Here is a 56,613-nt window from a genome sequence, read left to right as displayed (position 1 = left end):
GGTCCTCAAGGGCCGTGCGTACGGTGAACTGGCCGGTCAGCAGATGGCGGTACCTCGTGTGCCGGGGTGGGTCCATGGCGGTGAATATGCCGGGCGGCGCAGGCTGGTTGCTTTCAGGGGCGCCGGCGACGGGCACATGCCTCAATTCAGGCCGCACGCTGAACCGCGCGTCAGCCAGTACTTCACGGGCCAGGGCGTGGCCAGTCACCAGCCAGCCCAGGTGGCCGTCCGGGTAGCGCATCCGGCTCACCGGTGCGTCGTTCCGCAGCGCCCCGAGGTCGTCGGGGGGATCGAAGGGCCGAGCGACGGGCCGCTCGGCCGGCAGCGCGGGCACGGGGGATTCGATCACGGAAGCCTCCTAACATTTACCATCAGAGAAACGCTAGGTTTTCTCTTTCGCCAGGTTCAATGGTCAGGCCACATTTCCGCAGGTAGGCTTCACATAATCGGAGCAATGACATTGGCGATAAAGGCAACACGGTTGCAATCGCCTGCGCGTAAATCTTGAGGGAGGGGCGAATGCCTGGAGGCCGGCTGACCTTCGAGGACCGCCAATGCATCGCGGAAGGACTGGCGGCCAAGCTCACCTACGCCGAGATCGCCCGGCGTCTCGGGCGCCCCCGCTCAACGGTCATGCGTGAGATCGCGCGCAACGGTGGCCTCCACGCCTATCAGGCGAGCCGCGCGCAGCGGGCGGCGAGCTGGCGCGCTCGTCGCCGCAAGCCGATCGCCCGCCTGGACTCTTCGTCCGACGCTCCCGACATCAATGGCCGCACCAATCAAACGATGCGGGAGTTAGAGGAGCAGCTCTCGGCGATGATGATCGAAACAGGCATGCCGTCGATGTCGTCTCGGGTGTTCACCGCGCTGTTCGTCAGCGACAGCGGCAGCCTCACCGCCGCGGAACTGGTCCAGCGGCTCAACGTCAGCCCCGCGGCGATCTCCAAGGCGATCAGCTGGCTTGAGCAGCGGGAACTGGTTGGGCGAAAGCGCGAAGGGCGACGCGAGCGATACATCATTGACGTTGACGACGTGTGGTACCGCGCCTGGCTGGCGAGCGCCAGATCGATGGCACTGTGGGCAGACGCCACCCGCCGTGGAGCCGGCGTTCTCGGAACCGCGACCCCCGCAGGCTCACGGCTTCACACGGCAAGCCAGTTCTTCGACCTACTCGGCCACGACATGGCCCAGGCCGCCGAGCACTGGCGCCAGAGGCTCTCCGCACAGTGCCGGCCCTCGTCCCAGCCGCAGGACGGCGATGGGGCCGTCACCTCGCGAAGAACGCGATGAGGCGGCCTCCATGCCCCTGCGCGCTTCTCGTGGCCCGCGGGTCCGCCGTACGAACACGGGAGCAGAGAGCCCGGCCGGATGGACGCCGGTTCTAGGAGTTGCTCCACGACCGGGTCGACAGCACCAGGCGGTAGCCGTCGGGGTCCTGAAGTGTGACGCCCCACTCGTCCCAGTACGGGTTGTGCGCCGCGACCCGGGCGCCTCCGTGCCGTTCAAGCCGCTCGACGAGTTCGGCAGGCACCTCCTTGCCGAGGTAGATGACGAGGAGGTCTTCCGGAGTCGGTCGCGGATCGACCGGCTGAGCCGGGTCATGAACGAGTTCCAGATGCCAGCCGGCGGTCGGCCGGCCGACCATGAGAAGGGAATGGCTCCCAGGCGTGCCGTCTCCTTCCTTCCGGAACAGCACGTCGAGACCCAGGCCGCCGACCCAGAAGCGTTCCGCGGCGGCCATGTCCCTCGTCGGCCGTGCGATGCGGATGTGTGCCTGGCCGTCAATCGACATCTGTTCTCCTCGTACGGGCCACCCACTGCCGAGCGGCATGGGGCGAAACAGTACTCATGTCGCATCTATCCGCATATCGCCCATTAGCCCTAGGCCGGAAGCCCGAGCTCGATTTCCCGCCGGGCACCGCCGCGTCGACGCCCCGGGGGTCGGCGCGCCTGCTCGCACGCAGTCAGTGCAGGTCCAGAGCGACGTCCAGGCGCAGGTAGGCGTCGACCCAGGCCTGCTCGACCGCCTCGTCGGAGTCGTGGGTCCGCGTCGCCGCGAAGGCGGTGACGGCCTGCGCGATGCGGTGCAGTCCGAGCACGGTCAACCGCCGCGCTGCGGCGGCGAGCCGGTCATCGTAGGTCGGCGGCAGGTGAGCCAAGCCATGATGGGCCACTTCGGCGAGCAGTCCCCGGGTTTCGAGCAGAGCCGCGGTGAGTGGTTCGTGCCGCTCGTCCTCGGCGACCATGAGCCTGCCGCTTCCACCGGCGGGCTGTAGGTCGGGGACGACGACTCGGCCGCCGGCCGCCAGACCGACGGGTTCGATGACGACGCCGCCCGCGGTCCGCCCGACCACGCCGCTGACGAAACGCGGTTCGCCCTCCTCACCGGCGAGCACGGCGGCCAGCGAGTCGAGGCGTCCGGGGGCGGCGCCGGTGTGCGTGGCCCTGACGGTGGCGGTGTTACCCGCCTGGTCGACGATGACAGCGTCGAGACGCTGGTCCCCGGGGGCGTAGGTGACGGCCTCCACCTGAGCGACGGCGACGACCCGGACCAGTTCCGCCTCCACCCGCGGGCGGATGGGCCGGAGCGTGAGGGCGTCGAGCTCGCGGCCGAGCGCGGCGAAGTCGGTCACCACCAGAGATGGCGGCAGTTCACTCCAGTCGCCCCGTGACGGGCTGACCGTCGTCTTGGAGATCCGCCCTGCGGCAAGCCGCACCGAACGGCTGGCGCTGCGGACGGCGGACTCCGTGACCAGGTTGCCGGTGGCCAGGGCGGCCAGCGTGGACGTGGCGATCCGCCGCCGCGCCAGCGCCGCCCCGTCGTCGCCGCCGTCCCATTGACGGCGGAGGACCAGCACCATGGCACTGTCGCTGTGGGCCAGGTAGACCTCGGCGATCCGCTGGTCGCCGAAACCGCGGATCCGGCAGCCGAGGCTCTCCAGCCGGGCCCGGCGCAACGGGGTCTCGGCGGCCTCGGCGGTGCCGAGCACGCTGCTGCGCAGGGTGGCGTCCGGCCGCGTCACCGCCCGGTGCCGGGCGTGTAGTTCGGCGACGTGGCCGGCGAGCAGTTCGGGACGGTAGTGGGAGCTGCGGTCGCGATAGGAAGTCAGCTGCTCGGCGAGGTCGCCGACGGCCAGCAGCGGCCAGCGCAGCCCGGCGGCGTCCAGATGGTGCCGCACGTCGGCGATGGTGGCCTCGAGGCCCTGGCCGAGATGCGCCGCGCCCTCGCGCAGGACCGTGCCGGCCAGGCCCAGGGCCCGCTCCAGCCCGGATCCGGTACCGGCTTCGGCCGCGCCACCGACGTCGACCCGCACCTCGGGGACGCCGGGGTGCAGCTCGTCGGCGACCCGGAACGCCCACACCGCCAAGGCGATGACGTCATCGCGGCTGCCGGCGACGGCGTCGGTGTGGACGAACCCGAGGTCGCCGGGAACCAGGAAGCGCACGGTCGCGGTGGCCAGCTCGACCTGCGGTACCGGATCGGTGGGGGTCGCGCGGCGGACCCGCGCGGTGAACCCGGTTCTTTCCGTACGGCGAGCAGCGGCCATCAGCCGGGCACCGATCTTGGCCGTGAGTTCGTCGTCGGTCACCTGCCCCGGCGACCAGGGCAGGGGCTCCGGGGCAGCCTCGGCGGGCAGGCGTTGGTAGGCGAGGATCACCCCGATGACGTGCCGGCAGACGCCGGTGGCGCCGCAGGTGCAACGGGCCACATCGAGGCCGCCGGGAGGCAGGGTCGCGGTCAGGCCGTCGGAGAAGCTGCCGTGCACGGTGCCGTCGGCGTCGGTCCGAAGCTCCGGCGTGGCTTCCTTACCGGCACGTTTGACCAGGCCGCGATTGGTGAGCGCGGCGAGGGAACCCGCCGAGAGCCCGAGTAGATCTGTCCTCATCGGCCCACGTGCTCCGCCACGAAGGAGGCCAGTTCGCCGGGTGTCATCGCCCCCACGTAGGCTCCGGCATCGGCCAGGCGCTGTGCCAGCTCCCGGTCGTAGGCGGGATTGGCCTGCTCGTCGAGGGCGGCCAGGCCCAGCACCTTGCTGCCCTGTGCCACCAGGTCGCGCACGACGCGCACCAACCGGTGCGGGTCACCGCCTTCGTAGAAGTCGGAGATCAGCACGACGATCGCCCGGCGCGGCTGGTCCACCAGGCCCGCGCCGTACGACGCCGCGCGGGCGATGTCCGTGCCGCCGCCGAGCTGGACCTTCATCAGCAACTCCACCGGATCGTCGACGTCGGCGGTCAGGTCCACCACTTCGGTGTCGAAGGCGACCAGGTGGGTGCGTACACCGGGCAACCCCCACAGGCAGGCCGCGGTGACCGCCGAGTGGATCACCGAGTCGACCATCGACCCGGACTGGTCGACGAGCAGAATCACCTGCCACTGCTCGAGGTGGCGGCGGGTGCGGGAGAAGAAGAACGGGGTCTCGATCACCACCTTGCCGGTCTCGGGCCGATAGCGGCCGAGGTTGGCGCGCAGGGTCCTGGCCATGTCGAAATTGCGGGCCAGTCGCATCCGGCCCGGCCGTCGCACCTTGGTGCCGGAGAACGCGCTCCGCACCTCGGTGGCGAGCTTCTCCATCAGCTGCCGGACGACCTGCTCCACGATCCTTCGGGCCAGCCGCAGCACCTGCGGGTTCATCAGGTGCTTGGTCCGCAGCACCGCCTTGAGCAGCGCGGGATTGGGTTCGATGCGCGCCAGCACGGCCGGGTCGGTCACCACGTCATGGATCTCGTACCGCTCGACCGCGTCGCGGTGCAGTCGTTCGATGGTTTCCTTGGGGAACAGCCGGGTGATGTCGTCGAGCCAGTCGAAGGTTGTCAGCGTCGATTCGCCCATCCCGCCGCGCCGTACACCACGTCGGCGTAAGTCCTCGTCGCGGCCGTAGAGCCAGTCCATGGCCGCGTCACGGGCGGCGGCCCGTGCGTCGAGCTGCTCTCCGCCGAGGCATGCGCCGCCCGGCTCGCCGAGCAGCAGGCGCCACCGCTCCAGGGTGGGGTCGGTCATGACGCGATCAGTCCTTCCCGGCGCAGTGCCGCCTCGACCCGCTCGTCCAGTGCCCTACCGGCGGCCACCAGCTCCGGCGCCGTGTCCAACCGCATGTCCAGCCGCATCAGGTCCGATCCGGACGCGCCGCCGGCGCGCCGCTCGACCAGGCGAGTGGCGATGAGGTGCCGTTCGCGGGGCGGAAAGAATCCGAACGCCTGGCGCAGCGCGGGCAAGGCCACCAGAAAGTCGTGATCGGTCAGCCCTCCGACCAGCTCGTCGAGCAGCTCCAGCATGCCGGCGGCGTGCAGCACCTCCTCGCGGGCGAGCGCGAACAACCCGGCCAGCCAGTCCCCGGCTGACGCCGGGACGAACGCGCCGCGCAACGCCCGGGCGGGGTCCGCGGCAGTCGTACCACGCAGTGACCAGCCCAGACCCAACGACGCCCCACGCAGGTCGGGTGGCGCCTCCTGGCAGGCGGCGAGCCGGTCCGCGACGCCCAGCGCCGCGTGCGTGTCCAGTCCGAGCGACGGGCCGGCGTGTCTGAGGGCGTCTCGGACGGCGGTCATGGCGTCGATGCGCCGGAGGTCGGCCGGCGCCGGGCCGCCGCGCACACCTTCGGCCAGCCACAGCGCCCGGCGGGTGGCGGCCTGGAGGACCGTGCCCAATGTGGTGCTGCCGCTGGTGTGGAACAGGCCGTCGTGGCGCCACATCGCCAGGACGACGGTGAGGGTGCGGCCCAACGTTCCCAGGTCGGCCGCCGCGCCGACAGCCCGCGCCAGGTCGTCCAGCACCCGTCCGGCCAGTTCGCCGATGCCGCACAGCGCCGCGTCGAACAGGACGTCGGCCAGCTGGTCCAGGTCCGCGCCCATGATCCGTTCGGCGAGGGCGGCGGCCGCCGCCTCCTGCGGGTCCACGCCGTACCCACCGGCCTCGATCAGTGCGGGCAGCCGGTCGTCGGACTCGGTCAGCGTCCATCGTTCGACCAGCTCCGTACCGCCTGCCGGGCGCGGTCCCGAAGCGCGCACCACACCGGGGATCCGCAACACCCGCAGCCGGTGCAGCAACCGGCTGCGATCGCGGTCGGTTTCCTTGCCGAGGTCGAGCCGTTCCTCACCCGGACCGCCCAAGACCGCGAGAACCGCGCGAACCAGGGGTGGCAACGGAGTCGAGTGATGCAGGCGGCCCACCCGGTCACCGCTGAGGGCCGCGATCATCTCCACGATCACCGGATGGTTGCCCGCCTGCAGCGGGCCGCGGGTCGCCCAGGGCAGCGGGGCCTCGATCGCCTCGCTGACCAGCGCGCCGGCCAGGCCGTCCAGCACATCGACCCGGGCCGGACGCGGATGACCGCGCATCAGCGCGAGCCCGTCCGCGGTGGCCCGAGCGGCGATCAGGTCCGCGGTGGACACCGGCTGACGCCGGGCGCGCAGCCGGGCCGTCACCGCCTCGGTGAGCCTGCGGGCGGCGTCGGCGGGACCGGACTCCCACAGGTGCTGGTAGTAGCCCGGCGACGGCATTCCCGACTGATAGCCGTCGAAGGCGTCCAGCCGCCGGAACGAGTACGGCACCAGGTAACTGCCGACGACCGCGTCCGCGGGTGGCCGCGGCACCTCCGGCCAGCTGCGGTCACCCTGCTCGGCCAGCCGGACCAACGCGGGGCGGTGGAAGCCGCCCGTGACCACGACCACCGGCCTGTCGCCCGCGTCGGCGACGGCGGCTCGGATCCACTGCGCCATGTACGCCTCGCGGGCCATGTCGTCCGGCCCGGGCCGCGTGTCGCCGCGCACCAGGTCAAAGTAGGTCGCCAGCCGTTCGGCCAGCCCGTCGGCCGGCTCGATCTCGAACAGGTGGTCCCACAACGCGTCCACGTTGTCCACCGCGAAGGTGCGGCACAGCCGTCCGGTCACCTCGCTGTAGCGGGCCTCGGCGTCGGCGTAGCGGTTGCGGACGTCGGCCAGCGCCGGATGCCAGGCGGGTAGGTCGATGAAACGCAGTTCGGAGCCGACGTCACGGCCCGCGGTCAGCGCCGTCCACTCCGGGGAGTAGTCGCACAGCGGCGTCCACGAACCGTGCCGCCGTTCCGAATCTCGGTAGCTGGTGTGGACCGCGATCGGCAGCTCATGCCCCAGCAGGAGCTCATCCATCCTGTGGTTCATGTCCGCCGGGCCCTCGACCAGCACGTACGCGGGCCGCACGGAATGAATGGTGTCGGAGACCAGCCGGGCGCAGGCGGGGCTGTGGTGCCGCACACCGAGGAATGTGACCGCCATCGTCAGCCCGGCAGCAGGTGACGGGCCTCGTACAAGGCCTTCCACTGGTCTCCGTGCCGCCTCCGCTCCAGATATCTGCGGAGTTTCGCCAGGTCCTCCGGATTGTCCTTGGCCGCCGTACCGGCCAGGCAGGAGACCAGGTCGGCGGCGGTGCCGGGCTCTCCGCGCAGGAACCAGCCGCGCAGCCCGACGGCATGTGCGACCGAGACGGCCTCGGCGGTGCTCATCACCCCCGACAGCCGGTCGGTGGCGTCACCGCGCGCGGTCTGCCCCTCGCGCAGCTCCCGGAACGCGGTGACCAGGACCTCCAGCACGTCGCGCCGTGGCGGCGCGCCGACGCCCGACCGCTTCAGGAGAGCGGTGGCCTCCGCCTCCACCAGCAGCAGCTCGGTGTCGAAGTCGGCGATCGGGAAGACCGTCTCGAAGTTGAACCGGCGCTTGAGCGCGGCGCTCATCTCGTTGACGCCGCGGTCGCGGGTGTTGGCGGTGGCGATGACGGTGAACCCCTCCTGGGCGAACACCATCGCCTCCGGACCGGTCAGCTCCGGTACGGCGAGCACGCGGTCCGACAGCGGCGACAGCAGGCAGTCCTGCACCTCCAGCGGGCACCGGGTGATCTCCTCGAAGCGCACCACCTTGCCCTCGGCCATGCCGCGCAGCAGCGGAGCGGCCACCAGTGACCGGGTGGACGGGCCCTCGGCGACCAGCAGCGCGTAGTTCCACGAATATTTGATCTGGTCTTCGGTGGTGGCAGCTCCGCCCTGGATGGTGAGTGTCGAGGTTCCGCTCACCGCCGCGGCGAGCAACTCGGACAGTAGCGACTTCGCCGTGCCCGGCTCGCCCACCAGCATCAGCCCGCGGTTGGTCGCGAGCGTCACCAGGGATCGGTCGATCAGCGAAGGGTCGCCCACGAACTTGCGGCTGATGCCCAGCTTCTCGTCCCCGAGGACGAAGCGCCGGGCGGCCCGCAGGCTCAACGCCCAGCCGGGCGGGCGGTCGTCGGTGTCGTTCTCCCGCAGCCGGGCCAGCTCGTCGGCGTAGCGGATCTCGGCCGGGGGCCGCTGGACGTGCTCGTTCATCGGGTGATCTCCCGCAGGTCTCGCATGACCTCGGAGACGGTGATCGGATCGAGGCCGTCGAGGACGCCCCCCACCCCCTCCAGGGTCTGCTCGTCGGCGAAGTCGTGGTAGCCGATCGCGATGCCCGGATTGAGACCGATCGTGATGATCCTGCCGTCGGCCACATCCCGCTCGATCCAGCCCTGGATGCCGGCGTCCTGTGGCTCGCCTCGCCGCCAGCCACGCCGTTCCAGGCCGATCACCCTGCCGGTGGGAATCTTGGCGGCGCCGATCTCGGTCAGCAGCGTCTCGTCCAGGTCATATGTCTCCCGGCCCAGTTGCGGGAACGGCTGCAGGATCTCGTAGTCGGCGAACACCTCGGCCCAGGCGGCGAGGCTCTCCCCCAGCTCCAGCGGGTGCGCCACCCCGACAACGGCCTCGTCGGGCAACGTCAGCGTGTCGTCCTCGATATCGGCGAAACTGCGGTCCTCGGCCACGCGCAGGGCGCCCATGAGCTGACCCGAGGCATCGTAGAGCCCCCACGTCAGCCGTCGCACAATGTGCCAGAGCAGCGGATGGCCGACGAGCAGCCGCTTGAACTCCGCACCGCTCCAGCGGCGCCGGCTCACCATGGCCTGCTCCAGTCGTCGGATGTTGTCCGCGGCCACGGCGCGTACGTCCTTTTTCAGCCCGGCGAACCGCTGGTAGGCGGAGGGCGCGAGCTCGGGATCGTCGTTCGCCCCCGGCTTGGGCAGGTTCTTGAGCCGCTTCCCCTCGGCGTCGGCCACGTATGGCTTGAGCTGCTCATCGAAGCCGACGACGAACTGCCTGCGGCCGTAATCGAGGGTCAGGCTGCCGTCGGCGGACAGCCCGAAGTCCGGCACCAGCCGGTCGGCCAGTTCCTGCGGCGTCAGGCCGAGCTCTGCGGCGACCTCGTCCATCTTCTTCATGGCCCGGTTCTTGAGCCCGCTGAACTTGACCTTCTCGGCGATGCCGTGCAGGTGCATCAACGCGACCTCGGAGCCGATGATGGCCAGCAGGTCCAGGCCTGCGACCGCACGGGCGTGTCCGCCCTCACCGGGCCAGGTCCTGATCAACGGCGTCAGCCGCCGGACGGTCTCGTCGTCGCCGAGCAGTCCCAGCGCGTCCATCACCCAGCTCTGCTTGGACGGGTAGCCGGCCGCCTGCCAACGCTGGAACAACGCCCAGCCGAAGTCCGCGAGGCTGCGGCTGTCGCAGGCCTCCTTGACCGAGGCGAGACCGGCGTACGGATCACCGGGCCGGGAGATCGCCAGCATCGTCATCACATGGCGGGCCGCCTCGGCCGGCAGCGCGCCCGCGTCGCCGCGCAGGTGGATCGGCGCCAAGATCGCGATGTCCGCCCACTCGGGCAGCACGGGCATCTTGGCAGGCAGCGCGTCGCGCGGATCAGCCGAGAGCAGGTCGGCGACCGCGGCCTCGGCGGCGGGGCCGTAACCCGCGGCGGCTTCCGCCACAGCGTCACGGCCACCGCCCGCGGCCAGCACCGCCAGCGCCTGCTCCGCCTGTCGCCGGGCCACCCCGGGCTTGCCCAGGGCCGCCGGGATCAGGGCCCTCGCGGCCGCCTCGGGGTGGCGCGCCAGCCACGCCAGCGCGGTGGCGCGCACCGACTTCAGCCGGGACAGCCACTCGGCCATCAGCACCGCGACCTCCGGGCCGGCGAACGGAAGCAGCGCCGGAGCGATCGCGGCGGGGCTACGCCGGGCGCTGTCCAACGCCGTGGGGAGCGCGGCCAGCTCGAACCTGGCGACCACCCTCGGCATCCATTCGGAGGCATCCCACTGGTCAGCCGGACGCCACTTCTCGATCAGCGGTCCGGCCAGCTCCGCCGGCCCGGAGACGAACAGGGCGATCTCGTCGTACCAGTTGGCCCCCTCCCCGGCACCGGCGATCTTGTCGGCGATCTCTTCCCAGCGCTGGTGCGAGGGCCGACCCCATGAACTCTGCCCTGGCCGGGCGGGACGCCAGTTGTCCCGCTCGCCCGGCCCCCACACCACGGTCGGTTCATCGGCACACACCAGGCCATTCACAACAACCGGCTTGCGGACCGTACGTGGCCGGGTCCACGGCGGGCTGACCAGCATCTCGGGCAAGGCCTCGAGCGGAGCGATGGCGACGGTCTCAGCGGTTGCGATCTTGTTGATCCGCTCGGCGGCGACAGCATCGACGCTCGCAAGCACCTCCGCCACCAGGTCGAGATGGCCCAGCACGTGGGCACGCAGCAGCAAGTCCGCGACCTTGCCACCGGAGGTGGCCAGCATCCGCATCGCCCGGCGCGGGAAGCGGGCCGCCGCGCGCAGGAGGGCCGGCTGCGTGTACGTGTGCTCGATCCGGTCGAGGAGTGCCCGCATCGCCGCGTCGGCCGGCAGTTCGGCGAGCATACCCAGCAGCCGCCGCTGGCTTTCCGCGTCGTAGGCCTCATCGAACCAGCCGGCCAGCACCGGCACGGCCGCGTCACCCATCCCGTCGACAACCGTGGCAGGAAGGGCAAGAGAGCTCATCATGAAGTAACCCCGCACGTAACTCACGATGAGCTCCCAATGCTCCGGCGTGCTGATCGCGGCGACCAGGCCGAGGGCGAGACCGGGGTCGACGTCGCTCACTTCGGCGCAGTCGGCCGCGACCCAGCCAACCTCGCTCGGCGCCAGGTAGGAAGCCGCGGCCCGATGGTGGGCCCCGCCCTCACGGCTCACCGCCAGCGCCGCGACGACCTCGGCATACTCGGTGTCCGATGCGGCCGCGAGGACGGCGCGGACCCGCGTGGCGGGCTCCAGCCGCTTCCAGCCGTACCAATGCTCAGGGGAATCACCGGCAGCCAGCCGCCGAACCGGCCACGCGTGCCCGTCGAAATCGAATCCCAGCGAGGCCAGTTCGGTCGCGGCCACTGCCGCGAACACCAGTCCGCGTTCGACCAGCCAGGCTTCGGCGAACAGCGGCAGCAACGTCCGCTCATGCCATGCCTGGGACACGGCCACCACTGCGGCGACCACCGCGGCGCCCAGCGGCGCGGCGGTGGGCTCCCCGGCCAGGTACGCCGCGCCCGCGGCGGCGATCTCCGGGTCGGGCGACTTCGCCAGCGAGTCGAGGATCAGCTGCCGACGCTCGTCCACCGTCGCGGCGAGTTTCTTCGGCGCGCCCGCGTCCAGCCTTTTCACGGCGACCTTCACGCCACCCCGCCGCGGATGAAGAGCGCGCAGCCAAGCGGCCGGCATCGTCAGCCGGTCCTCGTCCCCGACGCTGTCGATCCCCGCCGGGGAGGTCACCGGCGCGGCGACCGCTTCGTCTTCCGTGTAGCCCTTACGTACCTTCTCTGCCACCAGTTTGTCGGCCGCCGCCTCGGCGGCGGCTGCTGAGTCGAACGACTTGACCTGCGCCTGACCGGCTGCGCCCACCCGCCCATACCGAATTTTCAGCTCTGTACCGTTTTGACGCACTTCCCAGAACTTCGCCGAACCGCCGCCGACATAGGTCAGCATCCGATCTGCGCTCATGCCGATACCTCCACGCTGGGGTCGATGCAGAACTCGTCGTTCAAGCGCCGGAGTAACCGCGCTCTGATCGCCAGCGGTGAGTATTGCGCGCAAGACTGACAAACTGACCCTCACCGCATTACCGACGGAATAAGAGCCACGGAAGCTGGTCGATCAGGCTCGGGGGCGGATCCACGATGATCGCGCAGTCGCCGCCGGTACGGAGGTTCCGGCGGTGTCGGCGGCGCCGGCGCGGAGGTTCCGTCGGCGCCACAGACGGTCGCAGTGAGGGGCTCGGCCCGTGTGGCAGGCGGCGAACAGAGCTGCGACGGCGGCGCCCTCGGCGACGACGAGCAGGCAGGAGGCGTGATCCGATTCAGGGCCGACGGCAGTGAGCCGGGTTTTCCACATGGCCTTGCGCTCGCCGATTAGTGACCCGTTCAGGTAGCCGGCGGGCATGATTTCGCTGTAGGCGGTCTGCCACCTATGGGTGTGCAGTACCCGGGGCGCTGTCAGCTGTCGGCATTTCCGTCGCAGTCGTTACCTCACGTGGAGCAGCGTCGCCAGCACGGCCACGGCTGTCAGGAGGGAGATGGCTATCGCCCAGCGGCCCATGCAGGCTATGGCCGCCAAGGCGAAAGGGATACCGCTGTAGACCAGGACCGCCCCGCGAGGGCCGGGAAACCCGCCTTGGAAGATCAAAGCGCCGGTAATCCAACCCGCCGTCCCCCCGACAAAGACAAGGATGGCCCAACCCACCCGAGACGCGGACGCGAGCGACGAGGCACCACCGGTCAAGAGGGCGACCACGGCCAGCAGTCCGACTGTGCCGACGATGCCCACGGGGATGGAGACGAAAATGAGGCCGGCCCCACCCGCAATAAGCATTCCGAAAATCAACAGTGGTACCAAGCAGACCGTCATCAGAGCCCCGACCGCCCCAGCGCCCACAATCTGGGCGACTCGAAGCGTCCACAGCCGTATCGCAACGCGCGACGACGAGGCCGCTCCCGGGTCGGAGGTGGAATACGCCACCAAATGATCATAAGCGCGAAACTCGGGGCCGTTAAGAGGTGTCCGATGAGCCCCCGAAGCACTGCCGGAAAATCACCGGACGTCACTGAAGGCCGCCGGCCTCTTGGCCACACCCGATCCGCTACCGTGACGCCGTGTCGAGTAGCGAGCGTCATCTTTCAGTCGAGGAGCAAGCCGTCATCCTGGCGCTCCTCGCGCAGGACTTCCCCGGCGCGGACGAACTTCGGGCTCAGGTTCCTTCGGCAGTTATCAGCGGGCGATGCGCATGCGGATGCGCGACAGTGGACCTCCGCGCGGGAACAGAACCTCGCGCGCTCACATCACCGGTGCAATACGGCGTGCTGATCTCCGCCGCCGTACGCGGGCGCAGTGACGGCGCCTTGCTCTTCGTCGAAGAAGGCCACCTTTCGCGTCTTGAGGTCTACTCCATCGAAGATGAGCCGGCCGCGCTCCCACGGCCTGAAGATCTCATCGTTGAAACGGCGGCCTCCTGCGAGTGACGTCCCACCAGAAAAGCACGTCCGAAGGCCAACGCACGAATCAGCGGATTAAAGACTTGATCTCGTGTCGTTCCAGCAGTTCAGTGCAGGTCAGGACGACCAACCCTTTGTCGACCGGTACTCGTGTCAACCGAAAATCACTCCCGAACTCATACTCGCAGCGACTATGGTCGTCCAGGCGGCGGGGTCGATCGCACGGTAACGGGCGGGGCCTCGGGGTGCACGGACTGAGCCGCCGAACCTCGTCGCCACTTGGCAGGAAACAAGGTGGAGCCATCGAGTGACGGCGTCCTCGGAGCTGCCAGCCGGGGAAAAGGTTACTGATCCTGCCGTCCTGAACTGGGAAAACAGGGGTTCAGATCAGCGTGGTCGAGTGATCATTAGGCCCCGTGGTTACCCGCTGGTCGCCGTCCGTTATGGCACGCTATTGGCGCGACGATCAGACGTTGTACGGCCGCCGCATCGATGCCACCCTGACGGGCATGTACGACGAGAACCTGGTAGGCCTCTGGGACAGCGGTCCCTACGACCTTGGGTCCATGGAGACCAGCTGGCTGGGATTTCTACCGGATGGCCGCGGCTGGAGTGCGTGGGCCAACCTCGCGGGCGGCATGGACATCGGCCGCTTTCGCTGGCGCTGCCCGAAACCTGAGAGTGTGGAGTTGCATTATGAATGGCAGGCTGCGGGTGGATGGCAAGGGACGGAAGATTCACTTCGATTCAGCTCGATCGACAGCCAGGGGTCGGACGACGAGGTTCTGAACACCGGCTACACCATCAGATTGGATGTAACGCGCGCGGCATCGGAACCGTTCACCGCTCTCCACCTGGAGAAACCTGTGCAGTTCTGCTCGACCTACGCTCTCATCCGGCGTGAGCTCTCCCTCGAAGACGATCCTGTTCACCACCTCGCACCATGGCAATAGAGGGAATGAGCCTGCGGGCTGGGCCTGACCGAGTGCCTCGCCTCCTACGTCGACCGGTCCGACAACGCCTTCGTCTTCCTCGGCAGGCGTGAAGCGTTCCTGCGGAGCGGCAATTCCGGCGCGAGGCGAAGACACAACGCGCGCGTTTCCAGGAGTGGATCTCCGATCAGGGATGGCGGTCAATGACGGCTACCATGTCCGCCCGGTACCGGTCCAACTCCAGATTGACCCAGTCTTCCCCGGAGCGGATCTGGTGAAAGCGAAATGTGGCGGCGGTTTCGTTCGCGTTGATAACGCATCGGACGGGAACCGGCTCCGGTAGAGCTCGGATGAGGCCGAACACGCTGTCCGCTACAACCAGGCCGAGCCGCAGCAACATGACCTGATCCTCGTACCTGATCTGGGGTTGCCCGCCATCAAGGATCGCCACATGAACCGGCGCATAGTCCTCCAGATGAAAAGCGTTGACGTTGCCCTCATAGCCGGTCAGATCCTGCCAACCCATCTCGGCGATCGCTGCCGACACAGAAGGCTGCGCAGCCCATTGGCCGACGTGGTCAGCGAATGTCAGAGCACCTTCGTTGTACGTGAGCCCCTGGGCGAACTTGTCATGTAGCCCTTGACCGACAACGGGAGCCGCGGGTGGCGGATCGGCAGGCGCCAGCGGTTGAAGCGCAGATGCCGCCGCCTCGTTCATACGGATGGTGAACATCGGCGTACGGTACCGGCCACGGTGGCGGTTCACCAGTTTGCACGAATTCGGAAAGGCGCCCCGGCCGTGATGCCGGCCGGTGAAGTTCATGCACCAGCGCCAGGCGTGCCGAGCCCGATTTGCTGTTGCACCGCTACGGGGATTGACGGCGCGTCACAAATGATCCGCGGCTCTGCGGAAATTGAGGCAGGATGTCGGCGCATGAGGGACAGACCGGCAGATCTGGCGGAGGCCGAGCTGATGGTGGCACTGACCGAGGGCTGGGGCATTGAGCCCCACTCGGTCGAGTACCTTCCCGTGGGCGCAGGCAGTTACCACTGGTCCGTGGGGGACCGGCGTGGGACGGCATGGTTCGTCAAGGTCGATGACCTCGGCGTGGAGGACATCGGTCGTGATGGCGCGTTCGACCGGCTCGGCCAGTCGTTCGGCGCCGCCCTGGCACTGCACCGGGAGGCGGGGCTCGACTTCGTCCTCGCGCCGATCCCGGCCGCGACCGGCGCCGCGCTCTGGCGGCTGACCTCGCGGTACGCCCTGTCGGTGTTTCCGATGGTGGCGGGTGTCGCCGGGCAGTTCGGCGCGCACCGGCCCGAGGATCGCGCCGAGGTGATCGACCTGTTGGCCGAGTTGCACCGGGCGACCCCGCTCGTGGCGGACACCGCGTCACGGGCTGACCTGGTGCTGCCCGGCCGGGACAAGCTGGAGGAGGCGCTGCGGGACCTCGATCGGGAGTGGACCGGCGGGCCTTATGCCGAGCCGGCCCGCAAGCTGCTGTCCGTCCATGCCGGGGAAGTCCGACGATTGCTCGCCGACTTCGACCGGCGGGTCGACCACGTACAGAACACCGTGCCGGTCTGGGTGATCACCCACGGCGAACCGCACCCCGGCAACGTCATGCGTACCCCGGCCGGACTCCGGCTCATCGACTGGGGCACCGTGCAGATCGCTCCGCCGGAACGGGACCTGTGGATGCTCACCCCCGCCCTCGCCCGCATGCTCGGCGAAGACCCGGATGGCGACGCCGCCGACGTACTCTCCCGCTACAGCCGGGCCACCGGACGGACCGTCACACCGGCCGGCCTCGCTCTCTACTCTCTCTGGTGGCGGCTGGCCGACATCGCCGCCTTCGTCGACGAGTTGCGCCGGCCGCACGGCCTCGGTGCGGACATCGCCGCGTCGTTGACCTATCTGACCGGCTATCTCGAATCCATCCGGGACTGACCTGCGATAGACCCGCCGATACCCCGCCCCGGCCCGAGGGGCATCCGGGCCGGGGCGGACAGACAGGTCAGCGGAAGAGGGAGAGGTCCACGGCCGCGGCCATCGCGGCGAAGCCCGCGGCGTTGGGGTGGAGATGGTCGCCCCGGTCGTAGGCGGGATTCAGCGACTGCGGGTCCTCGGGGTCGGCCACGGCGGCGGCGAAGTCCACCACGCCGTCGAACTCGCCGCTGGTGGCGATCCACGCGTTGACCGCCTGGCGGTGGGCTTCGGCGGCGGGTGTGTGGGCGGAGCCGCCCTTGAACGGGGTGATCGTGCCGCCGTAGATCTTCGCGCCCCGGGCGTGCACCCTGGCGATGATCTCCCGGTAGGCGGCGACGAGCTCGTCGGCGGTTGCCCTGTTGCGCAGGTCGTTGACGCCTTCGAGGAGGATGACGTGGGTCAGTCCTTCCCGGGCGAGCACGTCGCGTTCCATGCGGTTCAGCAGGCTCTGGCCGTCCTGGGCGGTGTCGGCGAGCACGCTGTTGCCGCCGATGCCGGCGTTCACCACCGCGGGGTGGCGTCCCGGCTTGGCCGCGAACCTGGCCGCCAGGTAGTCGGGCCAGCGTTCGAAGCCGTCGACCGCGGTGCCCGAGCCGTCGGTGATGGAGTCGCCGACGGCCACCAGCGTGCCGGGGGTCGGACCCCTGGTCACGGCGACCGCGTCCAGGAAGATCCAGCTCCGCACAGTGGCAGGGAAGGAGCCGCCGTCCGGGTCGACGGTGTGGTCGCCGGGCCCGGAGACGTAGTTGGTCTGTACGGCGGAGCGGTGCCAGGTCGCCGGGCCGGTGGCGGAGGGCAGGTAGACGCTGACCGCCAGGTCCTGGCCCTCGGTGACGTGCAGGCGTACCGGGTCGCTGTGCACAACCTGCCCGGCGGGGACCGTCACCGAGGTCGCGCCGGAGAACGTGACCTGCTTCAGCGTTCCGTCCGCCAGGGCGGCGCCGCTGTCCCGCAGCGCCACCGTGGCCGCGCCGAACGTGACGGGCTGGTCTCCGTGGGCGTTGGAGAGCCGGACGCGCACGGCGTTGCCGGAGCCGCGCATGGGCACGACCATGCGGATGGTCTGGTCCTGGTAGACCGGCGGCGGCGTGGCGGCCGACGAGCGATGGAGCGCGGTGGCCCAGGCGTCGGTCCAGTGGTCGTCGATGTCCGCCCGGGCAGGTGCGGCGGTCAACGCCAGGCCGAGTGAGGCGACGAGCAGGGCGCGGAGCACCGTCGTCCCTTTCACGACAGCAGAAGGTCGGTGACGAGCGGCTGGTGGTCGGAGGCGTCGGTGCACATCAGCCAGGCCGAGCGGACGTCGGTGCCCTTGGGCACGAAGACGTAGTCGAAGCGCCACTTGTTGTCCGCCGACAGACCCTCGCCGATGCCGACCCGTGCCCACACGTCGTCGTAGCGGTCGGTGAACGTCTTGATGCCGCCGAAGGCGGGCACGGCGTTGGTGTCGCCCAGGAAGACGACCGGTTCGGCCGACTGGCCGAGCAGGTTCACGATGGTGTCGGCCTGCTCCTGCCACTCGGCGTCGCTGGTGTGCTGCATGTGCGAGTTGCCGAACCGTACCCGCTTCCCCTGGATGTCGACGACGGCCTCCAGCAGGCCGCGCGGTTCACTGCCGGCGTACAGCGGCAGGTGGGTGTTGCGCGATTCGAGGATGGGCCAGCGGGACAGGAACGCGGTGCCGTACTGCCTGCGCGGCTGCCCCTCCTCCAGCGGGTCCTGGTCGATGTTGGGGCCGTAGGTGTGGTGCATCCCGAGCATCTTGGCCAGCTCGCTCGCGGTGTCGAGCCAGTTGCTGCGTGGACGGAAGAACTTGTCGACCTCCTGCAGGCCGATCACGTCGGCGTCGATCGCCTCGATGACCTCGGCCACGTGCTGGAGGTCGAAGACGTTGTCGGCCCCGGCGCCGTAGTGGATGTTGAAGGAGGCCACGCGGATGACCCCGCGCTTGATCCGGCGCTTCTCCACCGTCGCGGACGCGGGGATCGCGGCCAGTCCGACGCCGGCCATCGCGACCGCGGTCGCGCCGAGCAGACCTCTCCTGCTGATGCTCATCGTGGGGGGTTCCTTTCCTGGTTACTTGAGCGCGCCGGACGTGAGCCCGGCGACGATCCGCTTCTGGAAGACCAGAACGAGGATCACGAGGGGGATCGTGACGACGACGCCGGCGGCCATCTGCGTGCCGAAGGGCGTGTCGAAGTCGGAGGCGCCGCCGAACTGGGCCACCCGAATGGTGGCGGTCTGCATGTCCGCCTTGCTGATCATGGTCAGGGCGATCATGAACTCGTTCCAGGTGGCGAAGAACGCGAGGATCGCCGTGGTGAACACGCCCGGCGCCGCCAGCGGCAGGATCACCCGCCGGAACGCGCCCCAGCGGGTGCAGCCGTCGATGGTGGCGGCCTGCTCCAGTTCGTGCGGCATCTGGCGGAAGAACGCGGTGAGCGTCCAGACGGCCAGCGGCAGAGCGAACGACATGCTCGGCACGATCATGGCGTGGTAGGTGTTGATCCAGCCCAGTTCGGTGAACAGCTTGAGCAGCGGCACGATCAGCAGCGCACCGGGGAACATCGAGGTGCCGATGATCAGCGCCAGCACGAGGTTCTTGCCGCGGAAGGTCAGCCGGGCCAGCGCGTACGCGCAGCAGACGCCGACGGCCAGCGTGAGCACGGTGGTGACGCCCGAGACGATCAGGCTGTTGAGTAGTGCCCGGCCGAAGTCGCTGTGCCCGCCGAAGACCGCCGCGTAGTTCTCCAGCGACGGCGGCGAAGGCCAGGGTGTGGTGGAGAAGATGTCGACCGTACGACGGAGGCTGGAGACGACCATCCAGTAGAACGGCGCCAGGCAGTACACCACGATGAGCCCGGCGGTGAGGGTCCTCCTCACGCCCGCTCCTTCCTTGATCGCGCATCGGCCAGCAGGTCGGCGCCGAGCAGCCGGACGAAGACGAACACGATGACGGAGACGTAGGCGATGAGCACGATGCCGTACGCCGCCGCGGGTCCGTACCTGAGCTGGGTGGCCTCGTCCCAGATCAGGGCGGACAGCGTCTCCACGGAGAACTTGCCGCGGCCGATCATCACGAACGGCAGGTCGAACATCGCCAGCGCCTGGAGGATGCGGAACAGGACGGCCACCACCAGAGCCGGCTTGACCAGCGGCAGGGTGATTCGCCAGAACGTCTGCCAGGCCGACGCGCCGTCCACCTTCGCCGCCTCGTACACCATGTCCGGGATGATCTGCAGCCCGGCCAGCACGAGCAGCCCGATGAACGGCGCGGTCTTCCACGTGTCGGCGATGATGACGGCGAGCTTGGCCTGGACGCCCTCGGTGGTCCACAGGATCTTCTGGCCGATGATCGCGTTGGCGACGCCGTCGGCCTGGAACACCCACCGCCACATCAGCCCGGAGATGGCGGTCGGCACCGCCCACGGGATGAGGATGCTCGCCCGCACCAGTCCCCTGCCGCGCAGAACGCCGTGCATGACCAGCGCCATCGCGACACCGAGCACGGTCTCCACCGCCACCGTGGCGAGGGTGAACACGGTGGTGTTGGCGAAGGCGTTGACGAAGCGCTCGCCCACCAGACCGGCGTAGTTGGCCACTCCGACGAACCGCTCGCCCTCGACCACGAAGCCGTCGGCGTCAAGGCCCTCGCCACGGACGTACATCGACTCGCGAGCCGCGGCGAGCAGCGGATAGAGCACGACGAGGACGAGGACGAGCAGCGTCGGGGAGATCATCAGTGCGGCGAACCACCGCGAGCCGCGCCTCATTGCTTGAGCAGCCCCGACAGCTGCTGCTGCAGCCCGGACAGCGCTTGGTCGGGCGTCACCTCACCCGTCAGAGCCGGGTAGACGGCGTTCTGGATCGCCGAGGTCACGTCACCGTACTTGACCGCGACCGGCCTGGCCTTGGCCTTGAGGACGCCCTCCTTCAGCGACGGCAGGTAGGGGTACTTGGCGATGAGGTCCTGGTCGTCGTAAAGGCCGGTACGCGCCACGGGGGTGCTGTTGATCGTGGCCCAGGTCTTCATCTGCTCGCCCGCGGTGAAGAAGGCCAGGAAGTCCCGGGCGGTGGCCTTGTGCTTGGAGAACGCGGAGATGGCCAGGTTGGCGCCGCCGAGGGTGCCGCTGCCGGGACCGTCCAGTCCGGGGATGGGGGCGACGTCCACCTTGCCGGTCACGGGACTGTCGGGAGCGTTCGCGGTGCCGTACAGCGAGGCCCAGCTGCGGGCGAACAGCACCTTGCCGGTCTGGAGGGCGTTCTTGACCTCGTCCTCCTTGAAGGTGATGCCCTCCTTCGGGATCAGGCCGCTCTTGAGGCCGTCCACGAGGAAGTTCAGGCCCGCCTTGGCGACGTCGGTCTCCAGCGTGGGAGTGCCGGAGTCGTCCAGGACGGTGCCGCCGGCCGACTGGACGGCCTCGGCGAAGGAGACGGTCAGGCCCTCGTACTTGTCGAGCAGCCCGGCGTAGCAGGACATGCCCTTCTGCTTGGGCAGGACCTTGTCGCAGGTGTCCTTCATCTCCGCCCAGGTCGTGGGGGCCTTGTCGACCAGGTCCTTGCGGTAGTAGAGCAGGCCGGTGCCGGTGAGCCAGGGCATCGCGTAGAGCTTGCCGCGGTATTCGGCGGTCTCCAGGGTGGGTGCGAGGAGGTCGTCCGCCTTGACCGTGTCGGCGGGCAGTTCGTCCACCCAGCGGTTCGCGGCGAACTCGGCCGTCCACACCGCGTCCAGCATGATGACGTCCATCGCGTCGGACTTGGTCTGGGCGTTGTTGATCAGGCGCTGCCGCTGGCTGTCGGCGTCCTTGGGCTGGATGTCCAGCGTCACCTTCTCGTCGGGGTGCGCGGCGTTCCAGGCGTCGATGACCTTTCGGCTGGCCTCTTCGTGGCTCTGCGTGTCGGTGAAGGTGATCGGGCCGCGCCCGTCACCCGCGGCGGTCTGGTCGCCTCCGCCTCCGCCTCCGCACGCGGCGGTGGCGGCGAGCGCCAGTGTCAGCGCGCCGGTGAGCATGAGGGGTCTGGTCATGGCTGCTCCTTCGAGGGGATGGTGACGACGGTTCCGGTGAGCCTGGCTTCCTCGGCCGCCCACGCGATCTCGTGGCTGTGCAGGCTCTCCTTGGGGTTGGAGCGGATGGCGGCCGGGTCCGCGCCGCCGACCGCGTCGAGGAAGGCGGTGATGAGGCCCTCGTCGCCGCCGCTGTGCCCGTCCTTGGGGACGTGGGCGTCGATGACCTCCGTCGCCCCGGTCACGAAGTCGGTGACGGTGAGCAGGGCGCCGTCGCCGTCGATCGAGCCCCGGGTGCCGAAGATGCGGGTCTTGCGCGGCGCCTTGGGAGAGAAGGCCGTCATGGTGAACGACGCCGTCGCGCCGCCCTCGAACTCCAGGTTGACCACCTGGTGGTCGACCACGTCGTTGTCGCAGGCGTAGACACACCGGCCGTACGGACCCTCACGCAGGGCGTGCAGCACGCCCTCCTCTGTGGGGTCCGAGGTCAGCACGTTCAGCGGCCAGCTTTCGGCGCCGCCGACGTAGGGGAGGTAGATGCGCTGGGCCGCGTACGGGCAGGAGGAGACCAGCGTGCAGTCGAGGCAGCGGTCCGCCGCCGCGTCGGGCCGGTTGGCCGCCGTGAAGTGCTTGAGTCCGCCGAACGACGAGACCCGCGTGACGCGCTGGCCGATCATGTACGTGAGCCAGTCGAGATCATGGCACGATTTGGCGAGCAGCATGAAGGTGGCCTCATCCGTACGCCGCCAGTTGCCCCGCACATAGGAGTGCGCGTGATGCCACCAGCCGACCGGCTCGAGGTGCTCGATGCTGGGGCTTCACCCCGAAGTGTGGACACCGGTGGTCATGCGGCGAGCAGCACCTTATCGAGAGGACGCTGCTCGTACTCGGTCGGGCTGAGGTAGTCGAGAGCGGAGTGTCTTCTTCGGGTGTTGTAGCGGGTGATCCATCGGAAGACGGCCAGGCGGGCGGCGTGGGCGGTAGACCAATGCCGAGCCCCCTGAAGGGTCTCGCGTTTGAGGCTGGCGTTGAACGCCTCGGCCGCGGCGTTGTCAGCGCTGCTCCCCACAACACCCATCGATTGACGCACCCCGAGCCGGCCGCACAGGGCCGCGAACTCGGCGGAGGTATATTGCGCCCCATGATCGGAGTGGAAGATCGCCCCGGTCAGGCTGCCGCGCGTCGCCTGAGCGGCCCTCAGCGCGTCGGCGACCAGCTCGGTGCGCATGTGATCGGCGATCGACCAGCCCGCCAAGCGGCGCGAGTGCAGGTCCAGCACGGTCGCCAGATAGAGGAAACCGCCGTCGGCCAGCGGCAGGTAGGTGATGTCGCCGACATAGCGCCGGCCGGGTGCGGGCGCGGTGAAGTCACGTTGGAGCAGGTCGGGCACCTTCTGGTGCGACGGCTCGCTGACGGTGGTGCGCACCTTCTTGCGCAACCGCAGCCCGGCGATGCCGAAGACACGCATCACCCGTGTCACCCGCTTGCGGTTGACCCGCCGCCCCCGGGCACGCAGTTCGGCGGTGACGCGCGGGCTGCCGTAGGTGCCGTCGAACTCATCGTGGATCCGCTTGATCTCCTCCGCCAGCGCGGCATCGGCCTCGGCCCGCTCCGCCCGAGCCGGTGCCGCCTTAAGCCACTGGTAGAAGCCGGATCGAGACACCGCCAGCACCCGGCACAGCCGCTTCACCCCGAAGGCGTCCCGGTGGTCGGCAACGAACTGGAAACGGCTCACCAGTTCGTCTCGCCCGCGAAATACTTCGCCGCCCGGCGCAGGATGTCGCGCTCCATCTCCAGCTCCCGGATCCGCGCCTTGAGCTGCTTGTTCTCCTCTTCCAGCACGTCGTCGGAGGATAGTGGGCCACGCGCAGGCTTCTTCGCCGGGCCCGTCTGCTTTGCCCCAGCGGTGCCGTTCGCCTGGGCCTGGCGGACCCAGTTACGCAGGGTTTCACGACTGATGCCCAGATCCTGCGCGACCGACTTCAGCGTTCGGGCCGGATCGGACAGGTACAACGCGACGGCGTCCGCCTTGAACTCCGGCGGGTACGACTTCATCGCCACGTGGAACTCCTTGTCTCCGGATCTCCATCATCCGGTAGTCAAGGTGTCCACGCTTCAGGGGCAAGCCCCGCTGACGATCTCACCGATCCGGCCGCTGTCCAGCACGGCCTTCACGGCCCGGGTGTAGGGCGTGTAGCGCATGACGTGGCAGACGGCGAACACCACGCCCGACTTCTGGGCCGCCTCGATGATCCGCCGGCAGTCCTCCAGCCGGACGGCCATCGGCTTCTCCAGCAGGATGTGGTACCCCAGCTCGGCGAAGCGCACGGCGGGCTCGACGTGGTCCGCGTCCATCGTGGCGATGATCACCGCATCGGCGACGCGCGGACGCGCGGCCAGCTCGCGCCAGTCCTCGAAGCCGAGTGCGCCGGGGTGCTCGGCGAGCATGCCCGCGCGGCGCCGCGGGTCCGGTTCCGCGACGGCGGCGAGCCGCGCCCGGCCACCCTCTGTCGCGCAAGTGGTGTACCTGCTCCCCCGGGCGCCCGCGCCCACGAGGGCAAGGCTGACTTGCTGCATCACCTGTAACTCTCCAATTATGAGAAGACGCGACGTAAAGCTAGAGTTTGCCCAGGAGAACAGTCAAGGGGGGATATGAGAACATCCGGTGTATCTCATGACACCGCGCTCCTCCGCCGGCTCAACACGCGAGCCACCCTGCAGGTCCTGCGGCAGGGGGGCGCCCAGACGCTCACCCAGCTCGCACGGGCCGCGGGCCTGTCCCGGCAGACCGCCGAGGTGGCGATCGCCGACCTGACCGAGCGCGGCCTCGCCGAGGAGGCGGCACCCACCGAGGGCGGCGCCGGCCGGCCCGCCCGGCGCTTCAGGTTCCGGGCCGAAGCGGGTCACGTCGTCGGAGTCGACATCGGCCCTCGCCGGATCTTCGCCATGCTGGCCGACCTGAACGGCGACGTCCTGACCGAGCGGCGCCTCGACGTCGACGAGCACCTGCCGGCCGCCGAGCGGCTCGCCCTGGCCGAGCAGGCGGCCACCGCGTGCGCCGCCGACGTCTCGCGCGGGGGTGTGTGGGCGGCCACGGCGGGCACCTCCGGCGTCGTCGACCGCTCGGGCCGCGTAAGCGTGTCCCACCTGATCCCCGGCTGGACCGGGCTCGACCTCGGGGGGCAGGTCGGGCGCTGGTTCGACTGCCCGGGCTTCGCCGCCAACGACGCCAACCTCGCGGCCCTCGCCGAGCACTGGCGCGGCAGCGCACGGCATGTCGACGACATGGTCTACGTGCTGTCCGGCTACCGGGCCGGCCACGGCCTGATGCTCGACGGCCGGCTGCGCGCCGGGCGTACCGGTAGCGCGGGCGAGCTGGGAAGGCTGCCCCTCGTCGGCTGGGAGGACATGTCCGTCGTGCTCGCGCGCGACGGACGCGACGCGGAGGAGGTCTTCGAGGCGGCGCGGGCGGGCGAGGAACGGGCGTTGGCCGTGGTCGACCGTCTCGCGTACGGCCTGGCCCGCGGCGCCTCGGCGCTCGTGCTCGTGGTGGACCCCGAGCTGGTCGTGGTGGGCGGCGGCTTCTCCCGCGCAGGGGAACTGCTGCTCGGCCCGATGCGCACCCACCTGGCCGGCATGTGCCTCAACCCGCCCGAGGTCGCGCTCTCCACCTTCGGCGAGGAGAGCATCGCGCTCGGCGGCGTACGGATGGCCCTCGACCACGTGGAACGCGAGAGGCTCGACCTGTGACGGCACGGCCCGGACGGCTCGCATGGCGTTAGGGGTCGCGGTCGCCGCGCTGTTCGCCGTCGTCGCGGGCATGAACGACGGCGGCGCGCTACTCGCGACAGGTCACAAGCTGCCCACCGTGCGGCCCGCCCTCGGTCTCGCCGTACTGGTGGCGGCCAACGCGCTGGTGCCGCTGCTCACCCACGAAGTGGCGCGGACGTTCGTACGGCGCCTCGCCGGTCCCGCCGGCCAGGGCACGACGACGGTCGCGGTGCTCGCGGCCCTGGCCGTCGTGCTCACGCTCACCCATTTCGGGCGGCCGACCAGTCTCACGCTGGCCGTCGTCGGCGGGCTCACCGGGACCGCGCTCGGCGGCGGGATGCCCGTTGACGCGGGCGCGGTCGCCCTCGTCCTGGCGGTCGGGCTGGCCGCGCCGTTCGCCGGAGCGCTGGCGGCGCCGGTGGTGTCCCGGCTGCTGACTCTCGTGACCACGGTGCGGGGGTTGCGGCACTGGCACTGGGCCGGGTTCGGGCTGCAGTGCCTGGCCTACGCCGCCAACGACGGACAGAAGATGCTCGCCGTCTTCACCCTGGCTCTGGGCGTGCCGGGCGCGCCGCCGGCGGTCACCGCGCTGGCCGCCGTGCTGTTCGGCGCCGGGGCGCTGTACGGAATGCCGCGCGCGGGTCGTACGCTCGCCCGCGAGATCATCGCCTCACGCCCGCTGCACAACGTGGCGGCCGAGCTGGGCTCGGGCGTCACGGTGATCGGCTGCGCGGCGGCCGGGATGCCGGTGAGCATGACCCAGTCGGTCGCGGGCGGCCTGATCGGCGCCGGCCTGATGCGAGGCGGTGGCCGGGTTCGCTGGCACGCCGCCGCCAGGATCGCCCTGGCCTGGCTGCTGACACTTCCCGCGAGTGCGGCCCTCGGCGGTGTGGCGGCGTTCGCGATGGCCGGAACGGCGACGGCATGAGACGGCTGGGCCGCCTCCGCGACCTGCTGGCGGGACGCATGGACAGCGCGCTGACCGAGGCCCTGATGGCGCAGCTCGGGGCGGCCAAGGAGGGCGCCTGGCTGGCGATGGCGATGCTCGGCGGCGAGGTGGACCGGGCGGGCGCGCATGAGCGCATGCGCGCGATCGAGCACGTCGGCGACCGCGAACGGGCACGGCTGGTCGAGGAGCTGAGACATGCGCTGGTCACGCCGATCGACCGCGAGGACCTGTTCAGGCTGTCCCGCTCGATCGACGACGTGCTCGACTCACTGCGTGACTTCGTCAGGGAGTCGCACCTGTACGGGGTTCCGCGGCAGGTCAGGTTCATCCCGCTGCTCGACCAGGTGATCGCGGGCATCGAGGCGCTGGAGGAGGCCGTGCGGGGCCTGGCGTCACAGCCGTCGGCCGCGGTGCAGGACGCCCTGGTCGCCAAGAAGGCCGGCGGCGCGGTGCGCAGGATGTACCAGTACGAGCTCGCCCGGATCCTCTCCGGCGAGCCGAGCGCCGCGGCGCTGAAGGAGCGTGAGCTGGCGGGCCGGCTGCAGACCGCCGGCCTGGCTGTCGCCCAGGCCGCGGACGCCGCCGCCGACGGCGCGATGAAACGCTGAGGCCGGTCAGGGCTCGCAGGGTCGGCGCCGGGCGTTCGAGTCAGGACGCTGGCGGCTCGCAGTTGGCCGGTCGCTGCCGCCACAGAGGCGCAGAGTGCTGTCCAGGCACAGCGCCGCCGCCTCACGGGCAGTGAGGCGCCCGTCGGCGACTTCTGCCGCGGCGGCGTGCTGGAGCCCGATGACGGCGGCGACGAGCCAGGCAGCCGGGAGTGACCGGTCGAAGTCGCCTGCGCGCTGGCCTCGCCGGATGAGCCGTTCGAGCCGTGGGGGCACGAGGTCGTGGGGGTCGTTGGTCTTGGGCCGCGGGATCCCGGTCAGCGTGGGGCTCAGCAGGAGGGGGTAGCGGCGGAGGAACTGCCAGCCCGCGTCGAGGAACTGGGCCAGCGCGTCGGCGGGCGGGGCGGTTTCCAGGCCGGCGGCGTCGAGCAGGTCGGAGTATTCGGCGGCTGCGGCCTCAATGAGGGCGGCAATGAGGGCGTCGCGTGAGGGGAAGTGCGCGTAGACGGTCTGGCGGGTGACGTTGGCCGCGGTGGCGATCTCTCCCATGCTGGCGTCGAGTCGCTCGCCGAGCACGATGCGGGCCGCGTTGAGGATGGCGTCGATGCTGCGCCGGGCGTCGGACCGCCGGGGGCGGGCCGACGTGGCGGTGTCTGGCGAGTCATCCATCCCGGCCAAGCTATCCGTTCGGCCATAGCCTTGACAAGCCGTAAGAGATAATCAACTCTTACAACATGTCAAAGAAAAGCAAGGCCGGGGACCACCCGGCGATCGAGGCGCACGACCTGGTCAAGGTCTACGGCGAGAACCGAGCGCTGGACGGGATCGACCTCACGGTCCGGCGCGGTCAGGTGTTCGGGTTCCTCGGCCCCAACGGAGCGGGCAAGACCACCACGATCCGCATCCTGGCCACCTTGACCCGGCCTGACAGCGGCACCGCCCGTGTCCTCGGTCACGACGTGATCAGCGAGCGGGACGCGATCCGGGCCCGGGTGGCCGTGACCGGGCAGTTCGCCGCCCTGGATGAGGACCTGACCGGGTATGAGAACCTCATCATCCTCGGCCGCCTGAACGGCCTGTCCGGCGCCGCCGGCAAACAGCGAGCCGATGACCTGCTCGCCGCCTTCGAGCTGACCGGCGCGGCCGGCCGCCCGGTGGGTGGATACTCCGGCGGGATGCGCCGCCGGTTGGACATCGCGGCCAGCCTGATCGTGACCCCGGACCTGCTGTTCCTCGACGAGCCGACCACCGGGCTCGACCCGCGCAGCCGCAGCCAGGTGTGGGAGCTGGTCCGCCAGATCGCCACGGCCGGCACCACGGTGCTGCTCACCACTCAGTACCTTGAGGAGGCCGACCAGCTCGCCGAGCAGATCGCCGTCATCGACCACGGCCGGATCGTCGCCGAAGGCACCAGCGCCCAGCTCAAATCCCGAGTCGGCTCGGGCACGCTGCACGTCCGGCTCCTCGACGGCGACCAGCGTCCGCGAGCGCAACAGGTCCTGGCCGGCGCCCTGGAGGGGACGGTGCATCTCGCCGCCGACCCGCTCGCCCTGTCCATGCTGGTCGCCACCCCCGCTGACGGGACAGACGTGGGCCGGATGGTCGGGCGCGCCATGATCCAGCTCGCCGAAGCCCGGGTGGGTGTCGCCGAGGTCGCTCTCGGCCAGCCCAGCCTGGACGAGGCCTTCCTCGCCCTGACCGGCCACACGGCCGGCCCAACCGCCATCGACCACCAGGATGTGAGCGCATGAGCGCCCCGGCCGCCGTCACGCGCCCCGCCGCGGCGCAGACCCACCAGATCGACATCCTGCTCGCCGCAGGCCGGTCACGCCGCCGTGCCGGAGCACTCGCCGCCTCCGCGACCTTCGGCCGGCGGGCGATGCTCAAGATCAAGCACGACCCCAAACAGCTTGTGGACTCGGTCGCCATCCCGATCCTGTTCACCGTGCTGTTCACCTACCTGTTCGGCGGCGCCATCAGCGGCTCACCCGGCGACTACCTCAAGTTCCTCCTGCCCGGTGTGCTCACTATGAGCATCGCCATCGTCACCATGTACGGCGGTGCCCGTCTCGCCCAGGACGTGACCACGGGTGCCTTCGATCGCTTCCGTGCCCTGTCCGTCTGGCGCGGCGCCTTCGTGCTCGGTGGTCTGTTGAGCGATGCCGCCCGCTACCTGTTCGCGTCCGCCATCGTGGTGGCCCTCGGGCTGATCATGGGCTATCGGCCCGACGGTGGCGCACCCGGTGTGCTCGCCGCAGTAGCCCTGGTCGTCGCCTTCGGGCTCTCCCTGTCCTTGCTGTGGGCCGCGGTCGCCCTGCTCGTGCGCGACCCGGCCGTCGTCATCAGCATCGCCAACGTCGTACTGATGCCACTGTCGTTCGCCAGCAACATCTTCGCCCAGCCCGGCACCATGCCCGGCTGGCTCCAAGCCTTCGTCGCGGTCAACCCGCTCAGCCACGTCGCGACCGCGGCCAGGGGTCTGATGAGCAACGCCGGCGGCACCGGCGGATCTGTCGCCTGGTCGCTCATCGCGACCGCCGTCATCACCGCAGTGTGCGCGCCGCTCACCCTCCGCCTCTACAGCAGGCGGGGCTGACCCGCGTGAAGCCGCCGGCGGGTACACAGTCGAGCCGGCCAGAACCGACGGCCCGCGCGTGATCGCCGACGCCGCACCGAAGGACAAAGCGTAGGTGCGCGGTCTGTGGCGCTGCCCTGCGGAGACGACTCCCCCGGTACGTCCGGGCCGAAGTGCCGGCCGGCGTGGACGGTGTGGTGGATGCCGGGATTTGAGGTCCGCGTCAGTCGTCGGCAATGCGCTGGTGCCACCATCCGTCGAGCTTCCACGGAGGCAGCTGGTGAGGATGCGGCTCAGGGAGGGTGCGTCTGCGGTACTCCTCGTCGAGGCGGCGGATCAGCCGCCCAAGATCGCGACGGGCTGCGGGCGGCAGTCGGCGTAGTGCGAGTTCCAGAGTGTCCCGCGCCTCGGTGGGATCGCAGCAGGGACATTCATGTATGGGGAGGTACAGGATCCGGCCGCGACGTTGGAGGAAACCCCTGTATTGATCAAAAGCTTCAGCGACTGTATCTGTCCCCAACCCTTGGGCCTCGAGGCGGGCGATCGCCGCAACGGTCCCGCTCGACAGGCCGGGAATCTGGCGAACTGACCGACCTCGTCGGGTTGCTGCTTGGTGAGCGCGCATGGCGCTCGGCGGCCTACGCGGCATCGCCCTTTCTGATCGTCATGGTTCGCATCGTGTCACACCCGGGCTCCGTGAACCACCTGGTGACTTGCCTGTGCCACCGAAGCCGAGGCGTTCAGCGCGTCGGTCATGGCATGTTTCCGGGGACGACCAGGAGCCGTTTGGGTGCGTGGAACAGCCAGTCCTCATCCATGTCGACCCCGGTGAGCAAAGTGCCGAGGGCCTGGCCGAGGGCCAACGTACTCGCGGAGCCGTCGGAGCGGTCGTAGAAGCGGCAGAGCCACTCTTCGGCCAGCGTGTCGTTGTCAGGTTCGGACATAGTCTGGAAATCCCGGATGCAGGTTCCATCGCGCCACACCTCTACCGTGGTGGGGGCGACCATGTTGGTACTGATGCAGACGGCGCTGCCGGGTGAGCTGAGCGGGCGCCACAGGTGGTCGCTGCCCGGATCGAAGCTGACCATGGTGAACAGCGCGACTCCGGTACCACCCGGCGGCTGCCCCAGCCAGAGTGCGTCTCCGTCGGCCTCCGACCAGATCTCGTGGTACTCGTCCTCGTCGAGAAGCGGGCAAGAGGCAGGATCAAGTCCAAGGCGGCGGATGGCCTCGTCCTCATCGACGTCAGCGACGAACGCGAACCCTTCGCCGTCGCCACAGTAGGTATCCCAGTTGTCATAGCGGGCGACGAGCGCGTCGGCCTCCGCCTGCCGCCGCACACTGCCGGAATCGAGGACGGGAGCTGCAGGCAGGCCGGTGAACAGGTCGGCGAGCGGGCCGGTCAGCGCGAGCGCGCCCGCCGAGCGGCCGGCGACGATCGGCCGCCACGGGTCGGCCCCTGCCCGCAGTAGTGCCGCTACCGCGGCACGGTGGCCCCGGCGGACCGCGACCCACAGCGGCGTCTCCTCCCACACCAGTGACTCCACATCCGCCCCGTACTCGACGAGCACGTCGATCGCCTGGGACGCACCTTCGTAGGCGGCCTCGTGGAGGTCTTCGTTCTTGCTGCGGGGATAGCTGCGGTCCCCGCCTTGGGAGAGCCTGCGCCGGATGGCGTCGGGATCAAGGCCTCGTGCCGCCAGATGTTCCGTGTTCCTGCTCACCTGGTCTCCCTGCGCGTCAGCCCGAACCGAGTAGGAGGATCCAATCATCCCGCGCTGACATTTCCAGGGGACGGCCATGAACGCGGGGCACCTCAGTGTTGCCGCCGGTCAGGTGCGGGACCAGCGGCAACCCGCGGGCTCGACGAGCGGGTGCGGCTTGGTGGTCGGCCCGCCGCGGAGTCGCCCGAGCGACTGCCGGTTTTGCAATTGCTTCATATCGATCGTCCCGCTGCCGTCTATCGTGTGATCAGCGTTTTGACGGCGAGTTGTTCCTCGCCCGCGGGGCCGTCGAGGCGAATCGACAGTTCCCAGACGCCGCTCATCGGGAACAGCTCGCCCACGGCCACGAAGCGGCCGGGCTCACGCTTGGTGGCGGAGATCTCGGGTGTGGAGTGTCCCATCTCGGCCATGACCGCCGACAGCGCCACGGTGTCGGCGTCGCCCTTGCTCACCTTGATCTCCACGGTGACCTGGCCGGGAGCCGGGTCCGCGATGAGGACGGTGGCGGCGTAGCGGGTGCCCGTGATGGTCAGGTTGACCGGTTCGGCGGCCGTGCTCCTGACCACGACGAACAGCGCCACTGCCGCGGTCACGAGCGTGGCCGCGGCCACCGCCTGCCACCTCTTGATCACTGGGCCTCCGATGCGGTCACGTTCACGGTGAAGGGTGCGGTCACGATGCGGTCTGCGGTCGCGTACTGGACCCAGGCGAGGTACCGGCCCGGTTCGGGGAAGCTGAAGGTGAAGCGCACCCGGGATCGCGGTGCGCCCATCTCGTGCACGTGGCCGAAGAAACGGCCATCCTGACTGCGTATGAGCAGGTGGCCGGTCATGCCGAGCCAGGTCCGGACGCCGGCGGGGGTGCCCAGCTCGATCGTCGTGGGACGGCCCGCGACGGGCACGGCGGGTTGTAGTCGCGGCGTGCCGGTCGGACCGGCCGGCGTGGCGGGTTCGCCGGTTTGACCGGACCGCGAGACTGTGTCGGCCTTTCGCGATGCTTTGGCTGTCCCTCCGACGGTGAAGTCCGCGGCGACGAGTTGCCCGCCTGAGTCCTCCCGTTCGATCTCGGCGTGTGCCAGGTACCGGCCGGGGCGGTCGGCGGTCAGTCTGACCTCCAGGTGCCCGGGCGCCGTGCGCAGGGGGTGGACATGGCGGAAGTAGCGTCCGTCCTCGCTGGTGACGACCACGTGGGCGAGCGCTTCGTGGTGCGCGGTGAGGTCGTCGACGGACCGCCCGGTGGAGCCGTCGATGAGATCGACTCGCAGGGTGAACTCCTCTCCCGCCTCCGGCCGGGCTGGGAGCGTCTCCATGCGGGCCTGTACGTACGGCCGCCCTCCCGCGGTCGATGTCGTGGGAGTGGGGGCGGCACCCTCAGGTGGGGGTGCCGGTATCTGCGACTCGAACACGATGACCATGGCGGCGACCGTCACCCCGGCCGCGGCGCCCGCGGCCATCGCCATCGCCCGTCCCGGTCGGGCCGGCGCCCCGCTGAGCAGGCCGCCCACCAGCAGGAGCGCGGCCACGAACAGGCCGCCGTAGATGAGGAAGTCCCCGGCCGATCCGCGTGCGACGAGGACACGGAACGGGATGACGGCGGTCTCGTTCCCGGCGCTCAGTTTCAGCTCGTGCGGCCCGGTCCGCTCCACCTGGAGCTGCGTGTACTGCGGGTTCGCCGCCGCCTGGACGGTGCCGGTCACCGTGTGGCCGTCCTCGACCGAGCGGACTTCGAGGCCGATGGGCAGCCCGGACACCGGCTGGTACGCGATGACGCCGATCCGCAGCGGCCCCGGCACCCGGGTTGTTCCTTTGACCACCACTGTCACCTCGGCGCCGGCGATTGTCTGGGCGATCCGCAGGTCCGCCCCCGCCGTGACGCTGTGCGCCGCGGCGGGGGCGGCCATCGCCAGCACGAGGGCGGCGGCGAGGCACAGAACTCGGATCATGCCCGCTCGGCGCCGGCCGCACTGGGCGGAACCGGCCCGGCTGTGACCGCGTTGGGCAGGAACAGCGCCCCGAGCGCCAGCCCGATCAGCCCGGCGACGACCGGCGCTCCGGTCCACAGCTCGGGCACGTCGGGCAGTCCGCCCCCGGTGGCCGAGGCGACCCCGATGTACAGCGACCAGGTGGCGAAGGCCGACAGCCCGGCGAAGGCCCAGTAGGCGGCACGCCGCTCAGCCGACGGCCGCAGCCGGCGGATCAGCAGGTCGCTCACGAACCCGGCGGCCACGAACGACAACAGGATCGGCACGTTGCGGAACGCCGTCTGGGCACCCGGCATGAGCACCATGATCGTGTACATGACGGTCACCGAACCGAACGGCAGCAGCCAGCGGCGCACCAGGAGCAGCACCGGGCTGAGCATGACGACGTTGGTGACGACCATCGCGACGGCTACCCGGTCGGCGCCCGGGCCCACCGGTCTGGGGCCGCCCCCCTGCGGCCCGGGGCCCGAGTCCTTCAGCATGGAGAACGCCCGAACGATGCCCTCGGGACGGTACTGCATGGCGTCGCCGTACGACAGGAACAGCGACACCAGCGTGGCGGCGAACGCGAGCCCGAGCAGCGCGGGCAGCAGGCGGCCGAGCGAGGGCCGGGCGCCGACATCGGGGGCGTTCCACGCCGAGCGCAGCGGTGTCGTGATGATGAGCATCATCGTCACGATGAGGCCGAGGTGTGACGGGCTGAACAAGATGTTGATGGTCGTCTCGATGCCGAGGATGGTGTGCCACATCATGTCGGCGAATCCGAAGGCGGCGAACGCGGGAATCGCCACCAGCCCGGCGAGATAGCCGACGGGGACGGCCGCCAACCCCTGCCGTCCGGCGCGCACGTTGCGCCACACCTGCCAGATGATCCAGCCGGAGACCACCGCGAAGCCGGAGTAGAACACCGCGTGCCATGGAGTGAAGAACGTCTCCAGCTCCGCCAGGTTGCTGTGCGCCCAGGCGTCGATCATCAGTCCGACCCCGAACCAGACTCCGAGCAGCGCCATCACCAGGTCGGTCCTGGTGAACACCCATCCGCGGGGTTCGCCCGTGTCCGCCATGAATCGCCGAATGCCGGCGGCGTCAGCTACCACTTCGTGGCCCCTTTCCGTCGATCAGATCGATTCGTTCAGACACCGGTGGGCCGGCGCCCGTCGAGCGAACGCCGGTGCGGCGGCCGAGGTCTCCGCGGGACCTACCGTCACTGACGTCGTCAATTCGATACCGCAGGCGTCGCGGATCGTTACACGCGGCTACTGCGGGGGCCTGCTGAGCGGGGCCGATCACGCTGTTTCGCCGCTGAGGGCCTGCGCCACGGATCGGCGGGCCGCCAGGCGTGCGGGCAGGGCGGTGAGTGCCGCCGTCGCCAGAAGAGTCGCGAGCACGCCGCCGAGCAGCCAGGAGGAGGGGGGTTCCGCCGGATTCCCGGCGGCGAAGAGCGAGAGCAGGCCGACGCCCAGAGGGACGCCGATGACGGCACCGGGCAGGCTGGGCAGGAGCTGGGCGCTGGACAGCCCCGCGGAGATCTGGCCCGGGGTGGCACCGAGCGTACGCGCGATGGCCATGTTCGCCCGGGCCTCTATGGCAGTGGTCCAGGTGAGCGTGATGGTGTTCACGACGGCGAGTGCGATCAGCAGGACGGTGACCGCAAGCAGCAGTCGGCGGTCGTGAACGTCTCGCAGGTTGGGCAGGGCGGAGGAGCCGTCCGGGCCGTAGCCCCTCGTCGGCTGGGCGTAGAAGGTCAGCAGGGCGACGATCGCGATCACCGTGGTGGCGGTGGAGCACGCCTGCAGCACGGCGCGGCCCGGCCGGCGGGCGGTCAGCCGCAGCCCGAGCAGCAGCGGCGTGGGCAGCAACGCGGACAGCGCGGTGAGCCAGGGCCGGTGACGGGGCCGGCGCGCGGTGGCGGTCAGCGCCGTGACGGTCGCCGTGCGCATGGCCCGCAGCGTGGGACGCAGCGTGGACAGCACCGCCACCGCCACGGCGAGGACGGTCGCCGTGGCGACGGTGGCACCGCCGGGCCCGGCCGCGTCGCCGATCCGGCTGGCGGTGGGACTGGCGATGGCGGGCACGGTCAGGCGGGCAATCCCCAGCCCCAGCGCGTCGCCGGCCAGCGCCAGCGCCAGGTATTCGGTGAGCAGGGCGGTGGCGATCAGCCCCGGGGTGGCGCCGACGGCTTTGAGCAGCCCGGCCCGGCGCGTCTGCTCGACGGCGCGTCCCGCGGCCAGCGCCGCCACTCCGGTGACGGCCAGAAAGCTGAGCAGCCAGCTACCGACGACCAGGATGGGCTGGCTGTTCTTGAGGATGACCATGTCCTGCTCGGCCGTGAACTGCCAGGAACGGAGGTTGGTCACAGTGGAGGCACGGTCGGCGTCGAGGAAGGCCTCGGTCGCGGCGGGGTCGCGCAGCTTGAGGTCCAGGGCCAAAGTCACCGGAAGATCGTGGGACGACGCCAGTGTCCGGGCATCTGATCGGGTCATCCAGGCCAGGCCGCTGGAGTCGCTGGGGCCGCCGCCCGGGCCGATCTGCGCCGCCCAGGGGTAGATGGAGGTGGCCGCGGTGACAGCGATCCCGACGACGGGGTACGACCGGCCGGCGATGGTGACGTGGTCGCCGACGCCGACGCCCAGCGCGGTGGCGAAGCCGCGTTCGAGGACCGTGCCTCCAGGGCGTACCCAATGGCCCGAGGTCACCAGCGGCCGGTTGACCGCGCCGGGTGTCTCGGCGAAGCCGTGCACCACCACTGGGGACGACGTGGAATCGCGCGTGGTGAGGTCGGCGTAGACGATGCGATAGGGGCCATGGTGGGCGACCACTTCGGGATCGTCCGCCAGCGAGGCCAGGGCCGAGGTCGCGGCGGGGCCCGCGTCGCCGGAAAGTGCCACCACGTCCGGCCCGGCGGTGGCCGCGCGGGTCTGCTCGTACAGCGCCTCGCTCACGCCGCGCAGGGACAGGCCCAGGGCCATCGTGGCGGTGGCCACGGTCACCGCGAGCAGGAGCATCGCGGCCTGGACCTTGTGCCGGCGGACGTCGGCCAGCACGAGGCGGACGATGAGCACGATGGAGCCCATGACGTTCAGTCCTCCAGCCCGATCAGGTCGCCGAGCCGCCCCGTTCCGGTGCCTGCCAGCCGGGTGTCGTCGACGAACATCCCGTCGCGCATCGAGATCAGCCGGTCCGCGGTGGCCGCGACCCGCTCGTCATGCGTGACGATCACGAAGGTCTGCCCCACCGAACGCAACTCCTCGAAGATCCTCAGCACGTCCAGCGTCGCCGCGGAGTCGAGGTTGCCGGTCGGCTCGTCGGCCAGGACGACCAGCGGGTCGTTGACCAGCGCGCGGGCGACGGCGACCCGCTGGCGTTGACCGCCCGACAGTTGCGACGGCAGGTGCCGGGCACGGTCGGTGAGCCCGACCCGTTCCAGCAGCAGGCTCGCGCGCCGCCTGGCCTGGCGGCGCGAGCGTCCGGCCAGCAGCGCGGGCAGCTCCACGTTCTCGGCCGCCGACAACTCCTCCACCAGATGGAAGGCCTGGAAGACGAATCCCACCGACCGGCGCCGCAGCCGCGCCAAAGCCCGCTCGCTCAGGGTGTCGATGCGCTGACCGGCGAGCCACACCTCCCCGTCGCTGGGCCGCTCCAGGCCACCCAGCAGGTGCAGCAGGGTGGATTTCCCGCAACCGCTGGGCCCCATCACGGCCAGCATCTGGCCCTCGGGCACCTCCAGGTCGACGTCATCGACCGCCCGGACCCGGCCCTGCCCCCGACCATGCTGCTTCACCAGGCCGTGGACCCGAACCACGGCACTCGACACGTTCATGCACCCTCGGATTCGTCATCGACCTTGGACCAGGCTCGCTCGCAGGCGTCCAACCAGCGCAGGTCCGCCTGCAGCCGCAGCACGACCCCTTCCAGCAGCAGGACAGCGGCCGATCCCGCCGGCTCGGCCAGCGCCGCGTGCTGCACCTCACGCAAACGGCGCAGCAGCTCGCGGCGTTGCGCCGCCACGAGCTGCACCGGGTCGGCGAGCCGGGCCGCGGCGGCCGCGGTGAGCTTGAGATGAAACTCCGCCAAATCCGGTTTCGGCCAGCCCACCTCGGTCAGCCAGGTAGCCACCCGCTGGTGCCCGGCCGGGGTCAGGGCGTAGACCTTGCGGTCCGGCCGCTCGGGAAGCCCGTTCGCCCGCTCGCAGACGACGAGGCCCGCCTTCTCGAGCCGGGCCAGGGTCACGTAGATCTGCCCGGGATTCATCGACTCGCCCAGCGGTCCGAGGCTCTGCTGCAGCCGAGCGCGCAGGTGGTACCCGTGCGACGGTTCTTTGGCGAGCATCGCCAGCACTGCGTCCTGCACTCCACCCCCCTAACGGTTAGCCAATAGATAGCGGTTAGCTGTTGGAGGTGTCAAAGCGCTACGCCTGGCGACCTCCTGGGCTGAACCGCCGCCATGGTTCCGAGAAGTGTTCGTGCGGCATGGCCGACGTCCCCAACCCCGCGAAGGCGCCGTATCCGCCGCCGACTCCGGTACCGCCGACGACGTCACCCGTGACGCCGACGAGGTTGACCCGAGCTGCGGAAACCCCATTCCCATGACGATCGTCGGCGGCATGCGACAGGAGGAGATCCGGGACGTCGATCAGCGTGACCGAGCGGGCTTGCGGCCCCGGGGAGGCGCGCACCGGACAGCCGGCGATCGCCCATCAGCTGCTTGCGGGAGGGCGGGGATTCGCGAACATGCCGGTGCCCGGCGTGTCATAGCGACCCGCAACACGCTTCGGCCCTGCATCCAGTCCCAGGAGGCAGCGGTGGTGTCCTTGGTGAACCAGTGGATTCGGGCGTAGCGGCAAGAAATATTCGCGGCTCGGGCCGTACTCATGTCCCGGCCCGAGCCGTGGTTCTGAGAGCGGGTGACCTGCCTCCTGGCGCAGGAGAGGGCGATGCGAGCAACAATTCGTCGGGCGCCCCCAACGGTAAGCGCGATTGAGTTCAGCGGCCCGGAATGACCACGGTGCCACAGTCGCCGCATCGCAGGGCCGAAACGCTGTGGTAGAAGAAACCGCTCGTCAATAGCACGCCGCCAAGGTCGCCGAGCACGTCCACCTGCTTCTTGAACTTGACCCCGGGCGGTCTTCCCACAACAATCCCCGATTCCATCACGTTCGCGCAAACAGGGCAGGGAAATGCAGAATCCGCCATAGGTCGGAGTCTACGTCGACGGACGGATTTGCCAACCGAACACTCGGAGCGCGATCAGATACAGGAGGCGGAGTGACGCGAGGACCGACCTCGCCCGCGCCGCCAGCTCAGGTCGACCCGCAGATCAAGCGCCTGCGATGACTTTTCAAGCGATTCGGGCCGGGAGGCGAAGAGCAGACCGACCAGTGGCATGCGCGCGCTGCGCCGACGACGCTCAAGTGGGGCGGGACGGCATAACGAGGGCCATGATCCATCCGATCAGCACGACCGCGCCGGTGGCCAGGAAGGCCACCTCGTACGAGTACGACGCGGCGAGCTGACCGGCCACCAGGGGGCCGACGGTCATGCCGAGGTCGGCGGTCATCTGGTAGCCCGCCACCACGGTGCCGCCGCGTCCCCGGGTGACGTCGCCCACGGTGGCCGCCCCACCCGTGGTGCAGAAGGCGGTACCGAGTCCCATCAGCGCGAACGCGGCCAGGTACGCCACGAGAGTCTGCCACGTGATGACCATGACGAGGCAGCCGAGGATGAGTCCCTGGCCCAGCAGCAGCGAGGGGCGGCGACCCCACTGGTCGGCCACCCGCCCGGCGAGCGGCAGGGTGACCGCCTGCATGATCGCACCGACCGCGAGCCCGGTGCCGATCCAGGCGGCGTCGGCCTTGATCACGACCAGCAGATAGAGCGGCAACACGGAGACACGGACTCCGAAGACCGCCCAGCCGAGCCCGAAGTTGGTGGTCAGCGCCGCCAGGTACGACCGGTGCCGAAGCGCCCGGCCCAGGGTGATCCCTGGCCGGCCGTCCCCGGCACCGGCCCCAGGTCCGGCTCCGTTCCCCGTCCCGGTTTTCGCCGCGGTCCCGGTCCTGGCCACGGCATCGGTGATCGGCACGGCCTTGGAGAGCGCGACGGTCGCGATGGCACCCGCGATCGCGACCGCCACGCCGTACACGAAGAACGGCAGCCGGGGTGAGACGCCGAGCAGCCCGCCACCAAGGGCGGGCCCGGTCACGGTGCCGAGGTAGTACCCGCCCTGGAAGTAGCCGGTGGCCCGTCCCCGGTGCGAGGCAGGGGTGACCCGCAGCAGCATGTTCATCGCGGACACGGTGTAGAGCGCGGACCCGACACCGCACGCGCCCCGGAAGATCAGCAGCTGCGGGTAGTTCCAGGAGAGCCCGGCCAGGATGCTGGTGACCGCGAGCAACGCCATACCGGCGGTCAGCACGGCCCGCTCCCCGAACCGGTTGACCAGGCGTCCGCCGGGCAGGCCGGTGGCCAGGCGCATGAACGCGAACGCCGAGACCACCGCGCCGACCGCCGCGCTGCCCACCCCGAACTCCCCCGCGAACACGGGGATGGCCGGTGACTGGATGCCGAACCCGACCGCCACCGTGAACGCGACGGCGGTCAGGATCTTGACTTCGCGCGGCAGTTCCCGGAAGCCGCCCATCTAGGCCCGCCGCCTGGCGACCTCGTCCAGAAGCTGCGGCACCACCTCGAACAGGTCGCCGACCACGCCGTAGTCGGCGAGTTCGAAGATGGGCGCCTCGGCGTCCTTGTTCACGGCCACGATGGTCTTGCTGGTCTGCATTCCGGCGCGGTGCTGGATCGCGCCGGAGATCCCGACGGCGATGTAGAGCTGCGGGGACACCGTGACGCCGGTCTGCCCGACCTGGTGGGTGTGCGTGTACCAGCCCGCGTCCACCGCCGCGCGGGACGCGCCGACCGCGCCGCCCAGCGCGTCGGCGAGCCGTTCGATCAGCTCGAACTGCTCGGCCCCGCCGAGGCCCCGACCACCTGACACGACGATGTCGGCCTCAGTGAGCTGGGGCCGGCCGGTGCTCTCCCGGGGTTCGCGGGACACCACCCTGGTACGGCGGTCGGCCTCGTCGAGCACGAGCGGACTCCGGGTGACCGCCGGCGTGGCTGGGGCCTCCTCGGGCACAGCGGCGTTGGATTTGACCGCGATGATCGGGATGCCTCCGACCACCCGGGAGGTGACGGTGTAGCCCGCGGCGAACGCCCACTGGGTGGCAACCGGTCCGTCCGGTCCGTCCTGGATGTCCACAACATCGGTGAGGACGCCGCTGTCCAGCCGTACGGCAAGGCGGGCCGCCGTCTCCCTGCCGTCCGGGGTGGATTCGGTCAGTACGGCCACCGGCCGGGTGTCGGCGGTGAGGTCGGCCAGGGCGCGTACCCAGGCCACCGGGTACTCCCGCACGTCATCGGATTCGATGACGTGGACCCGCCGCGCGCCGTACCTGCCGAGGGTTTCCACGGCCCGCTCGTCGACCGTACCCGCGCAGACGGCGACCGGGTCGCCCAAGCGTCGAGCCAGGGTGAGCAGTTCCAGACTCGCTTTGCCGACCGGTCCCGCGAGGTGCCCGACGAGCACCAGAACATCTGACACGGCCATCCCTCCTCAGATGAACTTCTGCGTGGACAGGAAGTCGGCGAGTCGCCGTCCTCCTTCGCCTTCGGCGGGCACGATCGTCCCGGCGGCCCGGGGCGGCCTGGCGGTGATCCCGTCCACGACCGTTCGGGCGGCCGGACCGACCCGGTCGGCGGGCACGCCGAGGTCGGCGAGGGTCCAGGTGTCCAAGGGTTTCTTCTTGGCCGCCATGATCCCCTTGAAGGACGGGTAGCGCGGGTCGCCGATCCGGTCGGTCACCGACACGACGGCGGGCAGTTCCGCCGCGAGGTGCCGCACCTCCCCTGCGGCCTCCCGCCTGATCTGTACGGTGCCGCCCTGGTCGAGCGTCATCTCGGCGGCGAAGGTGAGCTGGGGCCACTCCAGGTGTTCGGCCAGCATGGCCGGAACCAGTGACGTGCCGCCATCGGTGGAGGCCATCGCGCACAGGACGAGGTCGGGGGTGAGGCGGCGCAGCGCGGCGGCCAGGATCAGCGCGGTCGCGGGCGCATCGGATCCGGCGATGCCGTCGTCGCTGACGTGGACGGCGGCATCGCCGCCCATGGCCAGGGCGCGGCGCAGCGCCTCGGCGGCGGGGGGCGGGCCGACGGTCAGGTGGGTGACGTGTGTGCCCGGCACGGTGTCGGCGACGCGCAGCGCCTGTTCGACCGCGTACTCGTCGAGCTCGGAGAGTTGCCCGCCCGCCCGGTCCACCCGGTGGTCGGCGGTGAACCGGGGCTGGTCGGCCATGTCGGGGACGTATTTGACGCAGACCACGATGTCCATCGGCGTCACCGGCCCCGGAACACGGGGGCGCGCTTCGCCACGAACGCGGCGGCGGCCTCCTTGTGGTCGTCGCTGACGAACGTGCCGCCCTCCAGGGCCAGCCCGAAGTCGAGCACCAGATTCATCCGCTCGCGCACGATCTTGTTGACCGTGGCCTTGGTTCCCTGCACCGCGAGCGGTGCGGCGGCGGCCAGCCTGCGGGCGACGGCGGTCGCCTCGGCCGGCAGGTCCCCGGCGGGTACGGCCCGCAGGGCGAGCCCGAGCCGGGCGGCCTCCGCGCCGTCGAGCCGGTCGCCGGTCATCAGGTAGTACCTGGCCGCGCCAAGCGGCATGGCCAGCGGCCAGGCGACGGCCCCGCCGTCCCCGGCGACCAGGCCGACCGCGACATGGGTGTCGGCGAACTGCGCGTCCTCGGCGGCGATCACGACGTCGCAGAACAGCGCGATCGTCGCGCCCAGCCCCATCGCATATCCGTGGACGGCGGCCACGACGGGCTGCGGCACAGACAGGATGGTCTCCAGGATGTCGCGGCCGTGCAGGATCTGGTAGACCTGCTGTCCTGCGCTGGGTCCCTCCTCGTCCTCCGCATGTACCGCCATCTCCTTGACGTCGCCGCCGACGCAGAACGCCCGTCCCTCGCCGCGCAGCAGGACGGCCCGCACGTCCCGGCGGGCGGCGACCTCTCTGAGTGCCTCGGCCAGTTCCCGCTCCAGTCCGCCGCCGATGGCGTTCAGCCGGTCGGGGCGGTTCAGCGAGATGGTGGCGAGCCCGTCGTCCACGTCCACCAGCAATGTCGTGTAGTCACTCATCGGTTCTCCTTTTCGCGGGAAAGGCGGCCGACCGTCTCGGCGCGGGCCCGCTGCCTGGCGGGGTCGGCCACGGCGCGGGCCTGGAGCCGTTCCTCCTCGTTCAGCAGGTCGGCCAGGCCGTGGGTCAGGCCGTAGTCGAGCAGCTGTTTGGTGAGCCCAAGCGCGGCCCCCGGCACGGCGGCCATCCGGTGGGCCAGGTCGAGGGCGGTGGCGAGCAGGTCGTCCACCGGAACGACCTGGGACACCAGCCCCCAGCGCAGGGCCTCCTCGGCGTCGAGCGGGCGACCGGTGGCCAGCCACTCGTACGTACGGGCGTAGCCGAGCAGCCGGGGCAGGAAGTACGCGCCCCCGGCGTCGGGCACCAGCCCGATCGCGGCGAAGGCCGGGACGAACCTGGCCGTGTCGGCGGCGACCCGCACGTCGGCGGCGGCGGCGAGGGACAGCCCGGCTCCGGCGGCTGGGCCGTTCACGGCGGCGATCACGGGTTTGTCCAGCGCGGCCATCGCGAGCACGTGCGGGTGGTAGGCGCGACGCAGCCCACCGGGCGGGGACGGGTCGGCCGGGGCGCGCAGATCGGCCCCGGCGCAGAAGCCCCGGCCGCTGCCGGTGACGACGACGGCCCTGACTCCGGGGTCGGCCGCCTCCTGCCAGGCGTCGGCGAGCGCGTGCAGGGTGGTGGCGTCCAGGGCGTTGAGCACCTGCGGCCGGTTCAGCGTCACGGTCAGCACCGGGCCGTCGTGTTCGGTGAGTACGGGGCTCACAGGCTGTCCCCTCCTCCGAGGACGGCGGTGACCTGGCTGGACAGCTGGCCGCCGTTGCCGTGTGCGAGCGCGATCGTCACGCCGGGCCGCTGCCGGTCGCCCGCCTCGCCGCGGATCTGCCGGGTCGCCTCGATGAGGGGGAAGATGCCGTACATCCCTGGATGGCAGTACGACAGCCCGCCGCCGTTGGTGTTGACCGGCAGGTCGCCGCCGGGCGCGATCCGGCCGCCGGAGACGAAGTCGCCGCCCTCGCCCTTCGCGCAGAAGCCGAGGTCTTCGAGGAACAGGATGGTGTTGATGGTGAAGGCGTCGTAGAGCTGCACCACGTCCACGTCCTGTGGCCCGACCCCGGCCATCGTGTAGGCGCGGACGGAGGACTCGGTCGCGGCGGTGACGGTCAGGTCGGGCATCTGGGAGATCGCGCGGTGCCAGTGTGCCTCGCCCGCGCCCAGCAGGTAGACCGGCGGCTTGGGCAGGTCGCGGGCCCGGTCGGCGCCGGTGACCACGACCGCGCCGCCGCCGTCGGTGACCAGGCAGCAGTCGAGCGTGGTCAGCGGGCTGGACACCATGCGGGCGGCCAGCACGTCCTCGATGGTCAGCGGGTCGCGGACGAACGCCTTCGGGTTGAGCGCGGCCCACTTCCGGGCGGCGACGGCGACCTCGGCCAGGTGGGTGCGGGTGGTGCCGTACTGGTGCATGTGCCGGGCGGTGGCCAGCGCGTACCCGGTGATCGGCGGGCGCGGCCGGTAGGCGGCCTCGTACGACGGCAGCTCGGGCGGCCCCATGGCGAGCCTGCCGCGTCCGCTGTCGGAGCGGGCGGTGCTGCCGTACGTGATCAGGGCGACGTCGCAGGCCCCGGTGGTGATGGCCAGGGCGGCGTGGTGCAGGTGGGAGATGAAGGAGCTGCCGCCGACCATCGTGCCGTCGGTGTATCTGGGCCGGATGCCGAGGTATTCGGCCACATCGAGCGGCGCCATCCCGCGCCCGGCGATGGCGCAGAACAGCCCGTCCACGTCGCGGGTGGTCAGTCCCGCCTCAGCGAGCGCGGCTCCGGCGGCCTGGGCGGCCAGTTCGATGGCGTACCTGTCGGGTCCCACCTCGCCGAGATCGGACTCGGCGACCCCCACGATCGCGGTCGAGCCCCGCAGGTCGGGCAGAGTCATGACGCGGTCTCCCGTTCCTCGGGGGTGAAGACGACCCGGGGGCCGGTCGGCCCGCCGGGATCGATGCCGGCGCGGACCCGCATCCCGATCCGCACGTCCCCCGCGGGGACGTCCACGACGGTGCTCATGATCCGGAATCTCTCATCGAGATCGACCAGCACGACGGGGTAGGGGTCGGCGTCGCGGGGCGCGATGACGCTGGTCGAGTAGACCGTGCCGAGTCCGGCGCTCTCCCGCCAGCCCAGGTCGGTGGCCCCGCAGAACGGGCAGATCACCCGGGGCGGGAAGACAGCGGACAGGCAGCCGTCGCAGCTCTGGTACGGCAGGCTCCCGGCGGTGAGCCGGTCGGTGTACTCGCGGTGCGGTGCGGGCCCGGTCATGACCGGCTCCCCTCTGTGGCGGGGGCCGGGTAGGCGGCGGTGGCCCCACCGCGCAACACCAGCCGGGGCTCGCGCCCGTCGGCCTCGCTGTGGACGGCCAGGCCGACCTCGACCTCGACCGAGCCGTCCGGGCCCGTCTCGGTTCGCAGAACCTCGCCGCTGAAGACGAGGGTGTCGCCAGGCCAGACCTGGCCGACGTAGCGGACGTTGAACCGGCGCAGGTTGCGCCGGCCCAGCCAGGAGGCCGCGTAGCCGCCGAGGATCCCGGCGGTGAGCAGTCCGTGCCCGAAGACGGACGGATATCCGGCGGCGCGGGCGAAGGTCTCGTCGTGGTGGATCGGGTTGAAGTCTCCGCCCGCTCCGGCGTACCTGACGAAGTCGGTGCGGGTCAGCGGCCCGACCCGGCGCTCCGGGGCCGCCGGCACGGTGTCCGGCTCTCTCACTGCTCCCCCAATTCGATCACCGTGCTGCGCAGCCGCAACACGGTCTCCTCGTGCTGGTTGACGAAGTCGTACTCGGTGATCACGAGCGTCATCGGCCCGCGACTGCCGGTCTTGTACTGCACGTCGGCGATCCTGGACCGCACGGTCATCCACTCGCCGGCGACGACATCGCCCAGGTACTCCCACTCCGAGCCGCCGGCGAGGACCCGGCGCAGGTCGAGCCCCAGCACGTCGGTGTCCCGTACGGCCCAGTGCGAGGTCACGGCGGAGAACGTCGGCGGCACGGGCAGGTGCGCGTACCCGGCGGCCCTGGCCGCCTCGACGTCGCGGTAGACGGGGTCGTCGTCCTTGACCGCCCCGGCGAACTCGCGCACCTTCCCGTGTTCCACCGGGAACGTGTACGGCGTGTAGGTGTGCCCGATGAGATGGCTGCGGTCAGTCATGGTTCACCACGATCAGCGCGTCCGCGGCGAGGAGGGCGCCGTCGGCGACTCGCAGCGGGTTGACGTCGATCTCGGCGATCTCGCCCAGTTCGAGGGCCAGCGTCGCCAGGCCGGTCATGATCTCGGCGGCGGCCCGCTGCTCCTCCTCGGCCAGGCCGCGCCGCCCGGTGAGCAGCCGTCCGCCGAGCAGGTGGCCGAGCGCCGCCCGCGCGGTGTCCACGTCGAACGGGGGCCGCACCAACACGGCCTCGCTCAGCACCTCCACCAGGACGCCGCCGAGCCCGATCGCGACCATGGGGCCGAACACGGGGTCGCGCTGCACGCCGCAGGTGAGTTCCAGCCGGGCGGGGGCCATCTGCTGGACGAGCACACCCTCCACGGCCGCGCCGGGCGCGCGGCGGGCCACCTCGTCGAACATGTCCCGGTATCCGGCGCGTACGGCGTCCGGGCCGCGCAGGCCGAGCCGGATCGCCCCGGCGTCGGACTTGTGCGGAAGCTGGTAGGACATCACCTTGATCGCGACCGGGCCGCCGATCCGCTCGGCCGCCTCGACCGCCGCGTCTTCGCCGGTGACCATCTCCTCCCGGGTGACCGGGATGCCGTACATCGCGAGGATGCGCTTGCCGGTGGATTCCAGCAGCGTGGTCTCCGTCCCGGCCTCGGCGATCAGCTCGCGGACCCGTCGTACGCGGCCGGCGTCGGCGGCGAACGCGGCGGGGTCGGGCGGCAGCGGGCCGCGGTCCGACTGCCTGGCCAGCGCGGCGAGGGCGACCATGGCGCGGCACGGGTCGGTGAAGGTCGGCACCCCGGCCTGCTGGAACTGCGGGGACCAGGCGGTGGACAGGATGGCGACCGGCTTGGTGGTGGTCCGGTACATCTCGACGATCGCATCGTTGGCCGGTCCGGGGCCCGCCCAGGTGACGGCGGTCAGCATGTCGGCGGACGGGCTGGCCGCGACCTTGTTCAGCACCTTGCGGTACGCGTCGGGCATGGCCGTGGTCTGCGCGGTGGTGTCCACCGGGTTGGCCGTGCTGCCGTAGAACGGCACCGGCATGTCGGCGGCGAGGGCGGCCTGCTCGTCCTGCGGGAGTTCCGGCACCGACAGCCCGGCCTGCCCGGCCTCGTCGGCGAGCAGGACACCCGCGCCGCCGGAGGAGGTCATGACGATCACCCGGTCACCGGCGGTCCGGCGGCCGTCCTGGAAGATCGTGCCGAGGTCGAGCAGTTCCTCCATGGTGGAGGCGACGAACACGCCGTACTGGCGGCAGACCGCGTCGAGCACCTGGGCGGAGCCGACGATGGACGCGGTGTGGCTCATCGCGGCCCGCGCGGCCTCCTCCGAGCGGCCCGCCTTGAGCAGCACCAGCGGCTTGTCGAGTTCCGCCGCGCGGCGGGCGGTGTCCACGAACACCTCGGGGTCGCGCAGGGTCTCGACGAACGAGAGCAGCACGCCGACCTCGGGCCGTTCCACCAGGTGGCGCAGCACGGCGGCCACGTTCACGTCGGCCTCGTTGCCGGTGGAGACGAACCAGCCGAGCCGCAGCCCGGCGAGCACGGCCTTGTTGGTGATGTACGACCCGAAGCCGCCGCTCTGCGAGACGAGCGCCACCGGGCCCGCCTCCGGCATCGGCTGATCCGGGGTGAGCATGAAGTTGGCCATCACGCCGCCGTGCGTGTTCATGTAGCCGATGCAGTTGGGGCCAATGACGCGGATGCCGGTCTCGCGGGCCACGGCGGTGAGCCGGTCCTGGAGCGCGCGGCCCTCCGGCCCCGCCTCGGCGAAGCCGGAGGTGATGACGGTCGCGCCGCCGACGCCGAGGGCCGCGCACTCGGCGACGACGTCCACGACGGCCGGGGCGGGCACCGCGATCACCGCCATGTCCACGGCCTCCGGTACATCGCGCACGCTGCGGTAGGCGGTACGGCCCTGGACGACCTCGTCCTTGGGGTGCACCGGGTACACCTCGCCGGGGAAGTTCCGCAGCAGGTTGCCGAACACGGTGCCGCCGATGCGGGTTGGGCTGTTCGACGCGCCGACCATCGCGATCGAGCGGGGCGAGAGCAGCCGGTCGAGCGCCGGCCGGTCCTGGGTCGGGGTCATAGCTGTACCTCCTCGGGGTGGAGTGACGGGTCGTCCAGCTCACGAAGGAGCGAAGCGGTGTGCTCGCCCAGCTCGGGGGGCGGGCCTGGTTCGGGTTCGGGGTATCCGCTCAGCCGGAGCGGCTGCCGAACGTACTGCCGGGCCGGGTGGCCGCGCGTGGCGCGGATCACCGCACGGGCCCGTACGTGCGGGTCGGCCGGGATGTCGGTGAGCCGGTTGACCGGGCCGGCGGGCACGCCGATCCGGTCGAACTCGGCCTGCCACTCCGGGTACGGGCGGGTGGCCAGCGCCTCGGACAACCGGGCGACGATCTCGTCGCACGCGGCCACCCGGTCGGCCTGCGGCAGAGTGGCGTACTCGGCCAGGCCGGTCACCCCGCACAACGCCGTCCAGAAGTGGTCCTCGAAGCCGATGCCGAGCGCGATCAGCCGGCCGTCGGCGCAGCGGTAGAGGCCGTATCCGGGATCGTGGCCGGCTCTCCGTGGCACCCCGCCGCCGTTGAGCACCGGGTCGAGTCGCAGCGGGATCACGGAGAGCAGCGCCTCGTGGGTGGACAGGTCGATGTGCGTGCCCCGGCCCAGGGCGGACCGGCCGACCAGCCCGGCCAGCGCGCCGATGACCGTGTAGAGCGCGCCGACGATGGCCCCGGCCTCCAGGTCGGGCGGCGGGTGGACCGCGCCGGGGCGGTCGGCCAGCGCGTCGAGCAGCCCGGCCGCCGCCTGGTACATGAGGTCGTGCCCGGCCCGATCCCGGTACGGGCCGTCCTGACCGAACCCGGACAACGACACGTACACCAGGCCGGGGTTGGCGGCGCTGAGCCGCGGATAGCCGAGGCCGTACCGGTCCATGGTGCCGGGCCGGAACGCCTCGACGAGGATGTCCGCCGTCCCGGCGAGCCGCCCGGCCCTCTCCCGGTCCTCCGGGTCCTTCAGGTCCAGGGTGATGGAACGCTTGCCCCGGTTGAGCGCCCCGAACATGTGTCCCTGGACGCGGGCGCCGTCGCCGGTGCCCGGCCGTTCGACCGTGACGACGTCCGCGCCGAGCTCGGCCAGCAGTGTCGTCGCGTGCGGCCCCTGGTAGAGCGGGGCGAAGGTCACCACCCGTACTCCGTCGAGCGGACCCCGCGGGCTCGCCGTCACCGTCAACGCACCATCATCCCGCCGCCGTCCACCGAGAGCACCTGGCCCGTCATGTAGCCGGACTCGGCGCAGGCCAGGTAGACGAAGGTCGGCGCGATCTCCTCCGGTTCGGCGTGGCGGCGCAGCGGCAGCCGCTTGACCGCGTCAGCGAAGCGCGGGTCGGTCCGCACCTTGAGCGTCATCTCGGTCGCCGCGGCCGGGGCGACCGCGTTGACCAGGATGTTGTAGCGGCCCAGCTCGCGGGCGGCGGTACGGACCATGCCGAGCATGCCGGACTTGGCGGCGGCGTAGTTGATCTGGCCGATCGAGCCGTTCTGCGCCGTGGAGGAGGAGGTGAAGATGATCCGGCCGGTCTCCCGTTCGATCATGTCGTGGACCACGGCCTGCAACCAGTAGAACGAGCCGTGCAGGTGGACCGCCAGCACGGTCTCCCACTGCTCCTCGGTCATCTTGTGCACCATCGCCGGGCGGGTCACCCCCGCGTTGTTCACCAGGATGTCGATCGGGCCGTACGTCTCCTTGACCGTGGCGGCGGCCTCGTTCACCGCCGCCCGGTCCGACACGTCGCACACGACCGCGACGGCGTCGCCGCCGGACTCGCGGATGCCCGCGGCGACCTTCTCCGCGGCCTCGGCCTGCACGTCCACGACCGCGACCCGCGCGCCCTCCCTGGCGTACAGCTCGGCGACGGCACGGCCGATGCCCTGCGCGGCGCCGGTCACCACGGCGACCCTGTCCTTCAAACGCATGGGGTTCATTCCTTTCAGTGGTTGCCGGGGGCCAGCTCTTCGCCGGACCGGCCCAGATACACCTCACGGATCACCGCGCCGTCGTCGAAGGCGGACTTGGGACCGGCGGTGATGATGCGTCCGTTCTCCATGACCGCGACGTCGTCGGCGATCTCCAGGGCGTGCTCGATCCGCTGTTCGACGAGGAGGATCGACAACCCCTCCTGGTCGCGCAGCGCGGCCACCATCGTGAGGACCTCGTTGACGATGGAGGGGGCGAGCCCGGCGGAGGGTTCGTCGAGCATCAGCAGCTTGGGCCCCGGCATCAGCGCCTGGCCGATGGCGAGCATCTGCTGCTGGCCGCCGGACAGGCTGCCCGCCGGGGCGCGCCGCCGCTCCCGCAGGACGGGGAAGCGCTCGTACGCCTGTTCCAGGGCCGCCCGGCGGGCGCCGCGGCGCAGGCCGAACCCGCCGAGGGTGTAGCCGCCGAGGAGCAGGTTCTCCTCGACGGTCCTGGCGCGGAAGACCCGCTTGTTCTCCTGAACGAGGGCCAGCCCGGACCGCACCCTGCGGTGCGCGGGGGCGGCGGCCAGGTCCTGGCCGTCCAGCTCGATCCTGCCCTGGCTCACGGTGGGCAGCAGGCCCGCGACGGCCGACAGCAGCGAGGTCTTCCCCGCGCCGTTGCGGCCGAGCACGACGGTGATCCGTCCGGGCCGTACGGTCACCTCCACGTCCCACAGAACGCGCAGGTCGCCGTATCCGCCGGTGACTCCGGTGACGGACAACATCAGTTGGCTCCCTTCGGCGTCGCGGGGGTGTGCGCGTCGTCCGGCTCCTCGGGCAGGTCGGTCGCGCCGGTGTACTCGGCGAGGACCCTGCGGTCGGCCTGGATCTCGGCCGGGGTGCCGGAGGCGAGCAGCCTGCCCTGGCTGAGCACGTGGATCCGGTCGGCCAGCTTGAGCACCAGCGGAAAGTTGTGCTCGACGAGGATCACGGTGCCTCCGGCCTCACGGATCATGCCGATCGCCCGTTCGAGCACGGCGAGGTCGCTCTCGTCCAGGCCGGACCCGACCTCGTCGAAGAGGAAGACCCGTGCCCCTGAGGCGAGCGAGCGGGCCACCTCGACCAGCCGCCGGGTGCCCAGGGCCAGGGAGTCCACCTGCTTGCCCGCGACGTCGGCGATGCCGACCAGCCGCAGCAGCGCCATGGCCCGCTCGTCGTCGGCCGTGTACCCCCGGCGGAACGTCGGCAGCCGCAGGATCGCGGGCAGGATGCCGACCTTGTGGTTCATGTACCTGCCGGTCGCGACGAAGGCGAGCGTGGTCATGTCCTTGGGGATGAGCGGCGTCTGGAAGGTACGGGCGACGCCGTGCCGGGCGATCCGGTACGTCGGCTGCCCGCCGATCTGCTGGTCGCCGAGCAGCAACCGGCCGCCGGAGGGCTTGTACAGGCCGCAGATCAGGTTGAGCAGGGTGGTCTTGCCCGACCCGTTGGGACCGATGAGCGCGGTGACCTCGCCGGGGTGGGCCTCGACGGTGACGTCGTCGAGCGCCCGGTTGCCGCCGAAGGACTTGCTCAGTCCCTCGGTGCGCAGGACCACGCCGTCCAGCGGTTCCAGCCGGGTCTCCACCGGTCCGTCCCCGCCGGGTGGTATGGCGGCCGTGGCCGGGCGGGCGGGCAACCATCCCCTGCGGCGCGCTGCGGCCAGCCCGTCCTGGAAGAGCCCGACCAGCCCCCGGTTGAAGGCGATCCCGGCGATCAGCAGGAAGGCACCGTAGATGACGAGCTGCCAGGTCTGGAACTGGGTGAAGGTCTGCTGGCCGAGCTGCATCACCGCCGCGCCCGCGATGGCGCCGTACACGGAGGTCGCGCCGCCGACGACGGATGCGGCGAGCACACTGAGCGCCAGCGCGAAGGTGAAGGTGTCGGGCGCGATGAACCCGTCCAGCATGGAGAACAGCGCGCCGGCCAGCGCCGCCGGGATCGCGCCGACGACGTAGACCAGCAGCTTGAGCCGGTACACCGAGACGCCGAGCACGGAGGCGAGGATCGGGCTCTGCCGAAGGACGAGGAACATGTTGCCGTGCCGGGACAGCAGCAGGTTGCGGGCGACCGTGAACCAGGCGATCACGACCAGGATGACCAGCCAGTACAGCCGATCGCCGACGATCTCCATGCCGAACAGGGTCGGTACGGCGGTGGCCATGCCGAGCGTGCCGCCGGTGACGTCGGAGAAGACGTCCACCAGGTTCGGCACCAGCGTGACCAGGAAGAAGGTCACCATGGCCAGCGACCAGCCGCCGAGCCGCAACCCGGGAATGCCGGTGATCAGCCCGACCACGACCGCGGCCAGCATGGCGGCGAGCAGGGCGACCAGCACGTTCGTCAGGCCGAACTCGACCCCGAGGTATCCGGCGACGTAGGCGCCCACGGCGTACAGGGCGACCTGGCCCATGGCCAGCTCCCCCGCGTAGCCGAGGACCACGTTCAGGCCGCTGACCAGCAGGCTGAGGATCGCGATCAGCATGACCGTACGGGACCAGTAGCCGTCGAGCAGGCCGACCGTGGGCGCGATCAGCAGCAGGACCAGCACGAGGAGCACGCCCAGCGGGCGGAACCGGTGGATGAGTGCGTTCATGGCTACACCCGCCGTTCGAGCGCGGCACCGAAGAGCCCGCGCGGTCGCAGGAACAGGATGAGGAGGAACACCCCGAAGACGACGATCTGCGGGTACGCCGCGCCGATGTACCTGGCGGCGAACGCGTAGACGAGTCCGGTGGCGAAACCTCCGATCAGCCCGCCGAGCTGGCTGCCGGAGCCGCCGATCGCGATAGCCACGAACCCGAACAGCGCCAGGGAGTGGCCGAGGTCGAAGACGGCGTACGTGCGTGCCCCGACCAGCAGCCCGAACACGCCGGCCACGGCCCCGGCGACGGCGAACGCGCCGACGCCGAGCAGCCGCACGTTGATGCCGCGGGCCGAGGCGGCGTCCCTGTCCTCAGCGGAGGCCAGGGACGCCAGGCCGGTCAGCGTGTGCCGGGACCACAGGTGCAGGCCGACGCCGACGACCAGGGTGAACCCGATGAGCGCCAGGTCCACCGGCCGTACGGTGCCGCCGAGCAGGGTGAGCGGCTCGTCCGGCAGGACCGGGGGCACGGTCAGCGGTTGCCTGCCCCAGATGGCGGCGGCCAGGCCGTCGAGGATGGTGGCCGCTCCGACCGTGGTGATCAGCGTGCCGTGGCTGTCGGTGCGGCCGAGCAGCGGCCGGATGGCGACGCGCTCCTCCACGAGGGCGATGACCGCCACCCCGGCGGCGGCCAGCAGCACGGTCGGCAGCACGGGCAGCCCGAAGGTGACCGCCCCCGTGTAGGCGAGGAACGTTCCCACCATCAGGAGTTGCGCGTGGGCGAAGTTGAACGTCCCGGAGGCGAGCAGCACGATGTTGTACCCGATCGCGATCAGGGAGTAGATCGCGCCGGTCGCCAGTCCGGCCCAGACCGTCGTCATCGGGACCTCACGCCTTGCCGGAGGCGTAGAAACCGTCGCCGTCGAACACGCCGGGCGCGACGTATTGGAAGGTCTCCTCGCTCGCGGTCGGGAAGTGGTCCTGCGCCGTGTAGGCGTACTGCACGTACTGTCCCGCCGGTCCGCCGGAGTACCACAGGGGGGCGCCGGTGGGCTGGGGCAGCTTCTCCAGTTCGGCCTTGACCTTGTCGGAGTCGGTGGACTTGGCCTGCTGCGCCGCGTAGACGACGAGCGCGAGCGCGTCGTGTCCCGTGGTGTACAGGCCCACGCCGGTGCTGGCGATCCCGTCGGCCGCCGGGCCCTTCTTGATCTTCTCGATGAAGCCGGCGAGACCCGGGTGGGGCTCGGTGGAGGCCAGGGTCGCGGTGGAGACCACCACATTGATGTTCTTCAACTGCCCGGCGTCCAGGTTCTTCATGTACGGGAAGCCGGAGGCGAGCTGGTCGCAGTACGACGGGACGTCCCAGCCGATCTGGGCTCGGCTGCGCATCACGTACAGGGCGGCTGCGCCGTACCCGTTGAGGATGAGGGCGTCGGGGTCCTGCGCGCGGAGCTGGCTGAGCTGGGAGGTCATGTCGAGCGCGGTGGCCTCGTAGCGGGCCTCGACGAACTGCATGCCCGCGCCTTCGACGGCCTCCTTGTAGATCTCGGCCGAACTCTGCCCGGTGGCGTCGTTGGAGTACAGCATCGCGATCTTCTTGTAGCCCTTGGCCTTCGCCTCGCTGATCAGCGCGGGCGCGTAGTCCTTACCGGGCGAGGAGATCCCGAAGTGGTAGGGGAACTTGGCCGGGTCGTTGAGCAGGGTGCTCACGGTGCCACCGACGGACAGGATCTTCTGCCTGCTCAGGATGGGCAGCAGCGACAACGAGACCGCGCTGGAGCCGCCGGGATAGACGAGGTCGGGCTTGCTGCCGGAGGAGAGCCGCTGCTGGAGCAGGCTGACCGCCTTGGTCGGGTCGTTCTGGTCGTTGGCCGTCTCGACGACGATCTTGCGGCCGTTGATCCCCCCGGCGGCGTTGAACTCCTCGGCGGCGATCTTGATACCCGCGTCCAGGCTCGCGTTGTTGGTGGAGACCGCCCCGGAGTAGTCCCCGGTGAAGTAGACGATGAAGGGCTTGTCCGCGTCGTCGCCGGACGCGCCGTCACTCCCGGACGCGCCGCACGCGGACAGGGTGAGCGCGAGCAGCGCACTGAGCGAAATCGCGGAAAGACGGATGTGGCGTGATCTCATAGCGGCCTCCTCAGCCGAGCAATGCGACTGAATGATGTTCAGGAGGGTGAGGACACGTGTGCCCGCGAAGCGGCACCGTGTCTGGGGGATGTCAGGGGTGGCCGGGCCTGTGTCACCGGCCACCGGAAGATCACAGCGATGCGGCCGCCGACGTCGCCGGGGCGGGACTCCGGACGGATCAGCGGGGCATGTCGAGCATGCGGGCGATGATGTTCTTCTGGATCTGCGCCGACCCGCCGTACACGCTGACGGGGCGGGACGTGAAGTAGGAACTGAGCCAGCCGTCGGCGACGCCGGTCATCTCGTCGGCACCGAGGATGTCCATCGCCAGGTGCTGCAACGACTGCTCGGCGTCGGCCCACAGCAGCTTGGCGACGGAGCCCTCCGGGCCCGGCGGCCGTCCCGAGACACGCATGGAAAGCTGCTCCATGCAGTTGAGCCGCAGCACCTCACCCCGCACGTACGCGCGGGCCAGCGCCTTTCGGGTCTCCGGCAGGTCGAGCAGCCCCCGCTCGGCGGCCAGCGCCTCGACCTTGCGCAGCGTGCGCCGGTAGTTCGCGATGAAGCCGATGTCGGCCGGGCCGCGCTCGTAGGTGACCGTGGTCATCGCGATCCGCCAGCCCTCGCCCGGCGCGCCGAGCCGCTGGTCCACCGGGATGCGCACGTCGTCCCAGAACACCTCGGCGGTCTCCGCCTCACCGCTGGCGATCACGATGGGCCGGCAGGTGACACCGGGCTCGGTCATCGACACCAGGAAGGCCGAGATGCCCTTGTGCTTGGGGGCGTCCGGGTCGGTCCTGGCCAGCAGCAGGCACCAGTCGGCGTACTGGCCGCCGCTGGTCCACATCTTCTGCCCGTTGACCACGTAGTGGTCGTCGTCGAGCCGGGCGGTGGTGCGCAACGACGCCAGGTCCGACCCGGCTTCCGGCTCGCTGAAACCCTGGCACCAGCTCACCTCACCGGACAGCAGTGGCGGCAGGAAGCGCCGCTTCTGCTCCTCGCCCGCGTACATGAAGATGGCCCGGCCGATGTAGCCGACGGAGGGCAGCGGCGGGGCGTTCAGGTTGCCGCACTCCTCGTTGAGGATGCCGTCGTAGACCGGGCTCAGTCCCCGGCCGCCGTACTCCTCCGGCCAGCTCAGGCCCATGTATCCGGCCCGGTAGAGGGTGCGGTGCCACTCCTTGCGGAGCCGCACGGCCTCGTCCTCGTCCTCGATCTTGTCCCAGCCGGCCGGGATGGTGGTGCTCAGCCACTCGCGCAGGGAGGCACGGAACTCCGCCTCCTCCGCAGTGTCGCGGTAGTCCATGGTCACTCTCCCGTCAGTCGGACGTCGGCGATGCGCAGCAGATGGACGCCCTCGTCACCGAGGACCTGGCGGTCGGTCAGCGCCCGCCGGGTGTGGACGTGCGCGATGTGCTCGTACGTCTGGCCGATGCCGCCGAACACCTGCATGACGGTCTCGGTCACCTCGCGGGCCACGGTCGCGCACTGCACCTTCGCAGTACGGGCGGCCAGCAGCGCCTCGTCCGGGTCCAGCTCGTCCACCGCCCATGCCGCGTAGTTCACGGCGCTCGCCGCCGCCTCCGCCTGGACGTACGCCTCGGCGCACATGTGCTGAACCGCCTGGAAGGAGCCGATGAGCACGCCGTACTGCACCCGTTCCTTGGTGTAGGCGACGGCCCTGGCTACGGCGGAGCGCATGACGCCGACCGTGTCGGCGCTGAGCGCGGTGAGCGCCAGGGCCTCCCAGCGCCGTAGGTGCTCGTCCGACAGCGGGCCGCCGACGGGGGTGAGCGCGGCGGCGTCGATCGGGCCGTCGGAGCGGAGCAGCGTCCGGGTGAGGTCGGCTCCGTTCGCGGCGGTGAACCCGGTCGCCAGGGAGACACGTACCACCTGGTGGCCGCCGGGCACGGCGGTCAGCGCCAGCGCGTCGGCGGCCCCGTCCACGTCCCAGCCGTACACGGTCTGGTCACCGGGCAGCACCGCGAGCGCGGACAGGTCGCGGTCGAGCAGGACGCCGGTGCGGGCCGTGCCCTCGGCGAGGGCTTCGGCCTCGTCGTGCGCGCCGGCCAGGGCGAGTAGTTCGGTGGCCAGCACGGCCGAGCCGAGATAGGGCACCGGGACCAAGCCCGCGCCCAGAGCCTCGGCCACCACCGCGACCTCAACCCCTGACCCGGCCGGACGCCCATCGTCCCTGGTACGCAGGGCCAGCAGGCCGGACTGGGCCAGGGACCGCCAGGCCGCGTCCCGGTCGAGGGTACGGAGGTCGCCGGGATTCGCCGGACCGGCGGAACCGGCGAGCTGGGCGGCCACCTCTTTGAGCATCTGCTGCTCGTCACTGAGTAGAGCGAGCACTACTGCACCTCCCAAGCCCCTGCCGTTCCAGGGGCGGCACATGACTGAATGTCATTCAGGACGATGTCTAGCACGGGGCCAAGAAAGGCGTCAACGGACACGTGTGCGTTACATTCCCGCAACCCGGCGGCGTACGACCTGCGACGGTTGACCGCCCCTCGAACAGCGTGTTTAGCTTCTTCAATGCCGAGCGGGAGCACCGGTGGCGGACCGACACGTGGGTCACCGGTGCCTCTTGACGGCAATGAATGACATTCAGACAAGCGGTTTCACCGGCCACGACGCCGGGCTG

The 56,613-nt window shown here is 70.6% G+C and carries 53 protein-coding genes (1 of these 53 only partly in view); 9 read left to right on the top strand and 44 right to left on the bottom strand.

From position 1 onward, the window contains the following. Positions 1-349: the 5' portion of a cytochrome P450 gene (locus AWQ71_RS33865; RefSeq protein WP_218002072.1), read on the bottom strand. Its footprint begins 320 nt before the window's first position; only the first 349 of its 669 coding nucleotides appear in the window; its start codon is at positions 347-349; its stop codon lies off the left edge, out of view. Positions 350-519: 170 nt separating this feature from the next. Between AWQ71_RS33865 and AWQ71_RS33860 the strand changes: the two genes are divergently transcribed. Beyond that, positions 520-1,290 carry a helix-turn-helix domain-containing protein gene (locus tag AWQ71_RS33860; RefSeq protein WP_067141390.1) on the top strand — a complete coding sequence of 257 codons (771 nt, stop codon included), beginning with the start codon at positions 520-522 and terminating at the stop codon, positions 1,288-1,290. A 91-nt stretch (positions 1,291-1,381) separates the two neighbouring features. Here the strand turns inward: AWQ71_RS33860 and AWQ71_RS33855 are convergent, their stop codons facing one another. From AWQ71_RS33855 to AWQ71_RS33825, 7 genes are all read right to left on the bottom strand, one after another. Then, on the bottom strand, positions 1,382-1,792 hold the full coding sequence (locus AWQ71_RS33855; RefSeq protein ID WP_067141387.1) for a VOC family protein: 411 nt from the start codon (positions 1,790-1,792) through the stop codon (positions 1,382-1,384). Between the two features lie 172 nt (positions 1,793-1,964). Beyond that, complete coding sequence (locus AWQ71_RS33850) at positions 1,965-3,887, bottom strand: YehQ family protein (protein WP_067141384.1); 1,923 nt, start codon at positions 3,885-3,887, stop codon at positions 1,965-1,967. Next, positions 3,884-5,002, bottom strand: a complete 1,119-nt coding sequence (locus AWQ71_RS33845; protein ID WP_067141381.1) for a VWA domain-containing protein — start codon at positions 5,000-5,002, stop codon at positions 3,884-3,886. The genes AWQ71_RS33850 and AWQ71_RS33845 overlap by 4 nt, the downstream gene beginning before the upstream one ends. Beyond that, on the bottom strand, positions 4,999-7,233 hold the full coding sequence (locus AWQ71_RS33840) for a DUF5682 family protein (RefSeq protein WP_218002071.1): 2,235 nt from the start codon (positions 7,231-7,233) through the stop codon (positions 4,999-5,001). Before AWQ71_RS33840 ends, AWQ71_RS33845 begins: the two co-directional genes overlap by 4 nt. Positions 7,234-7,256: 23 nt before the next feature. Beyond that, a complete protein-coding gene (locus tag AWQ71_RS33835) occupies positions 7,257-8,333 on the bottom strand; it encodes an ATP-binding protein (RefSeq protein WP_067141375.1) in 1,077 nt (358 codons plus the stop codon). Further along, positions 8,330-11,944 (bottom strand): WGR and DUF4132 domain-containing protein, encoded by a 3,615-nt coding sequence (locus AWQ71_RS33830; protein WP_218002070.1) that lies wholly within the window; start codon positions 11,942-11,944, stop codon positions 8,330-8,332. Before AWQ71_RS33830 ends, AWQ71_RS33835 begins: the two co-directional genes overlap by 4 nt. 417 nt (positions 11,945-12,361) lie before the next feature. Next, the gene (locus tag AWQ71_RS33825) at positions 12,362-12,856 is read right to left on the bottom strand and encodes a hypothetical protein (protein WP_067141369.1); all 495 of its coding nucleotides are present in this window, start codon (positions 12,854-12,856) and stop codon (positions 12,362-12,364) included. A 134-nt stretch (positions 12,857-12,990) separates the two neighbouring features. Between AWQ71_RS33825 and AWQ71_RS40940 the strand changes: the two genes are divergently transcribed. Together AWQ71_RS40940 and AWQ71_RS33820 are read left to right on the top strand one after the other, a co-directional pair. After that, complete coding sequence (locus tag AWQ71_RS40940; protein WP_084259587.1) at positions 12,991-13,356, top strand: hypothetical protein; 366 nt, start codon at positions 12,991-12,993, stop codon at positions 13,354-13,356. Positions 13,357-13,745: 389 nt separating this feature from the next. Beyond that, on the top strand, positions 13,746-14,282 hold the full coding sequence (locus tag AWQ71_RS33820) for a hypothetical protein (protein ID WP_067141366.1): 537 nt from the start codon (positions 13,746-13,748) through the stop codon (positions 14,280-14,282). Between the two features lie 166 nt (positions 14,283-14,448). Here AWQ71_RS33820 and AWQ71_RS42195 read toward each other — a convergent pair whose 3' ends face one another. After that, complete coding sequence (locus AWQ71_RS42195; protein WP_157570737.1) at positions 14,449-14,994, bottom strand: PM0498 family protein; 546 nt, start codon at positions 14,992-14,994, stop codon at positions 14,449-14,451. Between the two features lie 201 nt (positions 14,995-15,195). On the opposite strand from AWQ71_RS42195, the gene AWQ71_RS33810 reads away from it, so the two are divergent. Beyond that, positions 15,196-16,212 carry a phosphotransferase gene (locus AWQ71_RS33810; RefSeq protein WP_218002069.1) on the top strand — a complete coding sequence of 339 codons (1,017 nt, stop codon included), beginning with the start codon at positions 15,196-15,198 and terminating at the stop codon, positions 16,210-16,212. Positions 16,213-16,279: 67 nt separating this feature from the next. Here AWQ71_RS33810 and AWQ71_RS33805 read toward each other — a convergent pair whose 3' ends face one another. The 8 genes from AWQ71_RS33805 to AWQ71_RS33765 form a co-directional block, all read right to left on the bottom strand. Beyond that, a complete protein-coding gene (locus AWQ71_RS33805) occupies positions 16,280-17,479 on the bottom strand; it encodes an SGNH/GDSL hydrolase family protein (RefSeq protein WP_157570736.1) in 1,200 nt (399 codons plus the stop codon). Further along, a complete protein-coding gene (locus AWQ71_RS33800; protein ID WP_067141359.1) occupies positions 17,476-18,303 on the bottom strand; it encodes an endonuclease/exonuclease/phosphatase family protein in 828 nt (275 codons plus the stop codon). Before AWQ71_RS33800 ends, AWQ71_RS33805 begins: the two co-directional genes overlap by 4 nt. Positions 18,304-18,324: 21 nt before the next feature. After that, positions 18,325-19,131 (bottom strand): carbohydrate ABC transporter permease, encoded by an 807-nt coding sequence (locus tag AWQ71_RS33795; protein WP_067141356.1) that lies wholly within the window; start codon positions 19,129-19,131, stop codon positions 18,325-18,327. Then, positions 19,128-20,021 carry a carbohydrate ABC transporter permease gene (locus AWQ71_RS33790; protein WP_067141353.1) on the bottom strand — a complete coding sequence of 298 codons (894 nt, stop codon included), beginning with the start codon at positions 20,019-20,021 and terminating at the stop codon, positions 19,128-19,130. The genes AWQ71_RS33795 and AWQ71_RS33790 overlap by 4 nt, the downstream gene beginning before the upstream one ends. Then, a complete protein-coding gene (locus AWQ71_RS33785) occupies positions 20,018-21,274 on the bottom strand; it encodes an ABC transporter substrate-binding protein (RefSeq protein WP_067141350.1) in 1,257 nt (418 codons plus the stop codon). The genes AWQ71_RS33790 and AWQ71_RS33785 overlap by 4 nt, the downstream gene beginning before the upstream one ends. Continuing rightward, positions 21,271-22,014 (bottom strand): Gfo/Idh/MocA family protein, encoded by a 744-nt coding sequence (locus AWQ71_RS33780; RefSeq protein ID WP_067141347.1) that lies wholly within the window; start codon positions 22,012-22,014, stop codon positions 21,271-21,273. Before AWQ71_RS33780 ends, AWQ71_RS33785 begins: the two co-directional genes overlap by 4 nt. Before the next feature lie 83 nt (positions 22,015-22,097). Then, positions 22,098-23,314 (bottom strand): IS3 family transposase gene (locus AWQ71_RS33775; RefSeq protein ID WP_439650382.1). Its coding sequence is split into 2 segments (ribosomal slippage): positions 22,098-23,002 and positions 23,002-23,314, totalling 1,218 coding nucleotides; the frame shifts between segments, so codons are not numbered across the junction. Between the two features lie 54 nt (positions 23,315-23,368). Beyond that, a complete protein-coding gene (locus AWQ71_RS33765; protein ID WP_084259595.1) occupies positions 23,369-23,830 on the bottom strand; it encodes a Gfo/Idh/MocA family protein in 462 nt (153 codons plus the stop codon). A 75-nt stretch (positions 23,831-23,905) separates the two neighbouring features. Between AWQ71_RS33765 and AWQ71_RS33760 the strand changes: the two genes are divergently transcribed. Genes AWQ71_RS33760 through AWQ71_RS33750 form a run of 3 tightly spaced genes read left to right on the top strand, consistent with a single transcriptional unit; the run spans position 23,906 to position 26,581 of the window. Beyond that, positions 23,906-25,003, top strand: coding sequence for an ROK family protein (locus tag AWQ71_RS33760; RefSeq protein ID WP_067141336.1), 1,098 nt, complete (start codon positions 23,906-23,908; stop codon positions 25,001-25,003). 22 nt (positions 25,004-25,025) lie between these two features. Beyond that, entirely contained in the window at positions 25,026-25,952 is a 927-nt protein-coding gene (locus AWQ71_RS33755) for an inorganic phosphate transporter (RefSeq protein WP_067141334.1), read from the top strand. Next, positions 25,949-26,581 (top strand): DUF47 domain-containing protein, encoded by a 633-nt coding sequence (locus AWQ71_RS33750; protein WP_067141331.1) that lies wholly within the window; start codon positions 25,949-25,951, stop codon positions 26,579-26,581. The genes AWQ71_RS33755 and AWQ71_RS33750 overlap by 4 nt, the downstream gene beginning before the upstream one ends. A gap of 6 nt (positions 26,582-26,587) precedes the next feature. On the opposite strand, the gene AWQ71_RS33745 is transcribed toward AWQ71_RS33750, so the two are convergent. Continuing rightward, positions 26,588-27,247 (bottom strand): TetR/AcrR family transcriptional regulator, encoded by a 660-nt coding sequence (locus tag AWQ71_RS33745; RefSeq protein ID WP_067141328.1) that lies wholly within the window; start codon positions 27,245-27,247, stop codon positions 26,588-26,590. Between the two features lie 65 nt (positions 27,248-27,312). On the opposite strand from AWQ71_RS33745, the gene AWQ71_RS33740 reads away from it, so the two are divergent. Together AWQ71_RS33740 and AWQ71_RS33735 are read left to right on the top strand one after the other, a co-directional pair. Next, entirely contained in the window at positions 27,313-28,329 is a 1,017-nt protein-coding gene (locus AWQ71_RS33740; RefSeq protein WP_067141325.1) for an ATP-binding cassette domain-containing protein, read from the top strand. Further along, entirely contained in the window at positions 28,326-29,174 is an 849-nt protein-coding gene (locus AWQ71_RS33735; RefSeq protein WP_067141322.1) for an ABC transporter permease, read from the top strand. Before AWQ71_RS33740 ends, AWQ71_RS33735 begins: the two co-directional genes overlap by 4 nt. Before the next feature lie 731 nt (positions 29,175-29,905). Here the strand turns inward: AWQ71_RS33735 and AWQ71_RS33730 are convergent. The 26 genes from AWQ71_RS33730 to AWQ71_RS33610 form a co-directional block, all read right to left on the bottom strand. Further along, positions 29,906-30,877, bottom strand: coding sequence for an ankyrin repeat domain-containing protein (locus AWQ71_RS33730; RefSeq protein ID WP_067141320.1), 972 nt, complete (start codon positions 30,875-30,877; stop codon positions 29,906-29,908). A gap of 236 nt (positions 30,878-31,113) precedes the next feature. After that, the gene (locus AWQ71_RS33725) at positions 31,114-31,509 is read right to left on the bottom strand and encodes a hypothetical protein (protein ID WP_067141317.1); all 396 of its coding nucleotides are present in this window, start codon (positions 31,507-31,509) and stop codon (positions 31,114-31,116) included. Continuing rightward, a complete protein-coding gene (locus AWQ71_RS33720) occupies positions 31,506-32,819 on the bottom strand; it encodes a DUF8832 domain-containing protein (protein WP_067141314.1) in 1,314 nt (437 codons plus the stop codon). The genes AWQ71_RS33725 and AWQ71_RS33720 overlap by 4 nt, the downstream gene beginning before the upstream one ends. Continuing rightward, positions 32,816-33,922 carry a hypothetical protein gene (locus AWQ71_RS33715; protein ID WP_067141311.1) on the bottom strand — a complete coding sequence of 369 codons (1,107 nt, stop codon included), beginning with the start codon at positions 33,920-33,922 and terminating at the stop codon, positions 32,816-32,818. The genes AWQ71_RS33720 and AWQ71_RS33715 overlap by 4 nt, the downstream gene beginning before the upstream one ends. Positions 33,923-34,144: 222 nt before the next feature. Next, positions 34,145-35,932: an FtsX-like permease family protein gene (locus AWQ71_RS33710; protein ID WP_067141308.1), complete on the bottom strand. Its 1,788-nt coding sequence runs from the start codon at positions 35,930-35,932 to the stop codon at positions 34,145-34,147. Positions 35,933-35,937: 5 nt separating this feature from the next. Continuing rightward, a complete protein-coding gene (locus AWQ71_RS33705; protein WP_157570733.1) occupies positions 35,938-36,678 on the bottom strand; it encodes an ABC transporter ATP-binding protein in 741 nt (246 codons plus the stop codon). Continuing rightward, on the bottom strand, positions 36,675-37,208 hold the full coding sequence (locus AWQ71_RS33700; RefSeq protein WP_067141301.1) for a PadR family transcriptional regulator: 534 nt from the start codon (positions 37,206-37,208) through the stop codon (positions 36,675-36,677). The genes AWQ71_RS33705 and AWQ71_RS33700 overlap by 4 nt, the downstream gene beginning before the upstream one ends. Positions 37,209-37,840: 632 nt before the next feature. Further along, complete coding sequence (locus AWQ71_RS42190; RefSeq protein WP_157570732.1) at positions 37,841-38,050, bottom strand: PF20097 family protein; 210 nt, start codon at positions 38,048-38,050, stop codon at positions 37,841-37,843. 214 nt (positions 38,051-38,264) lie between these two features. Next, entirely contained in the window at positions 38,265-39,497 is a 1,233-nt protein-coding gene (locus AWQ71_RS33695; protein WP_067141298.1) for an MFS transporter, read from the bottom strand. Beyond that, complete coding sequence (locus AWQ71_RS33690) at positions 39,498-40,457, bottom strand: electron transfer flavoprotein subunit alpha/FixB family protein (protein ID WP_067141463.1); 960 nt, start codon at positions 40,455-40,457, stop codon at positions 39,498-39,500. Positions 40,458-40,469: 12 nt separating this feature from the next. Then, positions 40,470-41,243, bottom strand: coding sequence for an electron transfer flavoprotein subunit beta/FixA family protein (locus AWQ71_RS33685; RefSeq protein ID WP_067141294.1), 774 nt, complete (start codon positions 41,241-41,243; stop codon positions 40,470-40,472). 5 nt (positions 41,244-41,248) lie between these two features. Beyond that, positions 41,249-42,052, bottom strand: a complete 804-nt coding sequence (locus tag AWQ71_RS33680; protein ID WP_067141292.1) for an enoyl-CoA hydratase/isomerase family protein — start codon at positions 42,050-42,052, stop codon at positions 41,249-41,251. Continuing rightward, positions 42,049-42,813 carry an enoyl-CoA hydratase/isomerase family protein gene (locus tag AWQ71_RS33675; protein ID WP_067141288.1) on the bottom strand — a complete coding sequence of 255 codons (765 nt, stop codon included), beginning with the start codon at positions 42,811-42,813 and terminating at the stop codon, positions 42,049-42,051. Before AWQ71_RS33675 ends, AWQ71_RS33680 begins: the two co-directional genes overlap by 4 nt. After that, a complete protein-coding gene (locus tag AWQ71_RS33670; RefSeq protein WP_067141286.1) occupies positions 42,810-43,976 on the bottom strand; it encodes an acetyl-CoA acetyltransferase in 1,167 nt (388 codons plus the stop codon). The genes AWQ71_RS33675 and AWQ71_RS33670 overlap by 4 nt, the downstream gene beginning before the upstream one ends. Continuing rightward, the gene (locus AWQ71_RS33665; protein ID WP_067141282.1) at positions 43,973-44,356 is read right to left on the bottom strand and encodes a Zn-ribbon domain-containing OB-fold protein; all 384 of its coding nucleotides are present in this window, start codon (positions 44,354-44,356) and stop codon (positions 43,973-43,975) included. Before AWQ71_RS33665 ends, AWQ71_RS33670 begins: the two co-directional genes overlap by 4 nt. Continuing rightward, on the bottom strand, positions 44,353-44,799 hold the full coding sequence (locus AWQ71_RS33660; protein ID WP_218002068.1) for a MaoC/PaaZ C-terminal domain-containing protein: 447 nt from the start codon (positions 44,797-44,799) through the stop codon (positions 44,353-44,355). Before AWQ71_RS33660 ends, AWQ71_RS33665 begins: the two co-directional genes overlap by 4 nt. Continuing rightward, positions 44,796-45,242 carry an FAS1-like dehydratase domain-containing protein gene (locus tag AWQ71_RS33655; RefSeq protein ID WP_067141279.1) on the bottom strand — a complete coding sequence of 149 codons (447 nt, stop codon included), beginning with the start codon at positions 45,240-45,242 and terminating at the stop codon, positions 44,796-44,798. The genes AWQ71_RS33660 and AWQ71_RS33655 overlap by 4 nt, the downstream gene beginning before the upstream one ends. Beyond that, positions 45,235-47,343 (bottom strand): acetate--CoA ligase family protein, encoded by a 2,109-nt coding sequence (locus AWQ71_RS33650; RefSeq protein ID WP_067141276.1) that lies wholly within the window; start codon positions 47,341-47,343, stop codon positions 45,235-45,237. The genes AWQ71_RS33655 and AWQ71_RS33650 overlap by 8 nt, the downstream gene beginning before the upstream one ends. Continuing rightward, the gene (locus AWQ71_RS33645; RefSeq protein WP_169806694.1) at positions 47,340-48,482 is read right to left on the bottom strand and encodes a CaiB/BaiF CoA transferase family protein; all 1,143 of its coding nucleotides are present in this window, start codon (positions 48,480-48,482) and stop codon (positions 47,340-47,342) included. The genes AWQ71_RS33650 and AWQ71_RS33645 overlap by 4 nt, the downstream gene beginning before the upstream one ends. Positions 48,483-48,484: 2 nt before the next feature. After that, complete coding sequence (locus AWQ71_RS33640) at positions 48,485-49,231, bottom strand: SDR family NAD(P)-dependent oxidoreductase (RefSeq protein WP_067141270.1); 747 nt, start codon at positions 49,229-49,231, stop codon at positions 48,485-48,487. A gap of 14 nt (positions 49,232-49,245) precedes the next feature. Beyond that, a complete protein-coding gene (locus AWQ71_RS33635) occupies positions 49,246-49,998 on the bottom strand; it encodes an ABC transporter ATP-binding protein (RefSeq protein WP_067141267.1) in 753 nt (250 codons plus the stop codon). Next, on the bottom strand, positions 49,998-51,848 hold the full coding sequence (locus tag AWQ71_RS33630) for a branched-chain amino acid ABC transporter ATP-binding protein/permease (RefSeq protein ID WP_067141264.1): 1,851 nt from the start codon (positions 51,846-51,848) through the stop codon (positions 49,998-50,000). The genes AWQ71_RS33635 and AWQ71_RS33630 overlap by 1 nt, the downstream gene beginning before the upstream one ends. A gap of 2 nt (positions 51,849-51,850) precedes the next feature. Then, a complete protein-coding gene (locus AWQ71_RS33625) occupies positions 51,851-52,717 on the bottom strand; it encodes a branched-chain amino acid ABC transporter permease (protein ID WP_067141261.1) in 867 nt (288 codons plus the stop codon). Between the two features lie 7 nt (positions 52,718-52,724). Further along, positions 52,725-53,966: an ABC transporter substrate-binding protein gene (locus AWQ71_RS33620; RefSeq protein ID WP_067141258.1), complete on the bottom strand. Its 1,242-nt coding sequence runs from the start codon at positions 53,964-53,966 to the stop codon at positions 52,725-52,727. 178 nt (positions 53,967-54,144) lie between these two features. Next, a complete protein-coding gene (locus AWQ71_RS33615) occupies positions 54,145-55,272 on the bottom strand; it encodes an acyl-CoA dehydrogenase family protein (RefSeq protein ID WP_067141255.1) in 1,128 nt (375 codons plus the stop codon). A gap of 2 nt (positions 55,273-55,274) precedes the next feature. Next, a complete protein-coding gene (locus tag AWQ71_RS33610) occupies positions 55,275-56,321 on the bottom strand; it encodes an acyl-CoA dehydrogenase family protein (RefSeq protein WP_157570731.1) in 1,047 nt (348 codons plus the stop codon). Positions 56,322-56,613 lie beyond the last annotated feature (292 nt).

The sequence above is a fragment of the Microtetraspora malaysiensis genome (genome assembly GCF_001528665.1).
GTDB lineage: Bacteria > Actinomycetota > Actinomycetes > Streptosporangiales > Streptosporangiaceae > Microtetraspora_A > Microtetraspora_A malaysiensis.
The sequence above is the reverse complement of the archived record's forward strand: the minus strand, read 5'-3'. Positions and strand labels throughout refer to the sequence as shown.

What these genes read in the sequence shown, in the direction of transcription:
- AWQ71_RS33860 (WP_067141390.1), top strand. Translation starts at nt 520, where the DNA reads ATGCCTGGAGGCCGGCTGACCTTCGAGGACCGCCAATGCATCGCGGAA.
- AWQ71_RS33855 (WP_067141387.1), bottom strand. Translation starts at nt 1,792, where the DNA reads ATGTCGATTGACGGCCAGGCACACATCCGCATCGCACGGCCGACGAGG.
- AWQ71_RS33850 (WP_067141384.1), bottom strand. Translation starts at nt 3,887, where the DNA reads ATGAGGACAGATCTACTCGGGCTCTCGGCGGGTTCCCTCGCCGCGCTC.
- AWQ71_RS33845 (WP_067141381.1), bottom strand. Translation starts at nt 5,002, where the DNA reads ATGACCGACCCCACCCTGGAGCGGTGGCGCCTGCTGCTCGGCGAGCCG.
- AWQ71_RS33835 (WP_067141375.1), bottom strand. Translation starts at nt 8,333, where the DNA reads ATGAACGAGCACGTCCAGCGGCCCCCGGCCGAGATCCGCTACGCCGAC.
- AWQ71_RS42195 (WP_157570737.1), bottom strand. Translation starts at nt 14,994, where the DNA reads ATGTTCACCATCCGTATGAACGAGGCGGCGGCATCTGCGCTTCAACCG.
- AWQ71_RS33810 (WP_218002069.1), top strand. Translation starts at nt 15,196, where the DNA reads ATGAGGGACAGACCGGCAGATCTGGCGGAGGCCGAGCTGATGGTGGCA.
- AWQ71_RS33800 (WP_067141359.1), bottom strand. Translation starts at nt 18,303, where the DNA reads ATGAGCATCAGCAGGAGAGGTCTGCTCGGCGCGACCGCGGTCGCGATG.
- AWQ71_RS33790 (WP_067141353.1), bottom strand. Translation starts at nt 20,021, where the DNA reads ATGAGGCGCGGCTCGCGGTGGTTCGCCGCACTGATGATCTCCCCGACG.
- AWQ71_RS33785 (WP_067141350.1), bottom strand. Translation starts at nt 21,274, where the DNA reads ATGACCAGACCCCTCATGCTCACCGGCGCGCTGACACTGGCGCTCGCC.
- AWQ71_RS33765 (WP_084259595.1), bottom strand. Translation starts at nt 23,830, where the DNA reads ATGCAGCAAGTCAGCCTTGCCCTCGTGGGCGCGGGCGCCCGGGGGAGC.
- AWQ71_RS33760 (WP_067141336.1), top strand. Translation starts at nt 23,906, where the DNA reads ATGAGAACATCCGGTGTATCTCATGACACCGCGCTCCTCCGCCGGCTC.
- AWQ71_RS33755 (WP_067141334.1), top strand. Translation starts at nt 25,026, where the DNA reads ATGGCGTTAGGGGTCGCGGTCGCCGCGCTGTTCGCCGTCGTCGCGGGC.
- AWQ71_RS33750 (WP_067141331.1), top strand. Translation starts at nt 25,949, where the DNA reads ATGAGACGGCTGGGCCGCCTCCGCGACCTGCTGGCGGGACGCATGGAC.
- AWQ71_RS33745 (WP_067141328.1), bottom strand. Translation starts at nt 27,247, where the DNA reads ATGGATGACTCGCCAGACACCGCCACGTCGGCCCGCCCCCGGCGGTCC.
- AWQ71_RS33740 (WP_067141325.1), top strand. Translation starts at nt 27,313, where the DNA reads ATGTCAAAGAAAAGCAAGGCCGGGGACCACCCGGCGATCGAGGCGCAC.
- AWQ71_RS33735 (WP_067141322.1), top strand. Translation starts at nt 28,326, where the DNA reads ATGAGCGCCCCGGCCGCCGTCACGCGCCCCGCCGCGGCGCAGACCCAC.
- AWQ71_RS33720 (WP_067141314.1), bottom strand. Translation starts at nt 32,819, where the DNA reads ATGATCCGAGTTCTGTGCCTCGCCGCCGCCCTCGTGCTGGCGATGGCC.
- AWQ71_RS33715 (WP_067141311.1), bottom strand. Translation starts at nt 33,922, where the DNA reads ATGGCGGACACGGGCGAACCCCGCGGATGGGTGTTCACCAGGACCGAC.
- AWQ71_RS33710 (WP_067141308.1), bottom strand. Translation starts at nt 35,932, where the DNA reads ATGGGCTCCATCGTGCTCATCGTCCGCCTCGTGCTGGCCGACGTCCGC.
- AWQ71_RS33705 (WP_157570733.1), bottom strand. Translation starts at nt 36,678, where the DNA reads ATGAACGTGTCGAGTGCCGTGGTTCGGGTCCACGGCCTGGTGAAGCAG.
- AWQ71_RS42190 (WP_157570732.1), bottom strand. Translation starts at nt 38,050, where the DNA reads ATGGCGGATTCTGCATTTCCCTGCCCTGTTTGCGCGAACGTGATGGAA.
- AWQ71_RS33695 (WP_067141298.1), bottom strand. Translation starts at nt 39,497, where the DNA reads ATGGGCGGCTTCCGGGAACTGCCGCGCGAAGTCAAGATCCTGACCGCC.
- AWQ71_RS33685 (WP_067141294.1), bottom strand. Translation starts at nt 41,243, where the DNA reads ATGGACATCGTGGTCTGCGTCAAATACGTCCCCGACATGGCCGACCAG.
- AWQ71_RS33680 (WP_067141292.1), bottom strand. Translation starts at nt 42,052, where the DNA reads ATGAGTGACTACACGACATTGCTGGTGGACGTGGACGACGGGCTCGCC.
- AWQ71_RS33670 (WP_067141286.1), bottom strand. Translation starts at nt 43,976, where the DNA reads ATGACTCTGCCCGACCTGCGGGGCTCGACCGCGATCGTGGGGGTCGCC.
- AWQ71_RS33665 (WP_067141282.1), bottom strand. Translation starts at nt 44,356, where the DNA reads ATGACCGGGCCCGCACCGCACCGCGAGTACACCGACCGGCTCACCGCC.
- AWQ71_RS33655 (WP_067141279.1), bottom strand. Translation starts at nt 45,242, where the DNA reads ATGACTGACCGCAGCCATCTCATCGGGCACACCTACACGCCGTACACG.
- AWQ71_RS33650 (WP_067141276.1), bottom strand. Translation starts at nt 47,343, where the DNA reads ATGACCCCGACCCAGGACCGGCCGGCGCTCGACCGGCTGCTCTCGCCC.
- AWQ71_RS33640 (WP_067141270.1), bottom strand. Translation starts at nt 49,231, where the DNA reads ATGCGTTTGAAGGACAGGGTCGCCGTGGTGACCGGCGCCGCGCAGGGC.
- AWQ71_RS33635 (WP_067141267.1), bottom strand. Translation starts at nt 49,998, where the DNA reads ATGTTGTCCGTCACCGGAGTCACCGGCGGATACGGCGACCTGCGCGTT.
- AWQ71_RS33630 (WP_067141264.1), bottom strand. Translation starts at nt 51,848, where the DNA reads ATGAACGCACTCATCCACCGGTTCCGCCCGCTGGGCGTGCTCCTCGTG.
- AWQ71_RS33625 (WP_067141261.1), bottom strand. Translation starts at nt 52,717, where the DNA reads ATGACGACGGTCTGGGCCGGACTGGCGACCGGCGCGATCTACTCCCTG.
- AWQ71_RS33620 (WP_067141258.1), bottom strand. Translation starts at nt 53,966, where the DNA reads ATGAGATCACGCCACATCCGTCTTTCCGCGATTTCGCTCAGTGCGCTG.
- AWQ71_RS33615 (WP_067141255.1), bottom strand. Translation starts at nt 55,272, where the DNA reads ATGGACTACCGCGACACTGCGGAGGAGGCGGAGTTCCGTGCCTCCCTG.